The sequence below is a fragment of the Klebsiella michiganensis genome (assembly GCF_002925905.1).
In the GTDB taxonomy this organism is placed as follows: domain Bacteria; phylum Pseudomonadota; class Gammaproteobacteria; order Enterobacterales; family Enterobacteriaceae; genus Klebsiella; species Klebsiella michiganensis.
In genome coordinates this window covers 1-57671 of record NZ_PRDB01000010.1, presented here as the reverse complement: position 1 = coordinate 57671, position 57671 = coordinate 1, and the positions used below count along the sequence as shown (strand labels likewise).

54 protein-coding genes and 1 pseudogene (1 of these 55 running past the window's edge) are annotated in these 57671 nt (G+C 57.9%); 16 read left to right on the top strand and 39 right to left on the bottom strand.

All coding sequences use genetic code 11. The features are described from left to right. A protein-coding gene (locus tag CDA56_RS19925; protein WP_004848202.1) for a nucleoside-specific channel-forming protein Tsx crosses the window boundary here: on the top strand, positions 1-14 show its end. 871 nt of this gene lie to the left of the window's left edge; only the last 14 of its 885 coding nucleotides appear in the window; its start codon lies beyond the left edge, outside the window; its stop codon occupies positions 12-14. 43 nt (positions 15-57) lie between these two features. Here the strand turns inward: CDA56_RS19925 and CDA56_RS19920 are convergent, their stop codons facing one another. The 8 genes from CDA56_RS19920 to queA all read right to left on the bottom strand — a co-directional run bounded on the left by CDA56_RS19920 (position 58) and on the right by queA (position 8213). Then, positions 58-747 (bottom strand): helix-turn-helix transcriptional regulator, encoded by a 690-nt coding sequence (locus CDA56_RS19920; RefSeq protein WP_014228161.1) that lies wholly within the window; start codon positions 745-747, stop codon positions 58-60. Between the two features lie 14 nt (positions 748-761). After that, positions 762-1127 (bottom strand): VOC family protein, encoded by a 366-nt coding sequence (locus CDA56_RS19915; protein ID WP_014228160.1) that lies wholly within the window; start codon positions 1125-1127, stop codon positions 762-764. A gap of 64 nt (positions 1128-1191) precedes the next feature. After that, positions 1192-2583 carry a M24 family metallopeptidase gene (locus tag CDA56_RS19910; protein ID WP_048261401.1) on the bottom strand — a complete coding sequence of 464 codons (1392 nt, stop codon included), beginning with the start codon at positions 2581-2583 and terminating at the stop codon, positions 1192-1194. A gap of 116 nt (positions 2584-2699) precedes the next feature. Then, a complete protein-coding gene (gene secF, locus CDA56_RS19905; protein ID WP_004848195.1) occupies positions 2700-3671 on the bottom strand; it encodes a protein translocase subunit SecF in 972 nt (323 codons plus the stop codon). Positions 3672-3681: 10 nt separating this feature from the next. Continuing rightward, positions 3682-5529 (bottom strand): protein translocase subunit SecD, encoded by a 1848-nt coding sequence (gene secD / locus CDA56_RS19900; RefSeq protein ID WP_071957337.1) that lies wholly within the window; start codon positions 5527-5529, stop codon positions 3682-3684. A 27-nt stretch (positions 5530-5556) separates the two neighbouring features. Continuing rightward, on the bottom strand, positions 5557-5889 hold the full coding sequence (yajC, locus tag CDA56_RS19895) for a preprotein translocase subunit YajC (RefSeq protein WP_004099423.1): 333 nt from the start codon (positions 5887-5889) through the stop codon (positions 5557-5559). A gap of 22 nt (positions 5890-5911) precedes the next feature. After that, the gene (tgt, locus tag CDA56_RS19890; RefSeq protein WP_004129667.1) at positions 5912-7039 is read right to left on the bottom strand and encodes a tRNA guanosine(34) transglycosylase Tgt; all 1128 of its coding nucleotides are present in this window, start codon (positions 7037-7039) and stop codon (positions 5912-5914) included. A 109-nt stretch (positions 7040-7148) separates the two neighbouring features. Beyond that, entirely contained in the window at positions 7149-8213 is a 1065-nt protein-coding gene (gene queA, locus CDA56_RS19885) for a tRNA preQ1(34) S-adenosylmethionine ribosyltransferase-isomerase QueA (RefSeq protein ID WP_102803667.1), read from the bottom strand. Positions 8214-8304: 91 nt separating this feature from the next. On the opposite strand from queA, the gene acpH reads away from it, so the two are divergent. Then, positions 8305-8886: an ACP phosphodiesterase gene (acpH, locus tag CDA56_RS19880; protein ID WP_046877005.1), complete on the top strand. Its 582-nt coding sequence runs from the start codon at positions 8305-8307 to the stop codon at positions 8884-8886. Between the two features lie 170 nt (positions 8887-9056). Further along, complete coding sequence (locus CDA56_RS19875) at positions 9057-9659, top strand: peroxiredoxin (protein ID WP_004099418.1); 603 nt, start codon at positions 9057-9059, stop codon at positions 9657-9659. 47 nt (positions 9660-9706) lie between these two features. Here the strand turns inward: CDA56_RS19875 and CDA56_RS19870 are convergent, their stop codons facing one another. The 5 genes from CDA56_RS19870 to CDA56_RS19850 all read right to left on the bottom strand — a co-directional run bounded on the left by CDA56_RS19870 (position 9707) and on the right by CDA56_RS19850 (position 17120). Then, a complete protein-coding gene (locus tag CDA56_RS19870) occupies positions 9707-11101 on the bottom strand; it encodes a DUF3999 domain-containing protein (protein ID WP_103814793.1) in 1395 nt (464 codons plus the stop codon). Beyond that, a complete protein-coding gene (locus tag CDA56_RS19865; protein ID WP_103814791.1) occupies positions 11098-13767 on the bottom strand; it encodes a DUF2339 domain-containing protein in 2670 nt (889 codons plus the stop codon). Before CDA56_RS19865 ends, CDA56_RS19870 begins: the two co-directional genes overlap by 4 nt. A 136-nt stretch (positions 13768-13903) precedes the next feature. Next, positions 13904-15772: an amidohydrolase gene (locus tag CDA56_RS19860; RefSeq protein ID WP_102803664.1), complete on the bottom strand. Its 1869-nt coding sequence runs from the start codon at positions 15770-15772 to the stop codon at positions 13904-13906. Between the two features lie 24 nt (positions 15773-15796). Continuing rightward, positions 15797-16342, bottom strand: coding sequence for an antibiotic biosynthesis monooxygenase (locus tag CDA56_RS19855; protein WP_014228152.1), 546 nt, complete (start codon positions 16340-16342; stop codon positions 15797-15799). A gap of 136 nt (positions 16343-16478) precedes the next feature. Next, on the bottom strand, positions 16479-17120 hold the full coding sequence (locus CDA56_RS19850; RefSeq protein WP_004848179.1) for a hydrolase: 642 nt from the start codon (positions 17118-17120) through the stop codon (positions 16479-16481). A 290-nt stretch (positions 17121-17410) separates the two neighbouring features. Here CDA56_RS19850 and CDA56_RS19845 point away from each other — a divergent pair, with 290 nt between their 5' ends. Then, a complete protein-coding gene (locus CDA56_RS19845; protein WP_004129645.1) occupies positions 17411-18313 on the top strand; it encodes a LysR family transcriptional regulator in 903 nt (300 codons plus the stop codon). On the opposite strand, the gene malZ is transcribed toward CDA56_RS19845, so the two are convergent. The 5 genes from malZ to phoB all read right to left on the bottom strand — a co-directional run bounded on the left by malZ (position 18310) and on the right by phoB (position 25513). Beyond that, on the bottom strand, positions 18310-20127 hold the full coding sequence (gene malZ / locus CDA56_RS19840; protein WP_165795124.1) for a maltodextrin glucosidase: 1818 nt from the start codon (positions 20125-20127) through the stop codon (positions 18310-18312). The genes CDA56_RS19845 and malZ overlap by 4 nt on opposite strands. A gap of 153 nt (positions 20128-20280) precedes the next feature. Beyond that, positions 20281-21651 carry a proline-specific permease ProY gene (proY, locus tag CDA56_RS19835; protein ID WP_014228149.1) on the bottom strand — a complete coding sequence of 457 codons (1371 nt, stop codon included), beginning with the start codon at positions 21649-21651 and terminating at the stop codon, positions 20281-20283. Between the two features lie 123 nt (positions 21652-21774). Then, positions 21775-23094: a branched-chain amino acid transporter carrier protein BrnQ gene (gene brnQ / locus CDA56_RS19830; protein ID WP_025107191.1), complete on the bottom strand. Its 1320-nt coding sequence runs from the start codon at positions 23092-23094 to the stop codon at positions 21775-21777. A gap of 418 nt (positions 23095-23512) precedes the next feature. Next, positions 23513-24802, bottom strand: coding sequence for a phosphate regulon sensor histidine kinase PhoR (gene phoR / locus CDA56_RS19825; RefSeq protein WP_004848171.1), 1290 nt, complete (start codon positions 24800-24802; stop codon positions 23513-23515). A gap of 21 nt (positions 24803-24823) precedes the next feature. Beyond that, a complete protein-coding gene (gene phoB / locus CDA56_RS19820) occupies positions 24824-25513 on the bottom strand; it encodes a phosphate response regulator transcription factor PhoB (protein ID WP_004099401.1) in 690 nt (229 codons plus the stop codon). A 278-nt stretch (positions 25514-25791) separates the two neighbouring features. Between phoB and sbcD the strand changes: the two genes are divergently transcribed. The 3 genes from sbcD (at position 25792) to CDA56_RS19805 (ending at position 30777) form a co-directional block, all read left to right on the top strand. Further along, positions 25792-26994: an exonuclease subunit SbcD gene (sbcD, locus tag CDA56_RS19815; protein WP_014228147.1), complete on the top strand. Its 1203-nt coding sequence runs from the start codon at positions 25792-25794 to the stop codon at positions 26992-26994. Continuing rightward, entirely contained in the window at positions 26991-30125 is a 3135-nt protein-coding gene (gene sbcC, locus CDA56_RS19810; protein WP_102803662.1) for an exonuclease subunit SbcC, read from the top strand. Before sbcD ends, sbcC begins: the two co-directional genes overlap by 4 nt. A 289-nt stretch (positions 30126-30414) precedes the next feature. Beyond that, the gene (locus CDA56_RS19805) at positions 30415-30777 is read left to right on the top strand and encodes an NUDIX hydrolase (protein WP_014228145.1); all 363 of its coding nucleotides are present in this window, start codon (positions 30415-30417) and stop codon (positions 30775-30777) included. 48 nt (positions 30778-30825) lie between these two features. Here the strand turns inward: CDA56_RS19805 and mak are convergent, their stop codons facing one another. Next, complete coding sequence (gene mak, locus CDA56_RS19800; RefSeq protein WP_064377639.1) at positions 30826-31731, bottom strand: fructokinase; 906 nt, start codon at positions 31729-31731, stop codon at positions 30826-30828. A 90-nt stretch (positions 31732-31821) separates the two neighbouring features. On the opposite strand from mak, the gene rdgC reads away from it, so the two are divergent. Continuing rightward, the gene (rdgC, locus tag CDA56_RS19795; protein WP_004848166.1) at positions 31822-32733 is read left to right on the top strand and encodes a recombination-associated protein RdgC; all 912 of its coding nucleotides are present in this window, start codon (positions 31822-31824) and stop codon (positions 32731-32733) included. 42 nt (positions 32734-32775) lie between these two features. On the opposite strand, the gene ppnP is transcribed toward rdgC, so the two are convergent. From ppnP to aroL, 4 genes and pseudogenes are all read right to left on the bottom strand, one after another. Beyond that, the gene (ppnP, locus tag CDA56_RS19790) at positions 32776-33060 is read right to left on the bottom strand and encodes a pyrimidine/purine nucleoside phosphorylase (RefSeq protein ID WP_004099395.1); all 285 of its coding nucleotides are present in this window, start codon (positions 33058-33060) and stop codon (positions 32776-32778) included. Between the two features lie 87 nt (positions 33061-33147). Next, positions 33148-33827, bottom strand: a pseudogene (locus CDA56_RS19785) (AroM family protein). A gap of 252 nt (positions 33828-34079) precedes the next feature. Then, positions 34080-34271: a YaiA family protein gene (locus CDA56_RS19780; RefSeq protein WP_004129622.1), complete on the bottom strand. Its 192-nt coding sequence runs from the start codon at positions 34269-34271 to the stop codon at positions 34080-34082. Between the two features lie 71 nt (positions 34272-34342). Beyond that, the gene (aroL, locus tag CDA56_RS19775) at positions 34343-34870 is read right to left on the bottom strand and encodes a shikimate kinase AroL (RefSeq protein ID WP_004848163.1); all 528 of its coding nucleotides are present in this window, start codon (positions 34868-34870) and stop codon (positions 34343-34345) included. A gap of 334 nt (positions 34871-35204) precedes the next feature. On the opposite strand from aroL, the gene CDA56_RS19770 reads away from it, so the two are divergent. Then, entirely contained in the window at positions 35205-35903 is a 699-nt protein-coding gene (locus CDA56_RS19770; RefSeq protein WP_014228142.1) for a DUF2076 domain-containing protein, read from the top strand. Here the strand turns inward: CDA56_RS19770 and CDA56_RS19765 are convergent. Further along, a complete protein-coding gene (locus tag CDA56_RS19765) occupies positions 35900-36358 on the bottom strand; it encodes a YaiI/YqxD family protein (protein ID WP_009653579.1) in 459 nt (152 codons plus the stop codon). The genes CDA56_RS19770 and CDA56_RS19765 overlap by 4 nt on opposite strands. 116 nt (positions 36359-36474) lie before the next feature. On the opposite strand from CDA56_RS19765, the gene proC reads away from it, so the two are divergent. After that, a complete protein-coding gene (gene proC / locus CDA56_RS19760; protein WP_102803661.1) occupies positions 36475-37284 on the top strand; it encodes a pyrroline-5-carboxylate reductase in 810 nt (269 codons plus the stop codon). A gap of 46 nt (positions 37285-37330) precedes the next feature. Here proC and psiF read toward each other — a convergent pair whose 3' ends face one another. The 8 genes from psiF to CDA56_RS19720 form a co-directional block, all read right to left on the bottom strand. Beyond that, a complete protein-coding gene (gene psiF, locus CDA56_RS19755; RefSeq protein ID WP_004132478.1) occupies positions 37331-37651 on the bottom strand; it encodes a phosphate starvation-inducible protein PsiF in 321 nt (106 codons plus the stop codon). Positions 37652-37741: 90 nt separating this feature from the next. After that, positions 37742-39172, bottom strand: coding sequence for an alkaline phosphatase (phoA, locus tag CDA56_RS19750; RefSeq protein ID WP_025107196.1), 1431 nt, complete (start codon positions 39170-39172; stop codon positions 37742-37744). Positions 39173-39260: 88 nt separating this feature from the next. Continuing rightward, positions 39261-39521 (bottom strand): anti-adapter protein IraP, encoded by a 261-nt coding sequence (gene iraP / locus CDA56_RS19745; RefSeq protein WP_004848155.1) that lies wholly within the window; start codon positions 39519-39521, stop codon positions 39261-39263. A gap of 227 nt (positions 39522-39748) precedes the next feature. After that, positions 39749-40741: a DNA-binding transcriptional regulator IdnR gene (gene idnR / locus CDA56_RS19740; protein ID WP_064358646.1), complete on the bottom strand. Its 993-nt coding sequence runs from the start codon at positions 40739-40741 to the stop codon at positions 39749-39751. Between the two features lie 66 nt (positions 40742-40807). Then, the gene (locus CDA56_RS19735) at positions 40808-42094 is read right to left on the bottom strand and encodes an MFS transporter (protein ID WP_064358645.1); all 1287 of its coding nucleotides are present in this window, start codon (positions 42092-42094) and stop codon (positions 40808-40810) included. Between the two features lie 94 nt (positions 42095-42188). After that, positions 42189-42953: a gluconate 5-dehydrogenase gene (gene idnO / locus CDA56_RS19730; RefSeq protein ID WP_014228137.1), complete on the bottom strand. Its 765-nt coding sequence runs from the start codon at positions 42951-42953 to the stop codon at positions 42189-42191. Positions 42954-43130: 177 nt separating this feature from the next. Beyond that, the gene (locus tag CDA56_RS19725) at positions 43131-44330 is read right to left on the bottom strand and encodes a multidrug efflux MFS transporter (protein WP_014228136.1); all 1200 of its coding nucleotides are present in this window, start codon (positions 44328-44330) and stop codon (positions 43131-43133) included. 169 nt (positions 44331-44499) lie between these two features. Continuing rightward, positions 44500-45183 carry an extensin-like domain-containing protein gene (locus CDA56_RS19720; RefSeq protein ID WP_014228135.1) on the bottom strand — a complete coding sequence of 228 codons (684 nt, stop codon included), beginning with the start codon at positions 45181-45183 and terminating at the stop codon, positions 44500-44502. A gap of 101 nt (positions 45184-45284) precedes the next feature. Here CDA56_RS19720 and ddlA point away from each other — a divergent pair, with 101 nt between their 5' ends. Continuing rightward, complete coding sequence (ddlA, locus tag CDA56_RS19715; protein WP_103814805.1) at positions 45285-46382, top strand: D-alanine--D-alanine ligase; 1098 nt, start codon at positions 45285-45287, stop codon at positions 46380-46382. A gap of 115 nt (positions 46383-46497) precedes the next feature. On the opposite strand, the gene CDA56_RS19710 is transcribed toward ddlA, so the two are convergent. Next, positions 46498-46701 (bottom strand): DUF2754 family protein, encoded by a 204-nt coding sequence (locus tag CDA56_RS19710; RefSeq protein ID WP_004132489.1) that lies wholly within the window; start codon positions 46699-46701, stop codon positions 46498-46500. A 255-nt stretch (positions 46702-46956) separates the two neighbouring features. Between CDA56_RS19710 and CDA56_RS19705 the strand changes: the two genes are divergently transcribed. Further along, positions 46957-47259 (top strand): DUF2755 family protein, encoded by a 303-nt coding sequence (locus CDA56_RS19705; protein ID WP_009653569.1) that lies wholly within the window; start codon positions 46957-46959, stop codon positions 47257-47259. On the opposite strand, the gene CDA56_RS19700 is transcribed toward CDA56_RS19705, so the two are convergent. From CDA56_RS19700 to CDA56_RS19690, 3 genes are all read right to left on the bottom strand, one after another. After that, positions 47256-48362: a DUF1615 domain-containing protein gene (locus CDA56_RS19700; protein WP_049083009.1), complete on the bottom strand. Its 1107-nt coding sequence runs from the start codon at positions 48360-48362 to the stop codon at positions 47256-47258. The two genes, CDA56_RS19705 and CDA56_RS19700, sit on opposite strands and share 4 nt — an antisense overlap. An 18-nt stretch (positions 48363-48380) precedes the next feature. Continuing rightward, positions 48381-49601 (bottom strand): peptide antibiotic transporter SbmA, encoded by a 1221-nt coding sequence (sbmA, locus tag CDA56_RS19695; protein WP_025107199.1) that lies wholly within the window; start codon positions 49599-49601, stop codon positions 48381-48383. 117 nt (positions 49602-49718) lie between these two features. Next, positions 49719-50231 carry a cysteine hydrolase family protein gene (locus CDA56_RS19690; RefSeq protein WP_160741885.1) on the bottom strand — a complete coding sequence of 171 codons (513 nt, stop codon included), beginning with the start codon at positions 50229-50231 and terminating at the stop codon, positions 49719-49721. A 220-nt stretch (positions 50232-50451) separates the two neighbouring features. Here CDA56_RS19690 and ampH point away from each other — a divergent pair, with 220 nt between their 5' ends. The 4 genes from ampH (at position 50452) to olsF (ending at position 55355) form a co-directional block, all read left to right on the top strand. After that, positions 50452-51612, top strand: a complete 1161-nt coding sequence (gene ampH, locus CDA56_RS19685; protein ID WP_104011393.1) for a D-alanyl-D-alanine-carboxypeptidase/endopeptidase AmpH — start codon at positions 50452-50454, stop codon at positions 51610-51612. Between the two features lie 106 nt (positions 51613-51718). Next, positions 51719-52693: a porphobilinogen synthase gene (gene hemB, locus CDA56_RS19680; protein WP_004848143.1), complete on the top strand. Its 975-nt coding sequence runs from the start codon at positions 51719-51721 to the stop codon at positions 52691-52693. A 212-nt stretch (positions 52694-52905) separates the two neighbouring features. Continuing rightward, complete coding sequence (locus CDA56_RS19675) at positions 52906-53397, top strand: REP-associated tyrosine transposase (protein ID WP_032748194.1); 492 nt, start codon at positions 52906-52908, stop codon at positions 53395-53397. Positions 53398-53636: 239 nt separating this feature from the next. Then, a complete protein-coding gene (gene olsF / locus CDA56_RS19670; protein WP_103814787.1) occupies positions 53637-55355 on the top strand; it encodes a bifunctional ornithine lipid synthase OlsF in 1719 nt (572 codons plus the stop codon). Positions 55356-55518: 163 nt separating this feature from the next. Here olsF and tauD read toward each other — a convergent pair whose 3' ends face one another. The 3 genes from tauD to CDA56_RS19655 all read right to left on the bottom strand — a co-directional run. After that, positions 55519-56370, bottom strand: a complete 852-nt coding sequence (gene tauD / locus CDA56_RS19665) for a taurine dioxygenase (RefSeq protein WP_032694131.1) — start codon at positions 56368-56370, stop codon at positions 55519-55521. Beyond that, on the bottom strand, positions 56367-57194 hold the full coding sequence (gene tauC, locus CDA56_RS19660) for a taurine ABC transporter permease TauC (protein WP_032694130.1): 828 nt from the start codon (positions 57192-57194) through the stop codon (positions 56367-56369). Before tauC ends, tauD begins: the two co-directional genes overlap by 4 nt. Next, on the bottom strand, positions 57191-57671 hold a 481-nt coding region (locus CDA56_RS19655; protein ID WP_139536101.1), incomplete at its 5' end, for an ATP-binding cassette domain-containing protein. The genes CDA56_RS19655 and tauC, both read right to left, overlap by 4 nt.

The following is a 57671-nucleotide window of genomic DNA, read 5'->3' as shown; positions in this document are numbered from 1 at the left end:
GCTACAACTTCTAATCGGCTCGATGATCCCCGGCAACTACGCCGGGGATCATAAAAGCTAACGCTCTTCGCATCTCACCTTACGCAAGAAATCACTCAATGAGCGATCGGCTCGTTCGCTGAAATGACGCCCGGTGGCGGAAATCTCCAGGCAGCGGTCAAGGCGAAAACAGCGATAATCTTCCCGCAGTTCGCACCAGGTCACCAGCAGCCAGCGCTCGCCCCAGAAAAAAAGCCCCAGCGGCAGTACGTCACGCTGCGACACGTTTCCCGCTTCATCGCGATAGCGCAGCCCCAGCGCCTGCTGGGCGGAGACTGCCCGATGCACTATATCAAACTGATCTTTACTATAGCCCTGCGCACCAAAGTCCGGTGCGAACACGCGCGACTGCTCCGCCTTGCGCCGGCTCTCGGCAGGCAAAATAGCCAGCACTTTTTCCTGCGCCGACTCCAGCGCCTGGGACAGCGAGGCGCCGCCCCAGGTTTGCAGCAGCCGTATAGCGGCCATCAGCGCTTCCGATTCCTGGGTTGTTAGCATCAGCGGCGGTAGGTCATAGCCTGCCAGCAGCCGGTAGCCGCTCCCGGCTTCCCCCTCAACCGGGACGCCGGAGAGCGAGAGGTCGCGAATGTCGCGGTAGATGGTGCGCTCTGACACGCCGAGCCGCTCGGCCAGCAGCCCGGCGGTGGTTAATCTCCTCCCGCGCAGGATCTGGACGATTTGAAAAAGGCGGTCGGCGCGTCGGCTCATTTCTGTTGTCTCATTTACGCGGGTTGGTGAAGGCCAATCCGATTACCCTCACTGTCAATAAACAGGGCAATCGTGCCGATATCGTCCGCCAGCTCAAGGGGGCCAAACACGCAGCTTCCGCCCGCCGAGTTGACGCGATCGAGCGTGGCCGCCAGATTGTCAGTATGCAGATAGATAATACATCCCTGATCGGAGGGCTTAACGCCATCGAACTTTGCCAGCGCGCCGCCGGGAGCCGGATCCTCATGCGGGAAAACGGCCATCTCGATGCAATCCATTTTTTCCCGACGCAGCGTCACCTGCATCACCGGCTCGTAAAACGCCACGGCACGATCCATCTCCGCAACCGGGATCTCAAACCAGTTAATTACGTTGTTCATACATCCTCCTGTCCATTGTTTGGGTTCAGGAGGAGTGTAAGACAGGCCTACTGACAGCATTGTGTCAGTATGGTGCGCACACCAGCGCGCGCTCGGGACTCAGCAGCCACGGACGCAGGTATCCCACGGTACTGGAAAATGGCAGCACCTCTTCAGGAAGCACAATGCCAAGCTGCTCGCCGATATACAAGCGCCGGGCGACGATACGCTGCCAGAGTTCGGGATAGCGCTGCGCCAGCTCCCGACGCAACGCGCTATCGGCAAGCGCCACGGTATCTTCAATGCTTGCGCCGCCGTAGCCCGGGCGGGAAGGAATGATGTCGATTTGCAGTATCATCCCGCTTTGCAGGCAGGCGGTTGAATGGGGGCCAATGGGCGAACAGAGCCACTCCTCATCCGCGACCAGATGCCCCGGATTCAGGTGCCAGTGATATTCCGCCTTCGGCAACGCCTGCTCTATCAGCGCATACATATCGCCGCCGCGCATGCCGATGCGCAGATTTTCCAGCCAGTTCACCACCGCGTTGAAATAGGGCTTCGCCACGACCTCGAGATAATCAGCCACCTCGGGCGCCAGTTCGCTCTCATCGGCCACCACGTAGGCGGCGCGGCTGCTCAGGCCGCCTTTGAAGCCGGTGGTCAGCGAGAATTTATCTCCGCGCTGAATCACCTTATCGCCCGGATAAAGATTCGCCCAGGCGAAGCGCTCGCCGGTAGCGGCAATCATCACCACGCTATTAGGCTGCCCTTCCGCCGCCAGCAGCGCGCCGATTTGCTTTTCCGTTTTACCCGGCGCAACGGCGTTAAGCGCGGTGAGAATCGCGGTGGAAGCCAGATTTGCGCCGTACTCATAGTGCGCCAGCTCGTTGGCATTATTGGTGACTCGCGCTCCGCTTGCCGGGTCGATAAAAATGCCGGTGGCGTTAGTTAATCTTGCCTGCGGGCCGGCGGCCTGGCGAATAGCGTCCACGATAAAGGCAGGCAGATCGAACATCTGCGCGCGGTCATCCGCCGCGCCGGTAAAGAGCTTCCAGCCCGCCAGGCCAATTCGGTTTTCCGCCGCAACGCCTGCCTCCTGAAGCCGCTGAGCCAGCGTTTTACCGGTTTCCATCGGCTGATTGGGCAGCGAAAACCACGGGGCGTGAATCACACGGTTTTCCAGCCGGGCATGGCCTGCCAGCTTGAGATTCTCGTTACCCAGCACCAGCACCGCTTCACCGTCCCGATGCAGCACCAGCAGCGCCTCTTCGAAACGGGGAATAAAGCCGGTGAGATACTCAAAGTTGCCGCCGTGCTCTTTGTCGGCATAGACGATAAGCGTGTCTACGCCGGACTGACGCATATTTGCCAGCACCCTGGACTTGCGCAGCCGCAGCGTGTCGTCGTTAAGCGTAACGGAAGGCACATCGTGCCAGAGCGGGGGTTGAGGAACGGTGGAAAGCGTTACGACAGCCATCGGCATTTCTCCATGTCATTGCGTGCTGATACGGGAGAGTAACCAAAATCCGGGCGGCTGTAATAAAAAAATCCCGGCCTTGCGACCGGGATTCGTTTTATCGCTACGCGATTGCCTTACGGCAGAATTGACGGCTGATCCGCCCCTTCTTTCTCGACTTTCTGCTGCAGCATGTGCTCGCGCTTCATGCCCAGCTTCAGCGCCAGCGCGGACGCGACGTAGATAGAAGAAGCCGTACCGATGGAGACACCGATGAGCATGGTCAGCGAGAAGCCTTCCAGAATCGGACCGCCGAAGAGGTACAGCATCAGGATAACCATCAAGGTTGTCCCGGAGGTGATCAAGGTACGGTGCAGCGTTTGCGTCAACGACACGTTAAAGATTTCGTACGGCGTACCGCGGCGAATCTTGCGGAAGTTTTCACGAATACGGTCGGATACCACGATACTGTCGTTCAGCGAGTAGCCGATAACCGACATCAACGAGGCCACAATGGTCAGGTCGATCTCGATATGCAGTAGCGACAGCACGCCCATGGTGATCACCACGTCGTGCGCCAGCGCGATAACCACCCCTGCCGCCAGACGCCACTCAAAGCGGAAGCCGACGTAGATCAGGATACATACCAGCGCGGCTATCAGCGCCAGCGCGCCGGTCTGCGCAAGGTCCGCGCCAACGCTCGGCCCCACAAACTCAATACGTTTGACCGTCGCGTTCTGGCTGGTCGAGTCGTTAATCACGCTAACGACCTTGCTGCCCAGCTCCTGGCTGCCGTTGGCGTCATGCACCGGCGGCATACGCACCATGATGTCGCGGCTGCTGCCGAAGTTTTGCAGCTGCGGCTCTTCAAAGCCCGCCTTCTGCAGCGACTGACGCACCTGATCCATATCGACAGGTTTTTCGAGGGTAATCTCAATCACCGTACCGCCGGTGAAATCCAGACCCCAGTTAAACCCGCGCACGCCAATAATAGCGATGGACAAAATCAGCAGAAAACCTGAAATGCCGAAAGCCCAGTAGTCCCAGCGCATAAAGTCCCAGACTTTACGGCCGTGGTTCAATTGTTCAACAGTATATTCCTGTGCCACAACGCACTCCTCAGATAGACAGCTTTTTAACGCGCTTGCCGCCGTACAGCAGGTTCACGATGGCACGGGTGCCGACGATAGCGGTAAACATTGAGGTCGCAATACCGATACCGGTGGTAATCGCAAACCCTTTAATGGCACCGGTACCGACCGCGTACAGGATAATGACTTTGATAAGCGTCGTAATGTTGGCATCAAAGATGGAGCTGAACGCGCCGCGATAACCTTCGTCAATCGCCTGCTGCACGGAGCGCCCGTTGCTCAGCTCTTCTTTAATACGTTCGTTAATCAGAACGTTCGCATCGACCGCCACCGCAAGGGTTAACACGATCCCCGCAATCCCCGGCATGGTCAGCGTCGCCCCCGGAATCAGGGACATAATGCCGACAATCAGCACCAGGTTAGCCACCAGCGCAGAGGTCGCAATCAGGCCGAACTTCTTGTAGAAGAAGATCATAAACAGGATGGAGACCACCAGACCGGCCAGACACGCTTCCAGGCCCTGCTTGATGTTCTGCATACCGAGGGTTGGACCGATGGTCCGTTCTTCAACAATCTGAATCGGCGCAATCAGCGCGCCTGCACGCAGCAGCAGGGAGAGCTGGCGCGCTTCGGTCGGGTTGCTGATGCCGGTAATACGGAAGCTGTTACCCAGACGAGACTGGATGTTGGCGATGTTAATCACCTCTTCCTCTTTCGCCAGAATCGCGCGCCCGTTGGCATCTTTCTTCCCGCTGTCTTTGTACTCCACAAACAGGGTCGCCATCGGTTTACCGATGTTGTCCTTGGTGAAGTTAGACATGATGTTGCCGCCAGCGCTATCCAGGGAGATGTTAACCTGCGCCTGGTTGTACTCATCCATGCTCGACGTCGAGTCGGTGATGTGGTCACCGGTGAGGATGACGCGCTTGTACAGCACAACCGGCTGGCCTTCGCGGGTATATTTCACTTCAGAGTCGCCCGGAACGCGACCGGCGGCGGCCGCGGCGCTATCAACGTTAGTGTTAACCAGACGGAATTCCAGGGTCGCGGTCGCGCCGAGGATCTCTTTCGCACGCGCGGTGTCCTGGATACCCGGCAGTTCAACCACAATACGGTCGGCGCCCTGACGCTGAACCAGAGGTTCGGCAACGCCCAGCTGGTTTACACGGTTACGCAGGATATTGATGTTCTGCTGAACGGCATATTCGCGAGCTTCTTTCAGACGGTCGTCGGTCATCACGGCTTTCAGGCCAGTGCTGCCCTGAGTGGAGATAACCAGATCGCGGTGACGAGGGCTAAGGTATGAGATAGCCTGGTCGCGCGCGGCGCTGTCGCGGAAAGCGATGCTCAGGCCGTAGTTGTCTTCTTTACGCACGGTCGCGTAAGGAATGCCTTTATCACGCAGTTCGCTGCGCAGGCTGTCGATATTTTGTTCCTGCAGTTTGCCCAGCGCGGTATCCATGTCGACTTCCATCAGGAAGTGCACGCCGCCGCGCAGATCAAGACCCAGCTTCATCGGCTCGGCATACAGGGCCGCCAGCCAGCGTGGGGTTGCCGGAGCAAGGTTAAGCGCCACGACGTATTTGTCACCCAGCACGCCCATCAGCGCTTCGCGCGCGCGCAGCTGGATATCAGTGGTGTCGAAGCGCGCAAGAATTGCGCCCTCTTCCAGTGCCACAGACTTCGCGGTAATTTTTTCTTCTTGTAGTGTTTTCTGGACCTGGATCAGCGTTTGCTCACTGGCGGCGACGCCGCGCGCGCCAGTGATTTGAACGGCCGGATCCTCACCATACAGGTTGGGAAGCGCATACACTAAGCCGACGACAATGACGACGACCAGCATGACGTACTTCCACAAAGGATAACGGTTTAACACGGCAGTTCCCTTAGGGAAAATGGGTAATTACAGCGCCTTCATGGTGCCTTTCGGCAGAACGGCAGCTACGAAGTCACGTTTGATGACCACTTCAGTGGTATCGTTCAGCGCGATAGCGATGTAGCCGCTTTCCGCGACTTTAGTGACGCGCCCAACCAGGCCACCGTTGGTCAGTACTTCATCGCCTTTGGCAATGGAGTTCATCAGGTTTTTATGTTCCTTGGTGCGTTTCTGCTGTGGGCGCAGGATCATGAAGTAAAAAATCAGACCAAACACCACTAGCATCAGGATCAGAGACATCGGGCTGCCCTGCGCCGCGCCACCGGTTGCTGCTACCGCATCAGAAATAAAAAAGCTCATTGAAATTCCCTCATTATTAAAATTAGTCAACGTTCAAAGGTGGAACGGTTCGACCCTGACGTTGGTAAAAATCGGTCACGAAGCTCTCTAATTTACCCTCTTCAATAGCCTTGCGTAAACCAGCCATTAAGCGCTGATAGTATCGCAGGTTATGAATGGTATTGAGTCGCGCGCCCAATATTTCGTTGCAACGGTCAAGATGATGCAAGTAAGCGCGTGAATAGTTGCGACAGGTGTAGCAATCACATTCTGCATCCAGCGGCGAAGTATCGCTCTTGTGCTTCGCGTTACGGATTTTCACCACGCCGTCGGTAACGAACAGGTGGCCGTTGCGCGCATTGCGCGTCGGCATGACGCAGTCGAACATATCGATCCCGCGACGCACCCCTTCAACCAGATCTTCCGGCTTACCGACGCCCATCAGGTATCGCGGCTTGTCGGCCGGGATCTGCGGGCAGACGTGCTCCAGAATACGGTGCATATCTTCCTTCGGCTCGCCGACAGCCAAACCGCCGACAGCGTAGCCATCAAAGCCAATCTCTACCAGACCTTTAACAGAGATATCACGTAAATCTTCGTAAACGCTGCCCTGAATGATGCCAAACAGCGCGTTTTTGTTGCCCAGACCGTCAAACCGATCGCGGCTGCGCTTCGCCCAGCGCAGGGACATTTCCATCGAGCGCTTAGCGTAATCCCAGTCCGCCGGATACGGCGTACATTCGTCAAAGATCATTACAATATCGGAACCGAGATCGTACTGAATCTCCATGGATTTTTCCGGATCGAGGAAAATCGGATCGCCGTTGATCGGGTTGCGGAAGTGCACGCCCTGCTCGGTGATTTTGCGAATATCGCCGAGGCTGAAGACCTGGAAGCCGCCGGAGTCGGTGAGGATCGGTCCTTTCCACTGCATAAAGTCGTGCAGATCGCCGTGCAGCTTCATGATCTCCTGACCAGGACGCAGCCACAGATGGAAGGTGTTGCCGAGGATGATTTGCGCGCCGGTCGCTTCAACTTCTTCCGGCGTCATCCCTTTTACGGTGCCATAGGTGCCAACCGGCATAAAGGCTGGCGTTTCAACGACGCCGCGCTCAAACACAAGACGGCCGCGGCGCGCGCGACCATCGGTGGTATCTAACTCAAATTTCATTATCACTCCCGCGTCAGAAAAACAGTCTGACGTTTAACGACTCGCTACGGAATGATTCCATAGCTAATAAATTCCTGAAGGCGTCAAAATAGCCAGCGCGACAGCCTTCTTATGGGCGCTCAAAAATAGCCTGCGGATTGTACGTGATAAACATCGCGTCCCCGTAGCTAAAAAAGCGATATTTTTGTTCTACCGCAGCCTTATAGGCGTTCATGGTGTGCTGATAGCCGGCAAATGCGGAAACCAGCATAATCAGCGTGGATTCAGGCAGATGGAAGTTGGTCACCAGCGCATCAATGACTTTGTACTGATAGCCCGGGTAAATGAAAATCTGCGTATCGCCGAAGAAAGGCTCAATCAGGTCGTTTTTCGCCGCCTGCGCCGCGCTTTCCAGCGAACGCACCGAGGTCGTGCCCACCGCAATCACCCGGCTGCCGCGCGCTTTTGCCGCCAGCACCGCATCGACCACCTCCTGCGGCACTTCCGCATATTCAGAGTGCATAATATGCTCTTCAATGCTGTCTACGCGTACCGGCTGGAAGGTTCCTGCCCCCACGTGCAGCGTGACGAACGCCATCTCAACGCCCTTTTCGCGAAGCTTCGCCAGCATCGGCTCATCAAAGTGCAGGCCGGCGGTTGGCGCCGCGACGGCACCCGGTTTTTCGCTGTATACGGTCTGATACAGCTCGCGGTCGGCGTCTTCGTCAGGACGATCGATGTACGGCGGCAGCGGCATATGGCCGATAGCGTTGAGAATGTCCAGCACGCTGCGCGCGTCGTCGAACTCAACTTCAAACAGCGCGTCGTGGCGCGCTACCATGGTCGCTTTAATGCTTTCATCGTCGCCGAGCAGCAGCGCCGCGCCCGGTTTCGGCGCTTTAGACGCGCGAATATGTGCCAGAATACGTTTATCATCGAGCATGCGCTCGACCAGCACCTCAATCTTGCCGCCGCTGGCTTTACGGCCAAACAGGCGGGCCGGGATCACGCGGGTATTATTAAAAACCAGCAGATCGCCAAGGTTGAGCTTGTCGAGTAAATCGGTGAAAGTACCGTGCGTCAGCGCGCCCGTCGGCCCGTCTAATGACAGCAAGCGGCAGCTGCTGCGCTCGGGCATGGGATAGTGGGCAATCAGGGATTCGGGTAATTCAAAGGAGAAATCAGCGACGCGCATGGCATATACTCATGACTTAAAAACAGGCGGCTTAGTCTAGTGCTCACACCTCTTCGCTGCAACAACTAGCCGTATCCGGATAACGAATCGCATGAATTTTCTCGCACACCTGCACCTCGCCCATCTCGCTGACAGCTCCCTTTCCGGTAATTTACTGGCCGATTTCGTTCGCGGCGACCCCGCCGGCGAGTGGCCCGCTGACGTCGTGGAGGGCATTTTTATGCACCGCCGGATCGATGTACTGACGGATAACCTGCCCGAAGTCACCGAAGCCAAAGGGTGGTTTCGTCCCGAAACGCGCCGGGTTGCGCCGATTACGCTGGATGTGATGTGGGACCATTTCTTGTCACGCCACTGGACGCAGCTGTCGCCCGAGCTGCCGCTGCCGGAGTTTGTCCGCTACGCCCACGCCCAGGTCACGTTTATTTTGCCCGATTCCCCGCCGCGTTTTGTCAATCTCAACGAATACCTGTGGTCAGAGCGCTGGCTTGAACGCTATCGGGATATGGCGTTTATTCAGCGGGTTCTGAACGGTATGGCCAGCCGCCGTCCGCGGCTGGACGCCCTGCGCGACTCCTGGCAGGATCTGGATACCCATTACGATCGTCTTGAGCAGCAGTTCTGGCGCTTCTACCCGCAGATGATGGCGCAGGCGAAAAAAGGTGAACTGTAAAAGATTGCGCTTTTTTGGCAAAAGACTATTCTGAATAGCCGTTTCAAATAACGATTGATAGGCAAAACCTATCTCATCGATTGTCAGCGTCACGTTGAGTTCGCCGACGCCTCTCCCTATACTTGCCCGCGTTGCGTTCCAATTAACCTTAGTATTAACAGGAGAATCATATGGTTCTGGTTACTCGTCAGGCTCCGGACTTCACCGCGGCAGCGGTTTTAGGTAACGGCGAAATCGTTGAGAAATTCAATTTCAAACAGCACACCAGCGGTAAAGCCACCGTTCTGTTCTTCTGGCCGATGGACTTCACCTTCGTTTGCCCGTCTGAACTGATCGCGTTCGACAAGCGCTACGAAGAATTCCAGAAACGCGGCGTAGAAGTGGTTGGCGTTTCTTTTGACTCCGAGTTCGTCCACAACGCGTGGCGTAACACCCCGGTAGACCAGGGCGGCATCGGCCCGGTTAAATACGCCATGGTTGCTGACATCAAACGCGAAATCCAGAAAGCGTACGGTATTGAGCACCCGGACGAAGGCGTTGCCCTGCGTGGTTCCTTCCTGATCGACGCCAACGGCGTTGTTCGTCACCAGGTGGTTAACGACCTGCCGCTGGGCCGTAACATCGACGAAATGCTGCGTATGGTTGACGCGCTGCAGTTCCACGAAGAGCACGGCGAAGTTTGTCCGGCGCAGTGGGAAAAAGGAAAAGAAGGTATGGCCGCTTCTCCGGAAGGCGTCGCTAAATACCTGACCGAGAACGTATCCAGCCTGTAATCGGCGTACGTTCGGCAAAAGGCTCGCAGATGCGAGCCTTTTTTGTTTTATACGGAGCCGCTTTTTTTCACTTCGCGCCAGATTCGCCACGCCATCAGCGCCAGCACCAGGACGCCCACTATTAGCGCTCCCCACACCAGCAGCGTTTTCCAGCCGCTCTGCTGCTCGGTAGCCGACGTCGCCGTCAACCGCGCTTCACCGCCGAGGGTGACGCTCTCCTGCGCGACGGCCAGCGGTAGATCGCTTACAGCCTGCGTTTTGCGCAGCGACGCCGGTATCAGCATGTCCATGGCGACATCTGCCTTTGGCGCCGCCCGGTTGCCCCAGGCCAGCATATAAGGCCCTTTTCCCTGGGTATTAAAAATCAGCTGGTATTTGTCTCGCGCACCGCTTATCGCGGGCAGCGACGTCGGTAATCGGGCGTTAATCGTTGTGATCCGCACCGCTTCAACCGGCTGGCCTGAAAGTTGAATATCCTCCGAACGCTTGCCGTCCAGTCGATACAGCACGGTTTTGGTTAGCGGCTGCCAGGCTTCTTTTTCGCCGCTGCGCCAGGAGAGCGCGACCGGCAGAACCCCTTCGCTGGCCATCGATATCCTGAGCGAAGTCAGCGGCTGAGGCCGGGCCCAGCGCCAAACGGCTTCCTCATCTGAAATCTTGTTCGCCTGCGCATCAAGCTCAATGCGCGTAGACTCGGGCTCTCTGCGTTCGGCCAGGGCCGTCACGCTATTTAACACGACCGCCTTGCTTTGCGAATCGAGGATCACCAGCAGGTAACGATTCCCGTCCGCGGAGAGCGTCAGGTCAGCGCTAATGGTATCCATTTTCAAACGATCGCTATCGCGCGCCAGATCCATAAGGGGCGCATCCTCCTGGACAGGGCGCCAGTACTTCAAATCCCGACTGGAATAGACCGACGCTTTCCCCTGCCAGCTGCCCGCCAGCGCCGCCCAGTTCAGCCGCAGCTGAGCCAGCGCAAACGCGTCCGTTTTCTCCGTTGGCAGCGTCAGTAAGTAGCTCTGCCCGAGCGCCTTCGCATCATCGGTTTCCAGATGAATTTCGATCCCCGTTGTTGAACGCAGGACCAGCGATTCTCCGCCGCGTCGCCCCTCTTCGCGCGGCGGAACCGGCGACATCTCCAGAGGGAAAAGCCGCAGCGTCATCGCTTCAGGCGTAACGGGCTGCGCCTTCTGCACCTGCAGCGCGAACGGTACGGTCTCTCCCTGATGGTTAAATACCCGCACATCGCGCAGGTCAGGCCACGCCGTCCCCTGATAGAGCAGCGGGGAAAGCTCGACGCGATACCAGGGCGACGCGCCGGTGGTTTCCAGCATCACCCCCTGCATATAGTCCAGTGGTTTTTCTCGCGCTTCATCGCCGCTGACAGCCGCGCCCGTCACGCCCAGCAGCACGCTGCATAACACCGCTTTCATCCATTTCATTTTTCTTCTCCTGCTTTGGGCGGTAACGGGGAAAAATACCCGACGATCAGCACCAAAATAGCCACGCCGATAAACGCGACAGCGCGCGCCAGCCCGCCGCCGCGCGCGCTGTCCACCAGCATGAGTTTCACAATGACAACGCCTAACAACGCCGCGCCGCACAGCCATTCGCGGCGGGAGTGTCGCCGCGTCGCACGCAGCATGACCGCCAGCGCCGCCAGCGTCCAGACCAGAGCGAAAGTGGTCTGAATTAAGCGCGAATGCCACAGCGCCTCTATATTCCAGGCCACCTCGCCGTACCAGGCCAGGGCGCGCAGCAGCAGGCCATTCAGCCACCAGAAGCCGAGCGCCAGCAGCGCGACCGCGGGCCAGGGGCGGCATACCGATAGCTGCAGCGGAAAATAACGCCGCGAAACGCGATAAAATATCGTCAGCCCAAGCAGCGCGAAAGCGGCGCCCTCTTCCAGCGGGTTAATCAACGGCAAATAGGTCTGACCGTAGACCGTACCATCCTGCACGTTCGTCAGCGTTAGCAGGCATCCCAGCGCAACCGCCACCGGTATCATGGCCTGAGAGGCATACAACCCAGGCCATACCCGGAATGGCCATATTTGCCGATGAACGGCTTCAGAGACAAGGAAGATCAGCCCCCCGCCTGCCGCCATCATTAATCCACTCGCCCAGGCCGACATCCCCCACGGCAAATCCCGGGTAAACCAAAACAGCTCCATCGCCAGCGCCAGCAACACCATCCAGAACAGCGACAGGTGGGCGAGCCTGTTTATGCGCGGCGGGAGCGAAGGCCCATCACGCCAGAGCAGCGCCACCGCCGCGGGCAGCGCCGCGCACCAGGCCAGATTTTGCCAGCCAGCAGCGAAAATCTGCTGTTGGGATAGCTGATAAAACAGCACTATCAACATCATTGGCCACAACAACCATTTGCTGGCATCCAGCTCTTGCCAGACTAAACGCGCAGCAACCGCGCGCCAGCACCATACCGACGCGGCCAGCGTCGCCAGCACGCCAAATATAATCTGCGAGTCTTTACTCAACGCCAGCTGCGATGCGCTGACAAGCGCCACCACCCAGAACAGTAGCCCGCCCAAAAGCAGTCCTCCACTGGTGTGCACTTCAATGCTTCGCCACAGCCAGGCGGCGACCAGCCAGCTAAGACTGAGTACAGCGAAAATCAGCAGCAAAGAAAGCGGCGTGGCGTCATTTGCCTGCGCCCAGAGCGCGCTGCCAACCGCCAAAAAGAGTAGCGCAGTCCCACTATAGCTCATACGCCGCTGCTGCTGTTGCACGCCCAGCCAGAGGATCCCGAGCCCCTCCAGCGACCAGGCCATCGCGGTCCAGCGAGCCGAAAGCGCAAGGGGAATAGCAAGGGTGGTAAATGCGCCGCCGAGCGCCAGCGCGGCCAGTACCAGCGGCTTCCCTAAAGAGGGGTAGCGACGCAGTGCCAGCCAGGCTAAAGCCAGATAGAAGCCACCGTAGCCCAGCGCGCTGAGCGCCGGACCGTATTCCATATGCCGGGTGATAGCGTACTGCATACCAAAGCCGACCAGCGGCGGTGCAAACAGCAGAACGCCGTCAATAATCTGCTTACCCTTTTCCTGCGCCCGCAGCGACAGCGCCACGCTCAACACGCCAAAAATAAGCGTATTGGCGATTAAGAACAGCTGGCAGCTCAGGTAATACTCTGGCCGATAATCATTCAGCCCCCACAGGCCACCGACGCCAAAGGTAAACAGCAGGCCAAGCAGATTAAGCTCCCGCCAGTGCTGGCGGATGCTGATGGCAAGAATGCCCACCGACAGCAGAAGATAGAATGAGAACAACGCCACATGACTGCCGCCGCCGGTAGAGAGCAGCAGCGGCGCAAGATAACCGCCAAGACTCGCCAGCATGGCCAGGCTGAGCGCTTTTTGCACAATCGCCAGCCCTACGCTCGCCGCGCAAATCACCACCAGCAGCGCAAACGCCAGGGTCATCGGCAGCATCTGCCACAGGCGAAAGGCGCCAAAAACGGTGAGATAGAGCGCCCCCGTTGCCCCACCCTGTAAGATCAGGGCGTACATCGGTTGCTTATGCCGCAACCGCCATCCGACAGCCAGCAGGACAATGGCGAACAACGACGCCGCGACCAGACGCAACTCGAGGGGGAAAAGAGCGTGTTCCACGGTATAGCGCAGCAGAAAGGAGAGGCCAAGAAACAGCAGCAGGATCCCGAGCTTCGCCAGCGGGTTACCCTGCATAAACCAACGAACCAATGACGATACCATCCCGCCAAACGCGGAAGGTTGTTCGGTTTCAGGAGCCGATTTCGCCATCTGCTCCGGCTTCGGCGTTGGCTTCGGCGTTGGCTTCGGCTGCGAAAGCCATGGGTCAACGGCTTCCGCCACGGGCGCCGGTGATGGCTCGTGTTCTACCAGCGCTGTTGCGTCAACAGAGGCAACGACTTCCGGAGCAGTCGGCACGACGCCACTTGCCTCCGCCACCGGTGCCTGCGCAACGCCGCGCAGCTCAAGCTCCTCAACCCGACGCTGCAAAGCCGCCAGTTCCACACGGACCGCCGCGCTGCGCCTGAGCGCGGCAATCGCCACGAGCGGCCCAACCACCAGCCCACAGAATAAAATCACAGCGCCAAAGATCAGTAGATCATCCATGTTCTCACCTTCACTGTTTGAAGAGGGAGCAGAATGACACACATTGTCTTATCAGCGCTATCCGAGAAAATGAAAAAGGCCAATGAGGGCGTGGATGCTCTCATTGGCCTACCGGTACTAATAAGCGTCCGTCGCGCTAAAAAGCAAAGCAGGAGCAGCCGAGAACGCCCCAGAACGCCTGCTCATCGGCAACCGGAATCGCCGATTTGCGCGCAATATCATGCTGATGCCCATGTACGCCGCAGCTGCCGCAGCACTGGTGCATCTGAACTATCGCGCCGATATTCGCGGCCGTCGGCGGCGCGGAACGGTAATGGCCCGGAACTTTCACCACCGGCGACCACTCGGGCAGCACTGGAATGGGCGGCGGCGCCAGCGGCGAAAAGTGTCCCGCCGCGTACACCACCTTGCCGTCCACCACCGTCAGCACCGACTCGATCCCCTTGATTTCCTCTTCCGCGACGCTGAAGTAGTCTTTCGACAGCACCACCAGGTCGGCAAGCTGGCCTTGCTCAATGCGCCCTTTCTTGCCCTGCTCGCTGGAAAACCACGCGCTTCCCGCCGTCCACAGTTCCAGCGCCACGTCGCGCGGCAGGCGGTTGCTGTCGTCGTACATCGCCATCCCGCCGACGGTACGCCCTGATACCAGCCAGTAAAGCGCGGTCCACGGATTGTAGCTCGCCACGCGGGTGGCATCCGTCCCCAGACCCACCGGAACCTCCAGCTCGAGCATTTTCGCGACCGGCGGCGTATGTTTGACCGCGTCTTTACCGTAGCGGTCGACAAAATATTCGCCCTGGAAAGCCATACGGTGCTGCACGGCAATGCCGCCGCCCAGCGCTTTAACGCGTTCGATATTGCGCTCGGTGATGGTTTCCGCATGATCGAAGAACCAGTGCAGCCCATTGAACGGAATATCGCGATTCACCTTCTCGAAGACGTCGAGCATCCGGCTGATGGATTCATCATAGGTGGCGTGCAGGCGGAACGGCCAGCGGTGTTCAACCAGATGGCGCACCACCCGCTCCAGCTCATCTTCCATCCCTTCCGGCAGATCCGGACGCGGCTGGAGGAAGTCTTCGAAATCCGCCGCCGAGAAAACCAGCATCTCCCCGGCGCCGTTGGCGCGGTAAAAATCGGTGCCCTGTCCCGGCTTGAGCATATCGGTCCAGCGCTCAAAATCTTCCAGCTCCTGCTTAGGCCGCTGGGTAAACAGGTTATAGGCGATACGTACGGTCATCTGCTCTTTGGCGTGCAGCTGTTCAATAATTTCATAATCTTCCGGGTAGTTCTGGAAACCGCCCCCGGCATCAATAGCGCTGGTCAGCCCCAGACGATTAAGCTCGCGCATAAACTGCCGCGTTGAGTTGACCTGAAGTTCCAGCGGCAGCTTCGGCCCTTTGGCCAGCGTCGAGTAGAGGATCATCGCATTGGGTTTGGCGATCAGCATCCCGGTCGGGTTGCCGTTACCGTCGCGAACGATCTCGCCGCCCGCCGGATCCGGGGTCTCTTTGGTGTAGCCCACCGCCTTCAGCGCCGCGCGGTTTAGCAATGCGCGATCGTACAGATGCAGGACAAATACCGGCGTATCCGGCGCCGCATCGTTAAGCTCCTCCAGCGTCGGCATCCGCCGTTCGGCGAACTGGAACTCGCTCCAGCCGCCGACCACCCGCACCCACTGCGGCGACGGCGTGCGATCGGCCTGATCTTTTAGCATCCGCAGCGCGTCCGCCAGCGAGGGAACCCCCTCCCAGCGCAGCTCCAGATTGTAGTTCAGGCCGCCGCGGATCAGGTGCAGGTGGGAGTCGTTCAGGCCGGGGATCGCCGTATGGCCTTTGAGATCGATAATTTGCGTCCCGTCCGCGGCAAAGCTCATGATCCGATCGTGGCTACCGACGGCGAGAATTTTACCGTCAGCGATCGCCACCGCATCGGCCAGGGGATTTTGACGATCGAGAGTATGAATCCGACCGTGGGTCAGGATCAGTGTGGCAGTTTGCGACATAACGCACTCCTTCAGGAGACTGGCTCAGTTTTTCTTTAACCAACCAGCAAACAGACGGGTCACGATGGGCATCCAGAACCAGACCACCAGCGCGACCACACAGGCATCATTGATCAGATGCAGCAACAGGCTTCCCTTCAGCGAGGGCAACAGTATTCCGGTTATTGACGGCACCAGGTTAGTACTGGGGAAAATCACCAGCAGGGTGATTAAAAATTGCTTCCAGCGTCGCGGCTGGCGCACGTTCGCCGCGGGGGGCGTAAACCAGAAGGCCGGTTCAGTCCGGACTTCGGTACGATCGCCTTCGCTCAGCAGCGGCGCAATTTCCGCCACCAGCTGGCGGCGGGTCTCCGACTGGGTCCAGGCGTAAAGATGCTCAATGGTGTCGAAGCGAATAATCACGCTCCATAAATTCTGCCCGGGGGCCGGACGAATGACGTTTGCGCCAAGATGGCCGGGAAACTCTGCCGCAATCGGCATAATTTTGCCCAGCCACGCTTCATACTGCTGGCCATGCTCCGGGTCGAGCACATGGCTGATCACCAGGGTCACCGATTTCTGTTGCGCCATTAAGAGTTCCTTGCTTCAGGGAATGGCGGGTTGTCCGCCGCCATTCGCTATACATGACCATACACAAAATCATTCACGCTGCGTCGGGGCGGGCAAACGAAACCAACAAAGAGGCAGCTTGAAGGATGAAGTGTATTTAAGCTTTACGCTCTGGCGCGCCGTGCACCATGGTATAAGCGTAATCCACGCCCATCCCGTAGGCGCCGCTGTGCTCGCGCACCAGGTCCATCACCGCGTCATACGTCTCTTTACGCGACCAGTCGCGCTGGTACTCCAGCAGCACCTGCTGCCAGGTTACCGGCACCGCGCCGGCCTGCACCATACGGTCAATGGAGCGTTCGTGGGCATCAACCGAGGTGCCGCCGGAGGTATCGGTCACCACGTAAACTTCATAGCCCGCATCCAGCGCCATCAGCGCCGGGAAAGTCAGGCAGACTTCCGTCCACAGTGCGGAAATAATCAGTTTCTTGCGTCCGGTCGCCTTTACCGCTTCAACAAAAGCCGCGTCTTCCCAGGAATTCATTGAGGTACGTTCAATAGGTTTCACATCAGGATGTACGGCCAGCAGTTCCGGCCAGATATAGCCGCTGAAGCTTTTGGTTTCTACGGAGGTATAAATCACCGGAACATTAAAAATTTTGCCCGCTTTGGCTAAGGCTACCGTATTATTTTTCAGGGTCTGACGGTCAATATTGGCTACGCCAAAAGACATTTGCGGCTGGTGGTCAATAAAAATAAGCGCTGAGTTTGAGGGATCGATCAGTTCACGAATAGACATAACATATCCTGTTAATCAATGAGTTAAAAAGATACTACCGTTTCCGTTGTGCTGTCTGGATCCTGACTGATAAAGCATGGTGAGTATAGTCAGTAATTTCTAACGAGTTATTAAAGATTTTTTTCTGATTTATTTCCAAAGCGAAAGTTATGACTATTCGATTAACCATTACAAGATGGGCGAAATTATGTTTATCAAATTTTTACGGTTAACCGTTCTAAATTATTCACTGGAATTGAACAGGGCGCTCCGGTAAAACGGGGGCACTCTTTTTTACCGGAAGCTGACGCATGCGCCTGAACCTTGATGTCCTGTTGATTCTCGACGCGCTGGACAAACATGGCTCTTTTGCCACCGCCGCAGAATCGCTATTTAAAACCCCTGCCGCGCTGAGCTACATGATTCAAAAGCTGGAAAACGATCTGAATATCACTCTGTTGGATCGCTCCGGGCACCGGGCAAAATTTACCGATACGGGCAGAATGATGCTGGAGAAAGGCCGATTGCTGCTGAATGCCGCCAAAGATCTGGAAAAGCAGGCGGTGCAGCTCAGCGCCGGTTGGGAACGGGATCTGGCAATCGCCCTGGATGACTCTTTCCCGTTTAGCGCGCTGCTGCCGCTGATCGACGCGTTCTACGCCCAGCATCCGCAAACCCGCCTTAACTTTACCCACCATACTCTTGCGGGCTCGTGGGAAGAGCTCACCCACAACGGCGCGGATATTATTCTCGGGGCGATCAATGAACCGCCGACCTCCGCCGAATGGTCGTGGAAAATGCTAGGCGCCATGGACAATATTTTCGTCATCGCGCCGGGGCATCCGCTGGCGGAAACAACCCAACCGCTGACCAACAAGCAGCTCAGCCTGCATCGCGCGGTGGTCATCAGCGACAGCGCCCGCTACTGCCATCCGCTCAACAGCAACCTGCTCGACGAGCAGCCGCAAATCCGCGTCGATGATTTCGCCAGTAAAGTCGAACTCTTGCGCGCCGGGCTGGGCTGCGGCTTTTTACCGCGCCACATTGCCCGGCCGTGGCTGGAAAAAGGCGAGCTGGTCGAAAAGGCCGTCATCTCCTGCCGCGAGAAAGATATCACCTATATGGCCTGGCGCAGCGGCAACGACGGGCTGGCCCAGCGCTGGTGGCGCGAGGCCATTTTGCAAAGTGAAAGCCTGGGCCAGCTCTACGACTAGCGGCTAAACCAGACGCTGGCGGAGATCGCCGGTAGCGTCAGCACGCCGTCGTGTAGCGCCCCGGCGCCCTCTTTCAGCTGCCAGCCGGTGACGTCGAGCAGCGGCGAATCCTCCACCACCACCTCGCAGGCTTCGCCGCGGTTGATCGCCACCAGCACGCGCTGCTGCTTATAGACGCGCACGAACACCACCACGTTATCTTCGGCATAAATCACCTGACAGCCGCCGTAGCGCAGCGCCTGATTGGCCTTACGCAGCTTGCTCATCCGCTTGTACAGTTCAAGCAGAGCGCCATCCTGCAAAGCCGGATCCCACGGGAACGGCTTACGGCAGAACGGATCGTTATTGCCATCCACGCCCACTTCATCGCCGTAGTAAATGCACGGCACGCCCGGCCAGCTAAATAGCCACACCACCGCCAGCGGCAGGCGGGCAACATCTTTGCCGAGCAGAGACTTAAAGCGCGCGGTATCGTGGCTATCGAGCTGGTTAAACATCCGCAGCTGCTGCTGGTGCGACAGTCCGGCGCGATAGTTATCCATCCACGCCATACAGGTCTGCGCATCGATTTTCTGCGGATCGTAGGAGATATCGGTGTTCGCGAGAAAGCCCCACAGCGGAAAGGTAAAGCCGCGGTAGTTCATCGCCGAGTCTTCAACGTCGGCCTGTAGCCACTGGCGCGCGTCGCCGAAATGCTCACCGAACACGAAAGCGTCCGGCCGCTCCAGCTTCGCCGCCTGGGTAATGCCGGCAATATGGCGCAGGTTATTGCGCGCCCCGCCCTCTTCGCCCAGCATATGCACCACGTCCAGGCGCCAGCCGTCCATGCTCCATGGCGCTTTCAGCCAGTGGCGCACGATACTATCTTCCCCGGCATAGATTTCATCGATCAGTGTCGACGACCGGTAGTCCAGCTTAGGCAAGCTGGCGTATCCCAGCCAGTCGTGGGCAACGCCCTCGGGGGAAAAATTATACCAGTCGCGCCACGGCGAATCGGCGTTATGACAGGCACCGCCGCTACCGCGCTGGTGGCGGTCGAACCAGGCATGCGAATCGCCGCTATGGTTGAACACGCCATCGAGGATCAGACGCATTCCCTCTTTTTGCGTATGGTGGCGCAGGCGCAGCAGCGCCGCATCGCCGCCAAACTGCGGATCAACGCGACGATAATCCTCGGTATCATATTTATGCACGCTGGGGGCGACAAATACCGGGTTCAGGTACAGCGCCGTTACGCCAAGCTGCTTCAGGTACGGCAGCCGCTCGCTGATACCATCGAGATCGCCGCCGTAAAAGGTGGAGCCGCCCGCCTCGGCGGTTAGCGGTTCATCCCACGCTTTGCGCACGATGTCGTGACCGGCGGCATGATGGTAATAAATCGCATCCTGTCCCGCTTCGCGAGACTCGCTGCGGGCAAAACGGTCAGGGAAGATTTGATAAAATACCTGATCGGCTACCCACTGCGGTCCGCTGTCCGGCAGATCGACCGCAAACTGTTCCAGCCTCGCCGGTGGAAAGCGGTTGAACCCCTGCGGCGTGAACCACAGCTGGCGGTCGGCCCACAGCAGCTTGAAGCTGTAGCGGCGACGCGGCTGCCCGTTAACGAGGCTGATTTCCCCGCGCCACGCCACCACGCCCGGATGCGGCTCCTGCCGCAGGCGGTGCATCGGCAGCGACAGCTCTTCGTTATCCTCTTCCGCGCGCAGCGTGACCCGCGGCGGCAGATCGTCGCCGCTTAACCATAGCGTAATAATCAGTCGTTCCTGCTGTTCCTTAATAAACGGAGCAACCGGGAGGTGCCATGCCTTCAACATCATTATTCCTCTCTTTGCAGAATGGGCACACCTTGCCACAGCGTACTGGCGTATGACTCATCATCGGCAGAATTATTGGGGGAGGATGGCGGGGGTGGAGGGATAGCTTGCCGGATAGCCCGTGCGTATCCGGCAAGAAGAGAACGAAAATGACTAGGCTTTCGCCAGTTTTCGCTCGCGGCGGGTTTTAAACTGCCAGCCAATCAGCAGCAGGAGAATCCACGCAAAGCCAACGTACAGCGAGATGCGGGTATCAGGATGGTAGCCGATCAGACCGATAATAAAGACCAGGAACAGCAGGCCAATCACCGTGGTCGCGACACCGCCAGGCACCCTGAACTTCAGCGCCTTCGCCTCTTCCGGCGGAAGGCGGCGACGGAAGGCGATCTGCGACAGCAGGATCATAATCCACACCCAGACGGTGGCGAAGGTCGCCAGCGAGGCGATCACCAGGAAGACGTTCTCCGGCATAATGTAGTTAAGATAGACCGCGAACAGCAGGGCAATCGTCATCACCGTCACCGTCACCCACGGCACCCCGCGACGGGAGGTTTTCGCGAACATCTTCGGCGCGCTGCCCTGTTCCGCCATGCCGTGCAGCATACGCCCCACGCCAAAGACGTCGGAGTTAATCGCCGACAGCGAAGCGGTCAGCACCACAAAGTTCAGGATGCTGGCGGCAAAAGTGATGCCGAGATGCTGGAAGGTCAGAACGAACGGGCTGCCGTTAGTCCCCACCTGGTTCCACGGATAGATAGACATAATCACGAACAGCGTCCCGACGTAAAACACCAGGATACGCATCGGCACCGAGTTAATGGCGCGCGGAATGGATTTCTCCGGATCTTTCGCTTCGCCGGCGGTGATACCGATGATTTCGATCCCGCCGTAGGCGAACATTACCATCTGCAGCGACATCACCATCCCCAGCCAGCCGTTGCTGAAAAAGCCGCCGTTGCTCCAGAGGTTGTGGATACCCGTCGGCTGCCCGCCGTTGCCAATACCCCAGATAATGATGCCGAAACCGGCGAGGATCATGATGATAATCGTGGCGACTTTGAAGAAGGAGAACCAGAACTCCAGCTCGCCGAAGACCTTCACGCTCATCAGGTTGACGGCGCAGATAATCAGCACCACGCTGAGTACCCAGATCCAGTGCGGTACCGCCGGGAACCAGACGCCCATATAGATACCGAAGGCCGTGACGTCGGCGATGGCGACAATCAGAATTTCGAAACAGTAGGTCCAGCCGGTGATATAGCCCGCCAGCGGGCCAAGATAATCCTGCGCGTAGCGCGAGAATGAACTGGCGGCCGGGTTATGCACCGACATCTCGCCCAGCGCGCGCATGATAATGTAGGCCGCGGCGCCGCCGATAATATAAGCCAACAGAACGCTCGGCCCCGCCATTTTAATCGCGTCAGCCGAACCATAGAAAAGGCCGGTACCGATTGCCGACCCCAGCGCCATAAAGCGAATATGCCGGGTACTTAGCCCGCGCTTAAGCTTGTTACTACTTTCCATCGTGTTCCATGCCGTTTTTCTCCTCTGGCCTTCGCGGGGGCAAAGAACAAAGGAGGGTGACCAAAAAAACAAAAAACCACGGGACCTGAAGTCCCGTGGTTAAACACCTGTGTAAAGCGTCGGTTAGTGCGCGCTGGATGTCACCTGACGTCCCGCTGCGCGATCCCAGATAACCGCCAGCACCACCATAACGGCGGTTGGCATCAGCCAGGCCAGGCCCTGCTCCGCCAGCGGCAGACGCGCGGTCCAGGACGGCATCATCTCTGCAAACGCCGACGCTTTAATGCCGTCAATGATACCAAACATCAGGCTGATAAACATTGCCGGGGCGATAACGCGGGACGAATTATGCCACCAACCGCGGGTAAAGCTTAATACAACCAGTGCGATACACGGCGGATAGATAGCCGTCAGCACCGGAATCGAAATCTGAATCAGGTGGCTCAGGCCGAGGTTGGAGACCGCCATCGAAAACAGGCCGAGGATAAACACCAGCGTACGGTAGGAGAACGGCAGGTACTGGGCAAAGAACTCCGCGCAGGCGCAGGTCAAGCCCACCGCCGTCACCAGACAGGCGATAAAGATCAGCGCCGCCAGCAGGAAGCTTCCCGCGCCGCCGAAGGTGTGCTGGACGTAAGCATGCAGAATCGCCGCGCCGTTAGCGGACTGCTCCACCAGCGTGCCGCTATCGGAACCTAAACGGAACAACGCCAGGTACAGCAGCGTCAGGCCCACGCCGGCCATCAGGCCAGCCCAGACGGTGTAGCGGGTCAGCAGGCGGGCTTCGGTCACGCCGCGAGAACGCGCGGCGTTGACAATCACGATACCAAAGACCATTGCCCCGAGGGTGTCCATGGTCAGATAGCCGTTGACGAAGCCGTTAGAGAACGGCGCGGTGCGGTAGGCTTCCATCGCGTGGCTCAGCGGACCGGCAGGCCAGACGATTGCCGCCACGGCGAGAATAATCAGGGCGATAATTTTCAGCGGCGCGAGGAAATTCCCCACGGTGTCCAGCAGCTTGCCCGGGTAGAGCGAAACGAGGATCACCAGCGCAAAATAGATAATGCTGTAAATCAGCAGCGGCAGCGGGCCGTCGCCGGTCAGCGGCGCAATCCCCACCTCAAAAGAGACGGTCGCGGTACGCGGGGTCGCGAACAGCGGCCCTACGGCCAGATAGCAGACGACCGCCAGCAGGATACCGGCGACTTTACCAATCGGCGTGCTCAGGCTCTCTACGCCGCCGCCGACTTTTGCCAGCGCCACGACCGTTAGCACCGGCAGACCCACGGCGGTAATCAGAAAGCCAATGGCCGCGCTCCAGACGTGTTCGCCGGCCTGTAAGCCAACCATTGGGGGGAAGATAATATTGCCTGCGCCGACAAACAGCGCGAAGGTCATAAAGCCCAACGCTATGATGTCGCGAGATTTTAACTGATGGGTCATAAATTCATTACAGCCTGTGGATGTGGTGTTGTAAAAACGGATAAATACCGCGCCTTTCCCCTGGGGATGATACAGCGGCCATTGTCAGTAAACTCAGCGGGATATGCTCCCAAAGCGGCGTGGAAAAGAATTGTTTTTTGAATTACCACGCAAAAACAGTCTGTCTGCGACCGTAGGGGGGCAATTTAAACGCTTATAACGTTTTAAAGCAAGGAGGGATCGCAAAAGCAGATGATTATGCTAACTCTATTTTGATGCGTAGAATTATTTACCTGATGAATAGAAAACATCTGGCTTATCATGCGAACAAAAAAGCAGCGAGCGTTCGTTAATTACGCAGCTGTGATTGCGCTGCAAAGGAAAATGACCAGCCGAAGCTGGTCATTGGCAAGTTATTCTGACACCCGGCCGCTCGGGCTCAATTTTTGGCAATTAAACGTTCCGGTAACAGGAAGCTAAAGCGGGTGCCTTTCCCCAGCGTACTCTCAATTTCGAGGCGGCTATCGTGATGGCTGACGGCGTGTTTGACGATCGCCAGCCCCAGACCGCTGCCGCCGGTCTGTCTTGAACGCGCTTTATCCACCCGGTAGAAACGCTCGGTCAGACGCGGAATATGTTCCGGCGCGATGCCCGGCCCGTTATCTTCGACGCTGAACAACGCTCCGTGCGGCGCGCGCTGCCAGCTTACGGTAATGTCCGTTCCCGGCGGCGTATGGTTGACCGCGTTATAGACCAGGTTGGAAATGGCGCTGCGCAGCTGTTCTTCATTGCCCAGTACTTTCAGCGATTCATCGACCGAAAAATGCAGCACCTGCCTCTGCTGGCTTAGCGTTTGCGCCTCGCGCTCGACCACCCGCAGCATCATCGGCACATCGATTTTATCGTTCATCGCCAGTACCGGCGCGGCTTCGATTCGCGACAGCGTCAGCAGTTGCTTAACCAGGCCTTCCATGCGCTGGGTTTGTTCACGCATGGTGTGCAACGCTTTTTCGCGCGTTCCCCCTTCCAGCACCTGCTCCTGCATCATCTCCAGATACCCCTGCAGCACCGTCAACGGCGTGCGCAGTTCGTGGCTGACGTTGGCGAAAAAGTTTCGCCGCGCCCCTTCCAGCTGGTGCATCTGCGTGACATCGCGCGCCACCATCAGCAGCTGTTTATCGCTATAGGGCATCACGCGAATTTCCAGATGACGGCCGTTATTCAGCACCAGATTGAGCGGTTTGGAAAAATCGCGGTATTTCAGATAATTGGCAAATTCAGGGTAGCGCAAGAGGTTAAGGATGTTCTGCCCGTTATCGTCAGGCCAGCGCAGATTCAGGATCTGCTGGGCCAGACCGTTGCACCAGAACATCACCCCTTCTTCGGTGGTCAGCACCACCGCATCCGGCAGAGACTCCGCCCCGCTGCGAAAGCGCTTAATCAGGCTTCCCAGCTCACGGCGGCGCTTTTTATTACGCATCTGCATCTGGTGCAGTCCGTAAAGCAGCGGCTCCCAGCTGCCGCTGCCCGGCGGTGGCGTCATGCTGCGATCAACCCACAGCCACCACGACAGGCGCATCAGATTCCAGAAATGCCAGACAAGAAGACCGGTCACTGCCGCCAATAAAAACCACGGCAGATAACCTAAAAACGCCCCGAGGATCAGGGCCGGGATACAACACAAGAAAAGCTCAAGCGCCAGCCTTTTCCATGACAGCCGTTCCAGCACGGTTCACACTCCTGTCAGCATTCAGAAACGGGCGGAGAAACGATATCCCGTACCGCGAACCGTTTGTACCATCCGGTCATGGCCGCTATGTTCCAGCGCTTTGCGCAGACGGCGAATATGCACGTCTACCGTTCTGTCTTCGACATAAACGTTGGTTCCCCAGACGTGATTCAGCAGCTGTTCGCGGCTATAGACTCGCTCCGGGTGCGTCATGAAGAAGTGGAGTAATTTAAACTCCGTAGGCCCCATATCCAGCGGGTTTTCGCCGGTCATGACGCGATGCGAAGAGGGGTCGAGGCTCAGCCCCTGCATTTCAATCACCTCCTCCACCGCCATCGGCGAAATGCGCCGCATCACGGCTTTAATTCGCGCCACCAGCTCTTTCGGGGAAAACGGCTTAGTGATGTAGTCATCGGCGCCGGTCTCCAGGCCGCGGACGCGATCTTCCTCTTCGCCGCGGGCGGTCAGCATCACCACCGGAATATCACGGGTCATCGCTTCACGCTTGAGCTGTTTAATAAACTGCAGACCCGACCCGCCCGGCAGCATCCAGTCAAGGAGGATCAAATCAGGCCAGGGTTCATTGAGCTGATTGACCGCGCTGTCAAAATCTTCCGCCTCGACGGGCTGAAAGCCGTTTTGCTCCAGAACAAAGCAAACCATTTCGCGGATTGGAGCTTCATCTTCAACGACCAGAATTCTTCTCGCCATTATTTACCCTGTATTTTTTAGCCATCAGTATAGAAGTGCGCGGCCATTATGCGTCAGATTTATGACAGATTTATGAAAAAAATGACCGCCAGATGAACGCGGATTTCGAATTGTGACACGGACTTAACTCACCCAAAAGCAGCGTTATCCCCTCAATAATTCAGGTTTCACTCCCCACAAGCACAGGTAACCAGGTGGCTGGACGTAGCCAACGCATAAGCAACTTGAAGGATGACGGGTATATAATGCCGCTTACGCTTTTTCTCCAGGGAACAACTATGCGCATCCTTCACACCTCTGACTGGCACCTTGGGCAAAATTTTTACAGCAAAAGTCGCGCCGCCGAACATCAGGCGTTTCTCGACTGGCTGCTGGCCAGCGCGCAGGAACATGATGTCGATGCCATTATTGTTGCGGGCGATATTTTTGATACCGGCTCACCGCCGAGCTACGCGCGCGAGCTGTATAACCGCTTTGTCGTTCAGCTGCAGCAGACCCGCTGCCGGCTGGTGGTGCTGGCGGGAAACCACGATTCGGTTGCCACCCTCAACGAGTCGCGAGACATTCTCGCCTTCCTGAATACGACGGTGGTGGCCAATGCCGGCCACGCCCCTTTTATCCTGCCGCTGCGCGACGGTACGCCGGGGGCGATTTTTTGTCCGGTACCGTTCCTGCGCCCGCGTGAGCTGGTGACCAGCCAGGCTGGGCACTCTGGCGGCGAAAAGCAGCAGCTGCTGCTCAGCGCCATCAGCGACTACTACCAGCAGCAGTACCAGCTGGCCTGCGAACTGCGCGGCGACCGGGCGCTGCCGATTATCGCCAGCGGCCATTTAACCACCGTCGGCGCCAGCAAAAGCGACGCGGTTCGCGAAATCTATATCGGTACGCTGGACGCCTTCCCGGCGAGCCGTTTTCCGCCCGCCGACTATATCGCGCTCGGCCACATTCACCGGGCGCAGGTGGTCGGCGGCTGCGAACATATCCGCTACAGCGGTTCGCCCATCCCGCTGAGCTTTGACGAAACCGGGAAAAATAAGAGCGTCAATCTGGTCACTTTCGCTAACGGCTGCCTGACGGACGTCACGCCGCTTATCGTCCCCGTCACCCAGCCGCTGGCGGTCCTGAAGGGCGATTTCGCCAGCATTAGCGCACAGCTAAACCAATGGCAGAATAACGACCAGCAGCCCTCAGCGTGGCTGGATATCGAAGTCACCAGCGACGAATATATGCATGATATCCAACGTAAAATCCAGGCACAGACCGAAACGCTGCCGGTAGAAGTGCTGCTGGTGCGCCGCAGCCGCGCCCAGCGCGATCGCATTCTGGCCGGCGCTCAGCGCGAGACCCTCAGCGAACTGCAGGTGGAGGACGTCTTCGCCCGCCGTCTGGCGCTGGAAACGCTGGAAGCGACGCAGCAGCAGCGCCTGGAACAGCTCTTTAATGAAACGCTGCATAGCCTGAACGGTGAGGATCGCCTGTGAAAATACTCAGTTTACGCCTGAAAAACCTCAATTCACTCAAAGGCGAATGGAAAATTGATTTCACCGCTGAGCCCTTCGCCAGCAACGGACTGTTCGCGATTACCGGGCCAACCGGCGCCGGAAAAACCACCCTGCTGGATGCTATCTGTCTGGCGCTGTATCACGAAACCCCGCGCCTGAGCAGCGTGTCGCAATCGCAGAACGATCTGATGACCCGCGACACCGCCGAATGCCTGGCGGAAGTGGAGTTTGAGGTAAAAGGCATCGCCTACCGCGCCTTCTGGAGCCAGAACCGGGCGCGAAACCAGCCGGACGGCAACCTGCAGGTTCCGCGCGTCGAGCTGGCGCGCTGCGAGGACGGCAAGATCCTCGCCGATAAGGTCAAAGATAAGCTGGAACTGACCGCCGCGCTCACCGGCCTGGACTATGGCCGCTTCACCCGCTCGATGCTGCTGTCGCAGGGGCAGTTCGCCGCCTTCCTGAACGCGAAACCGAAAGAGCGCGCCGAGCTGCTGGAGGAGCTGACCGGCACCGAGATTTACGGCCAGATTTCGGCACAGGTCTTTGAAAAGCATAAGCAGGCCCGCGTCGAGCTGGAGAAAATTCAGGCCCAGGCCTCCGGCGTGCTGCTGCTGAGCGACGAACAGCAGCAGGCGCTCCAACAAAGTTTGCAAGCGCTTACTGATGAAGAAAAACAGCAGGTTAGCGAACAAACCCGCCTGCAAAATGCCCGTCAGTGGCTGGTACGCGGCGCAGAGCTGACGGCAGAAGATCTGCAGGTTCAAACCGCGCTACGCGAAGCGCAGGCTGCGCTGGAGCAGGCGCAACCGCAGCTTACCGTATTGCTGAATGCCCAGCCCGCGGAGCAGCTACGCCCGCAGTGGACGCGTCAACAGGAGCAAACCGCCGCGCTGGCGCAAACCCGCAATCTGAGAGAAGAAGTAAATACTCGCTTACATGAACGACTGCGGCTGCGGGCGGGGATTCGCCTCGCCGCCCGGCAGCAGTCTGAACGCCTGCAGAACCACCAGCAAACGCTCGCCGCATGGCTAAAAGAGCACGACCGCTACCAGCGATGGGGCAATGCGCTGGCGGGCTGGCGGGCCGCTTTCCAGCAGCAGGCGCGCGATACGCAGCAGCAAGCCGCTCTGCAGCAGCGTCTGGCGGAAACCAGCCGCCGGCTGGGCGAACTGCCGCCCGACGGGCTGGCGCTGGATGCTGAGCAGGTCAGCGCCGGCCTCGCGCAGCACGCCGCGCTGCGCGCGCTGCGCCAGCAGCTCGCGGCCCTGCATGGCCAGCTGCAGCCGCTGAGTCAGCGTTTATCACAGCTTCATGCCGCCGGGCAGGCCAGTAAGCAGGAGCAGGAGCGGCTGGAAACCACCCTGGCCCAGCGCCGTCAGGCCTATAAAGAGAAGAATCAGCAGTTTAGCGATGTCAAAGCCCTGTGCGAAATGGAAGCGCGCATTGCCGGTCTGGAGGCCGAACGAGCCCGCCTGCAGCCCGGTTCCCCCTGTCCGCTCTGCGGTTCCGCGCAGCATCCGGCCGTCGCCGAGTATCAGGCGCTGGTTCCCGGCGTAAATCAGGCGCGGCGCGATGCGCTTGAGCGCGAAGTCAAACAGCTGGCGGAGGCCGGCGCCCTGGTGCGCGGCGAGCTGGACGCCCTGCTTAAGCAGCAGCAAAAAGAGGCCACCGAGAAAGCATCGCTTCTGCAGCAGGAGCAAGCGCTTACCTCACGCTGGCAGGCGACGATCGCCGGATTAAATATCGACCTGACGCCAAAGGATGACATTCCCGGCTGGCTAAACGCGCAGCAGGAGCATGAACAGCGGCTGTATCAGCATCAGCAGCGTCTGGCCTGGCAGGCCCAGCAGCAGGAGTGCCAGCAGCAGATCCAGCAGCTCCAGCAGGAACAAGCGCAGCGCAGCGCCGCGCTGGCGGCTGAACTGGCCGCATTTGCGCTGAGTTTACCGGCAGCGGAGCAGGCCGCAGGCTGGCTGGCGCAGCGGGAAGACGAGACCCGCGGCTGGCAGGCCAAACAGAACGAACTGATCGCCCTGCAGGAACAGCTTCAGCAACTGACCCCGCTGCTGGAGTCCTTGCCGGAAACGGACTTAGCGGCGGAACCCGCGCCGCTGGACGGCTGGCGCCAGGTGCACGACGACTGCCTCGCGCTTCAGAGCCAGTGGCAAACCCTGGGGCAGCAGGAGAGCCAGCAGCAGGCTCAGTTGAAAGAGAGCGAAGCGCAGTTCAGCGCGGCGCTGGCCGCCAGCCCGTTCGCTGACCAGCAGGCGTTTCTCGCCGCGCTGCTCGATGAGGAGACGCGCCGGCGCCTTGAACGCCTGAAGCAGACGCTGGAAAGTACGCTACAGCAGAATCAGGCGCTGGCGATGCGGGCCCGCGAGGCGCTGGATAGCCACCGCCAGCAGCCGCCGGCGGAAACGGATATCAGCCAGCCTCTTGAGCGGGTACAGGAACAGCTTCAGCAGCTGACGACGCTGCTGCGGGAAAACAGCGCCCGTCAGGGAGAGATTCGCCAGCAGCTGAAGCAGAATGCAGAAAACCAGCAGCGTCAGCAGTCGTTACGCCAGCAGATGGAACGCGCTGCGCAGGAAGTGGAAGACTGGGGATGGCTGAACGCGCTTATCGGCTCCAGAGAGGGCGATAAATTCCGTAAGTTTGCGCAAGGCCTGACGCTGGATAACCTGGTGTGGCTGGCCAACCATCAGCTCAACCGCCTGCACGGCCGCTATCTGCTGCAACGCAAAGCCAGCGACGCCCTGGAGCTGGAAGTGGTCGATACCTGGCAGGCGGACGCGGTGCGCGACACCCGGACGCTGTCCGGCGGCGAGAGCTTCCTCGTGAGCCTCGCGCTGGCGCTGGCGCTCTCCGATCTGGTGAGCCATAAAACGCGGATAGACTCGCTGTTTCTCGATGAGGGCTTCGGCACTCTGGACAGCGAAACCCTGGATACCGCGCTGGATGCGCTGGACGCGCTCAACGCCAGCGGCAAGATTATCGGCGTCATCAGCCACGTTGAGGCGATGAAAGAGCGCATTCCTGTGCAAATTAAAGTTAAAAAAATCAACGGGCTGGGCTATAGCCGTCTCGATAAAGCTTTCGCCGTCGAATAAATTTCCCCCTCCGCACCTGTCTTCAAGCCTCTCCCCCACGGGAGAGGTCGCGCCGTTGCCCGGGCTCAGTATTCACGATAAATCTTGATATTGCACGAATTTGCATGATAAGTTTAAATTCGTTGCTTTAACGATGAGCATCAGGCGGAATCATGCATAAAAACCGTGCTTATTATTTTAACCACCTCATTTCGTGCAAAAACGTGCATTCATAACTTTTTCTGAGGGCGTGCTGCTGCCTCCGGCAGCATCGTCCCATCCCCTCTGGCCCATTAAGAAGGTCTTAACCATGAAAAGCTTACTTATTTTGATTGCCGGCCCGGTACGCAGCGGCACCCACAATCGCGCGGAACTTATCGACGCTAACCTGAACAATATGGCCCAGGTTGCGCTACGCGTTTACCAGAAAGGCCATATCCCCGTGGTCGGCGAATGGCTGGCTCTGCCCATCGCCAAAGCTGCGGGTTCAACGGAAATTGGCGATGCGATTAGCGAGGAATATCTCTATCCGGTCGCTCACCGTGTCATTAGCCGCTGCGACGCTATATTGCGCATGCCGGGCGAATCCCGCGGAGCGGACCTGGATATTGAGGAGGGCAAAAAAAGGGGGCTGTCGATTTACTACAGCCTGGAGGAGATCCCGGACCGGTAATCCGCGGGGTACCCGCTGCGCCGTTCAGGCCGCGCAGCGGATTGATGATTACAGCGGCCACAGCCAGGCCGCGCCGCGCACGCCGCTGGAGTCCCCGTGCGCCGCCCGGAGAATCGGCGTCTCGCATTCACCGCCGAATACCCATGGTTTTAGCAGATTCGGCACCGTCTGGTAGAGACGGTCAACGTTGCTCATTCCGCCGCCAAGCACAATAACGTCCGGATCGAGGATGTTAACCACGTGAGCCAACGACTTCGCCAGCCGCATCTCATAGCGGCTCAGCGCCAGCTCCGCCACCGGATCCCGCTCGCCCACGCGCTGCATAATCTCGCTGCCTTTTAGCGAATGACCGCTTAACCGCCGGTAATCGGTCGCAAAGCCGGTACCGGAGATAAAGGTTTCAATACAGCCCTGCTTGCCGCAGTAGCACGGTACTTCAGCGCGATAGCGAAGTTCATCTTCATCCATCCACGGCAGCGGGTTGTGCCCCCACTCGCCCGCCGTACCGTTGCCGCCAATATGGGCGCGTCCGTTAAGGGCCACGCCTGAACCGCAGCCGGTGCCGATAATCACCGCAAATACCGTTTGCGCCCCGGCCGCCGCGCCGTCTACCGCTTCCGACACCGCGAGGCAGTTGGCATCGTTGGCCAGACGCACTTCCCGTTGCAGACGCTGGCTAAGGTCTTTATCAAACGGCTGACCGTTGAGCCAGGTTGAGTTAGCGTTTTTGACCACGCCGGTATAGGGCGAAATCGACCCGGGGATGCCGATGCCGACCGTGCCGCTCTGCCCGGTAGCCTGCTCGGCCATCTCGACCAGCGAGGCTATCGTCTCTATCGTCTGGCGATAATCGCCCCCTGGCGTAGGCAGGCGATGACGAAATAGCTGCGCTCCCTGGTCGCTCAGCGCGATGACTTCCGTTTTGGTTCCGCCTAAATCAATGCCAATGCGCACTGTGAATTCCTCTCCCGATTAACAATGCAAGCATAGCGACAATTCGCTATCATGCCCGCTGGATTTAACGACTAAGCCGTGGAAATTATCATGCTGTGGTTCAAAAATTTAATGGTTTATCGTCTCAGCCGCGACATTTCCCTGCGCGCCGAGGAGATGGAAAAACAGCTGGCCGAGCTGACCTTTACCCCTTGCGGCAGCCAGGATATGGCCAAAACCGGTTGGGTACCGCCGATGGGATCGCACAGCGATGCGCTGACGCATACGGCAAATGGCCAGATCGTTATCTGCGCGCGTAAAGAAGAGAAGATCCTGCCGTCTCCGGTGATCAAACAGGCGCTGGAAGCAAAGATCTTCAAGCTGGAAGCCGAGCAGGGCCGTAAGCTGAAAAAAACCGAAAAAGATTCTCTGAAGGATGAAGTGCTGCATTCCCTGCTGCCGCGCGCCTTCAGCCGCTTCAGCCAGACCATGATGTGGATCGATACCGTCAACGGACTGATCATGGTGGACTGCGCCAGCGCCAAAAAAGCGGAAGATACGCTGGCGCTGCTGCGTAAAACACTGGGCTCGCTGCCGGTTGTTCCGCTGGCGCTGGAAACCCCGATCGAACTGACGCTGACCGAGTGGGTGCGTTCCGGTACCGTGGCTCAGGGCTTCCAGCTGCTGGATGAAGCCGAGCTGAAAGCGATGCTGGAAGACGGCGGCGTGATCCGCGCGAAAAAACAGGATCTGGTGAGCGACGAGATCGCCGTGCACATTGAAGCCGGTAAGGTCGTCACCAAGCTGGCGCTCGACTGGCAGCAGCGCATTCAGTTCTTAATGTGCGATGATGGTTCGATTAAACGCCTGAAGTTCTGCGACGAACTGCGCGATCGGAATGAAGATATCGATCGGGAAGATTTCGCCCAGCGTTTTGACGCGGACTTTATTCTGATGACCGGCGAGCTGGCCGCGCTGATTCAGAATCTGGTGGAAGGGCTAGGCGGCGAAGCGCAGCGCTAATCTCGTGAATTCCTTCCTGCCAGCGCAGGAAGGAAACGAACATTACAGGTAGCGGCACAGATAAGAGGTCGGCTCAGCCACCTGCAGATTAAACTCGCTATTCCCCGGAACGTTGAATACTTCCCCGGCGGCATAGACTTTCCACTCGGTCTCTCCCGGCAGAAGTACGTTCAGCGCGCCGCTGACTACGGTCATCTCTTCCGGCTGCGCGGTACCAAAGGTATATTCCCCTTCCGCCATCACGCCCACGCTCGCACGACCGGTGCTGCTGCTGGTGAAGCCGATAGATTTTACTTTTCCGTCAAAGTATTCATTGCTTTGAAGCATAAACTCGCCCTTATGATCTTGTGTTGAAGGCACAATATAGGGGGCGCTCCTTGCCCCTGTCACGTAAAATTAACGCGTTACATCAGGTTAAACTAATAGTTCTGCCGCCAGCCGTGAAACCAGCACATTTGACAACAGACCGGAATATCCAGCGCCTTTTGTAATATGTCGCGATGCTGCTGGTGGTAGCAAAGGCAATCCAGCATTAATACGTCTGCGCCCTGTTCAATCAACTCCCTGCCCGCGGCGATTAACTCCTCTTTACCGCCGCTCACCGGATTGGAAATGGCGTAAAACGGAGTATTTTCTAATACCTGCCATTTATTCCGCTGCAGCGGCAAAATCTCTTCAACCGGAACAATCACCCCCACCTGATGGCCGTCGACAATCGACGCGACCAGCGGCGGAATAATTCTTTGCGGCTCAAGCAGGATCGCATTATTCGCCGTAAATCCGCTAAAGGGATGAGTGCTCATGAGTAAAATAAGGTCGTAATTTTGTTTATCGAGCATCGCAATGACGCTACGTAAATCACGCTCAACCTTCTGCCGTGAGACCTGCGCAATTTGATTATCGTTAAGCAAGGTCAATAGCATCTCATCGCCGGGCTCTATGCTGTAGTCCCGCATAACGTCTTCGCGCGTCATTTTGCCGAGCAGGCTAATGTGGGCGATCTCGTCTTCCCTGATATGTTCAGTTAAAAGCGGCAGCATCTCCGCCACGGGTACGACCCCAATGGTCAAGATTGCCATCGATGCACTACTCATATCGTTTACCTTTTCACAACCGCTGTTTCAAAACAGGCTTTTATTTACAACTTCTGCCCCCTGGTGACCCAAAGCAACCGTCGAGAAGCGTAGCAGGTTACGGCTGATATGGAATGTAAAGATTCCAGAAGCGTCAAAAACGCTCCTGAAAATCCGTACCTTAGGTAATCATTAGTACCGTTAATAGATTAAAAATGTGATACATGTCCGGTAGCGATCTTTTCAGAACGAATCCCGGACATTTAAGAGGAATTAAGACTTATCAGGATCTTCGTAACGCCGTTTGGCGTCCAGCGCTTCCTGTTCTGTAGGATGTTCGCTGATGAGTGAGTTTGGCGTCGGGTGATCGGCGCGCAGTTCATACCAGGTGACCGTTTGGCCCTGCGGGCCCTTTTCAACGGCGACAACACGCGCTTCCCTTGGATATGGAGGTCTGGTCGGCATAGCGTTTCCTTTTTTTACCTTAAGAGCTTTAAAGTATAGGCGCTGCCGATCCGTTTACCCCAGGCAAAGTCTTAACTGGTATAGGTCTCGCCGCAGACGGTGGTCATAATCTGTTCCACGACCTCATCCGGCGTGGCGGTCGCATTAATAATATGATGCGCGGCCGCGCGATACAGCGCTTCCCTCTGCGCCAGCACCTCACCCACTTCATCGCGGATGGGCTTTCCGGTCAGCGTCGGGCGCTGTTCCGCCTTCGGATAGGCTTCAAGGCGGTCAATCAGCGCGGAAACCGAGGCCTCGAGATAGATAACGATGCCATTTTCCCGCATAAACTGTCGGTTGTATTCGCTGAGGATAATGCCGCCGCCGGTGGCGATGATCGTCGCGGGTTGAGCGACGCGTTCTAAAGCCTGCGTTTCCAGCGCACGAAAGCGTTCCCAGCCTTCCTGCTGGACGATAGCCGCTACCGTGCGCTGCTCATGCTCCTGCAGCTCATGGTCCGTGTCGGCGAACTTAAAGCTGCGAGCTTTCGCCAGCGCGTGTCCGATGGTCGTTTTACCGCAGCCGCGAGGCCCGACAAGAAATATTAGCTGTGTCATTACCGAAGACCCCTTGGTTCCGCATTTTGCGGATAAATGAAAGCGAAAAGAGAAACAATGGTATCGCAAACTTACCCAACGCAAATCGTAAAATAAACGTTACACACCATCTGCAAACCCTTTCACCTTAGTATTAGAAAGGATATTTAATGTAAACTTATCATTGCATTTGGTGTTATGCCAGCTTTACTTTTGTACAGAAGTTATTTTTTGTTCGCAGTCTGGCGTAAACAGTAACACATTTCTGCACAGCTTTACGCTGCCGCATATTTACAAGATGCGTGCTTCGGAGCGAATCTGAAGCTAATCAATCAGTATGACAGAGGTATGTAGTATGCAATCTGAAGAGCAACGCCTTATCGATGGACTGTTTTCCCGATTAAAAGAGGCCGAGAGCCACAGCGCATCACGGGATGCCAGCGCTGAGGAGCGGATTGCCGGGCACATTAAAGAGCAGCCGTTCGCCCCTTACTATATGGCGCAAACGATTCTGATTCAGGAAGCGGCGATCAAACAGCTCAACGACCGCATTCAGGCGCTGGAGAGCCAGGTGACCCAGCTTCAGGCCGCGAAGCCGAGCAGCGGCGGGTTTCTCTCAGGCCTGTTTGGCGGCGGTCAGTCGCGCGGTTCCGACCCGATTCCTGGCGCCGAGCAGTATGGCCGACCGCAGGCCGGCGCCCAGCCTCAGTATGCTCCGCAGGCGCAGCAGCAGAACTACGCCCCTCAGGCGTCGCGCAGCGGCGGCGGTTTTATGGCCGGCGCGCTGCAAACGGCGGCAGGCGTCGCGGGCGGCGTGGTGCTGGGAAACATGTTGACCAATATGTTTAGCGGCTCGCATCCGCAGGAGATCGTCAATATCATCGAAGAGAAACCGCAGCCGGATCTCAGCCAGGCGCAGGACAATAGCGTCGCTGACGATACCTTCCGCCAGGATGACGGGCAGTTCCTCGCCGACAACAACGATTATGACGCCGACTTTGACGCCGGTTTCGGCAATGATGATTTCGGCAGCGACGACGACAGCTGGGTTTAACCCTGCTGGCGCTTAACGTCTAACAGCCATTTCTCCAGCGCGGCGGCAAACTGCTGCCGATCGCGCTGGGATAAGCTATCCGGGCCGCCGGTCTGCACGCCGCTGGCCCGCATCGTTTCCATAAAGTCGCGCATCGTCAGGCGTTCGCGAATGGTCGCCTCGCTGTAGCGTTCACCGCGTGGATTCAGCGCCGCCCCGCCTTTCTCCAGCACTTCCGCCGCCAGCGGGATATCGGCGGTAATCACCAGATCTCCCGGCTCGCATAAACGTACGATTTCGTTATCCGCCACGTCAAACCCCTGCGCCACGCGCAGCGTGCGGATAAAGCGCGACGGCGGGACGCGCAGAGGCTGGTTAGCAACCAGCGTCAACGAGATTTGCGCGCGCTCGGCGGCGCGGAACAAAATATCTTTAATGACGTTCGGACACGCGTCCGCATCAACCCAAATAGCCATTGCGGCTCCTGTCGATGAAAAAGAGATGCCGTATTGTCGCCTGCTTTTGCCTTCCGCGAAAGCAACAAGATGTTAAGCTATATCGCTAACGATAAAACAAACAAAGGGGATTGGTGATGGAGAAGAAAATCGGCTTTATCGGCTGCGGCAACATGGGCAAGGCCATCCTGGGCGGCCTGATCGCCAGCGGGCAGGTGCAGCCGGGTCAAATCTGGGTCTATACCCCGTCGCCGGAAAAAGTGGCGGCCCTGCACGACCAATACGGCATTAATGCGGCGCAAAGCGCGCAGGAAGTGGCTCAGGTGGCGGATATCGTTTTTGGCGCCGTAAAGCCGGGCGTGATGGTAAAAGTGCTCAGCGACGTCGCCTCCAGCCTGAATAAAGACTCTCTGGTGGTTTCTATCGCCGCGGGCGTGACGCTCGACCAGCTGGCGCGCGCCTTAGGCCATGACCGCAAAATAGTCCGCGCGATGCCCAACACGCCTTCGCTGGTCAACGCGGGGATGACGTCGGTCACGCCGAATGCGCTGGTCAGCGCCGAAGAAACCGCGGAGATCCTGACCATATTCCGCTGCTTTGGTCAGGCGGAAATCATTGCTGAGCCGATGATTCATCCGGTGGTCGGCGTCAGCGGCTCCGCGCCGGCTTACGTCTTTATGTTTATCGAAGCGATGGCCGACGCCGCAGTGCTTGGCGGAATGCCCCGCGCGCAGGCTTATAAATTCGCGGCGCAGGCGGTGATGGGCTCGGCCAAAATGGTACTCGAAAGCGGCGAGCATCCGGGAACGCTGAAGGATATGGTGTGTTCGCCCGGCGGCACCACCATCGAAGCCGTGCGCGTGCTGGAAGAGAAAGGCTTCCGTTCCGCCGTCATCGAAGCGATGGTGAAATGCATGGAGAAATCAGAGAAGCTGAGCCGTTCCTGATTGCAATAGCGAATAGCGGGTGAGGTTTCCCTCACCCGCCCATTTCTTACACCTGTTTTTTCAGGCAGGCGCTCATAAATTTGCTGCGATCGTCCCCTTTCAGGGACTGCTGGGTCGCCTGAGCGTTACACTCGCGCATTTTCTGCTGCTGAGGCGTTAGCCCCTTACCGTCCTGCGCGGCGCCATCTTTCTTCAGGCAGCTACTCATAAACGTTTTACGCTCATCCCCTTTCAGCGACTTCGATGACGCTTCTTTATTGCAGACGCTCATCTTTTGCTGCTGAGGGGTCAACTCTTTTTCCGCGGCACTCACCGCTGTCATAAATACCAGGCCAAAAAGTAGGGTCACAAGTAATGTTATTTTCATCGCACCATCCTCTATGAGTGGATCTCTGTAAGTCTGGTCGCTGATGGAGAAAAAACCAGCCGGTAACGAAAATTCATCACCGGCGCCCGGTTATTTCAGATTAAGTGCGGCTTTCATGGTGTAGAACAGGTCCGTCTGGTCGGTTAAACCCACCACGTTGGCCGCGTGCGGGCCGTAGGCGGCAATACGCAGCTGGGTGCCGGTATGTTCCATCGACTCTTCTTCAGAGTTGCCGTAGCTCATCACCATCACCGAACCATCTTTGGTGTTCAGCGCCTGCGTCAGGCCCGGCGCTTTGGTATCTGCCGGGATAATCTGGCTGGCGTGAGCGTGGTCGGCGGTGACGATAACCAGGGTATTGCCCTCTTTTTTGGCAAATTCCAGCGCCTTCTGTACCGCTTCGTCCAGATCGACGGTCTCGCCAATCTGACCGCACGGATTCGCCGCGTGATCCTGTTTATCGATAGAAGCGCCTTCCACCTGCAGGAAGAACCCCTTCTCATTGCTGCTCAGCAGATCGATGGCTTTTTCGGTCATCTGCGCCAGCGTCGGCACCGATGCATCGCGTTTCGGGTTCGGCGTACAGGTCACCGCCGCCTTATCGATATTGCCGTGATAAGACGCCTTTGGGCCTTCCCAACGCACCGGCATATTGCCTTCCGCGAAGAGACCGAGCAGCGGTTTGTCCTGATTGGCCTGGCTAATGGCGGCCAGCGAACTGGCGTCGGTGACGATCTGGTAGCCGCGGGCTACCGCCTGATCGTGCAGCGTTTTGCCCTGCCATTCGCCGGCCGTCGCGCTTTCCGCGAAGGTTTTCGCGCCGCCGCCCAGGGTCACGTCGGGACGGGCGTTCAGCAGCTGTTCGGTAATGGAACCTTTACCGCCCTTTTCCAGCGCGTTGCTGGCGCATTTTTCGCTGGTCACGCTCGGGCCGTAGCATTTACGCGACGTCACATGCGCCACCAGCGCAGCGGGAGTGGCGTCCTGCAGTTCCGCCGTGGAGACGTTACCGGTGGCTAAGCCCGCCGCTTTCGCCAGCTCAAGGATGGTCTGATGATCTTTTTCATGGATATCCACGCCCAGCGCGCCGTTATAGCTTTTCACGCCGGTGGTCCAGGCCGTTGCGGAAGCGGCGGAGTCGGTGACATAATCCGGCTTGCCGGTTTTCTTATCCAGAGAATAATGGGTGTACTGGCCGGTCAGCGGCAGCGCGTCAATGCCTTTAAAGAAGCCGCCCGCCCCTTCTGCATAATTTCGCGCGGCGGTGATTTCAGAATCGCCCATTCCGTCGCCAATCAGCAAAATAATATTTTTAGCCGGTTTATTGATTAACGAAGCGCGCAGCGCCTCGGTCTGGTCACCGCTTAAACGACGCGCGCCGCCCGGCGTGGTGATATCGCCCTGCGCGGCACGATTTTCCAGAACCGGTGCGGTTGTTGTTTCTGCATGAATAATCGGGGAGCCCAGCAGAGGCAGCAGGGCAATAAACAGGGCGCTTAATTTCACTTTTATCGTCTCCATGTAAAAAATACTTTAAAAAACAAAACGAGGGAGACTGTATAAAAGCGATGTGACAGTAAAATGACAGCATCCATACCCTGTCACAAAACTAACTACGAGGATGCCGTAACAGCTTCTTTATATATTGCTGCAGTAGCTGGGTATCGCGGTCATCCACCAGCGGGCCGGGGCTGGCCTCATCGATGGCCTGCTCAATATCGGTGATGAGCGCCTGCTGGGCGTCCTGCTCCATATGACGTAGCAGAGCGGTCACCACCACTTCCAGCGCCTCAACCTGGGCCGTCAGCTCCTTCGATTCTTCTTCCTTTTGGGCGAGTTTTACCAGTAGCTCAGCAATGAGATTCTTCACAGCACTTTATCCTTATGCGAGGTCCGTAGTCTGCTATTTATGTCATACATTAGCCGTCGGTTGCCACTATTATTTTTTAAAAAAGTTCGCCACGCCGGTGAATAACAAGCGAAACGTTTTGCTCTTTGCATGCCACCCGCCAGGAATTTACTCAATGCGGATTAATAAGCATCATAACCAACTTTAAGAAATAAGAATAAAATGGAATATCGCTATTCTATCGATAACTATAACGTATCGCCATAATATATCTGGTAGGCCAGATTCACGCTGTCCGGCGCGTCTTTACCGGCCAGGCGCGCAATAAGTATTTCGCTCGCCGTTTTACCGATTTCATAACGTGGGGTAATGACGCTGGCTATTTTTTGCAGCCGCGCACGGCCAATTTCCAGCCCGTGAAAACCGGCGATGGCGATCTCCTGCGGAACGGCTTTCCCCTGCGCCTGGCACTCGAGCAGCACCCCCACCGCCAGATCGTCGTTGGTACAAAAAATGGCATCAATATCCGAGCGCGTCTGCTGCATCTGCAGGAACATCTGCCGGCCAAGCGCAACCGAGGAGATGGTCCGCGGCGCCATGTGATACGCCTTCAGGCCGTGCTCCGCCAGCGCCAGCTCGGTGCCGTGGAAGCGGCTTAAATCGCGGGGATCGTCCATTGAACCAAAAAAGGCGATCGCCCGTTTGCCGCTCTCAAGAAAAGCATGGGTCATATCCCACGCCGCCTTTTCGTTATCGAACCCCACCTGGATATCCAGCTGCTGGCCGCCGTAGTCCATCAGTTCAGCGACGGGGATACCGCTGGCGCGCACGTACTGCACCATGCGATCGCTGTGCTGCTTCCCGGTCAAAATCAGCCCATCGATATTATAAGAGAGCAGATTGAGCACTTCGCGCTCTTCGCGCTGCGGGTCATATTCGTAGTTGGCAATCAGGGTCTGATACTGGTGCGCGGAGGTCACCGACTCAATGCCGGCCAGCACATCGGCAAAAATCTGGTTGCGGAAGGAGGGAATAAGCACGCCAATCGTTTTACTCCGGGCGTTAAGCAGGATTTCCGGGGCGCGGTTAGGGATATAGTTGTTCTCTTCCATGACCTTTGAAATCAGCTCACGGCTGCGCTCAGAAACCTGGCCGGGGTCACGTAAATAACGGCTGACCGTCATTTTATTCAGCCCCGCCAGGTTGGCGATATCCTGCAATGTCATCCGGTTGTTTTTCATCAGGTTCTCTACGACAAGCGACTTTTATGCTCGCAGAGAACCTTACCACAGCAGCGGCGGTTTATGTTAGCCAGCAACCTTTTTTGCCGTCACCGGGGAAACGGGTTGCGGGTTAGCGCGCACGTTGTACATCAGCACGACGGAGGACAGCAGCGCGACAGCCATAAAGGTATAGGAACCCCCCGGCCCGCCGGTAATCCCGTTGAGGTACCCCACCAGCCACGCGCCAAGGAAAGCGCCGAGCGCGCCAAAGCTGTTGATTAAGCCCATCGATACGCCGGAAACGTTGCGCGGCAGCAGTTCAGGAATAAGCGCGAAGAACGGCCCATACGGCGCATACATGCAGGCCGCGGCAATGACCAGTAGCGCATAGGAGAGCCAGAACGCCTGGTTGCCCACCAGCCAGGAGCCAAAGAAAGCGATAGCGGCAATCAGCAATAACGGCCAAATAAACAGTTTACGATTCTGGAACTTATCCGACAGCCAGGAGACCGTCAGCATCAGGATAATTGCCGCCAGGTACGGCACCGCCGCCAGCCAGCCCACCGCCACGATATCCATCTGCGCGGCGTTTTTCAGAATCGACGGCATCCACATCATGAAGCCGTACACGCCGATGCTCCACAGCGCGTGCACGGCGCAGAGCATAATCACATTGCGCGAGCGCAGCGCTTCACCGTAGTTGCGCACCGGCTTGATATGACTCTGCTCGCTGTCCATCACCTTCTGCAGAGTCTCTTTTTCCTGCTCGTTCAGCCAGGAAACCTCGGACGGTTTATCGCGCACCAGTATCCACCAGCATACCGCCCACAGTACCGCCGGAATGCCTTCGATGATAAACATTTCGCGCCAGCCCCACGCCTGAATCAGGTAGCCGGAAACGATGGACATCCACAGCACCGTTACCGGGTTTCCGAGGATCAGGAACGTGTTGGCGCGCGAACGCTCGGTTTTCGTAAACCAGTTGCTGATATAAATCAGCATCGCCGGCATCACCGCCGCCTCAACCACACCAAGGGTAAAGCGAATCGCCATCAGCATCGGAATATTGCTGACGAACCCGGTCGCCGCCGCGCAGAATCCCCATAAAATCAGGCTAAAGAAAATCATTTTTCGCACGCTGCGTTTTACCGCATATATCGCGCCGGGTACCTGGAAAAAGAAATAGCCGAGAAAAAATAGCGCGCCAATAAGCGATGCCGTTCCTTTGGTAATACCCAAATCGCTTTCAATTCCCGCCGCAGCGGCAAAACCATAATTCGCACGGTCAAGGTAGGCCAGACTATAGGTAATAAATATAATCGGCATTAAATACCACCAGCGACGCGCGGGTAATTTCGCGAGCATGTGCATAAGCACTCCTCAGATATCAATATCATCACACGGGTTTAATACTCTGTCCTTCAGGTAGTGCGGGCACGCTGCTGCCCGAAGGACGCGAAGTGATTCAGACAGCGGCAAGCATTCCGCCGTCCACAAACAGCAAATGACCGTTAACAAAGTTTGCCGCCGACGAGGCCAGATATACCGCGGCGCCAATCAGTTCTTCCGGTTTTCCCCAGCGCGCCGCCGGGGTACGCTGGTACAGCCAGGCGGAAAACGCCTCATCGTTGACCAGGGCGGCCGTCATGTCGGTGGCAAAATATCCCGGCGCGATACCGTTAACCTGAATATTATATTCGGCCAGCTCAACGCACATGCCGCGAGTCAGCATTTTAACCGCCCCTTTCGAGGCCGCATAAGGCGTAATGGTTTTACGCCCCAGCTCGCTCTGCATTGAGCAAATATTAATTATTTTCCCCGCGCGGCGGCCCATCATATATTTCGCCACCTGCTGTGAAACCAGGAAAACGCCCTTCTGATTGACCTCAATAACGTTATCCCACTCCTCCTCCGGAAATTCGGTAAAAGGGAAACGCCGCTGGATTCCGGCGTTATTAATTAAAATATCAATGGCGCCGATCTCCTCTTCGATGCGGGCTATCGCCTGCTCGACCTGCGCCGCCCGGGTGACATCAAAGGCGACCCCTACCGCATGAAAACCCTGCGCCACCAGCGCCTGCGCCGCCTGGTCCGCGCGCGCCTGGGTGCGGTCGTTGATGATGATCTCCGCGCCGTACTCCGCCAGGCCGCCGGCCAGCAGATGGCCAATCCCCTGAGCGGATCCGGTGATCAGCGCGCGCTTCCCTGACAAATCAAATAAATTTCGCATAAAACCTCTTTTTCAATAACTGTTACGCGTAACTGTATACGCGTAACAGTCAGGAATAGAAGAGGATGAGAGGGGAAAATGATCGTTTTGTGATCGGTGATACATTTAAAGCTTAAGGAACACCGAGGCCGCTACTGACGCTGTCGCATCCATCGCGGCCGAGGAGAAAGAGCGGAATTAAGCCGCAGGACGGCGGCTGCGGCGCAGCATAATGGCCAGCTGCCAGATATTGATCAGGACAATAACCGCCGTGGCGATAAACACCCAGCGGAAGCCGGCCATGGCCGAGACCGACGCGCCGATCAGCGGCCCGGCCACGTTGCCAAGATACATAAACGACTGGTTATAGCCGAAAATACGCCCGGTGACGCTGTCGCTGCAGTATTTGAGCAGAAGCGTTTGCACCGCCGGCAGCATCGCCCCATCGGCAAAACCGAGCAGGAAACGCAGGACGCCAAGCTGGAATGGGGTGGTAACGAACGACATGGCAAAGAACATCACCACCGCGCAGCACAGCGTCGCCAGCAGGATCCGCGAGGTGCCGATCCTGTCGCCCAGTTTCCCCAGACGGGGAGCCGAAATCAGCGCCGACACGCCCGGCACGGCGGCGATCATGCCGGCGAGAAAGGCGATGTTATTGCTATCCGGCGCCATCGACTTGATAAACAGCGCCAGAATCGGGCCGATTGAGCCGTTGCAAAGTTGGATCACCAGAGTGGTGAAAAACAGGCTGATCACCAGTCCCGGATAGGGCAGCGAGGCAAATACCGCCTTGCCGCTCAGCCGCTCCGCCCTCGTGACCTGCGGCCGGGCGCCCTCTTTAATCAGAAACAGCGTCACCAGGAAGCTTACGGTCAGCAAAATCGCGGTGATGATAAATACGGCGCGCAAACCGACGTGGTCGGCCAGGAAACCGCCGAGCAGCGGCCCGCCAATCACGCCGCTGATCTGCGCCGTCGACAGCGTGCTCAGCGCCCAGCCGCTACGCTCGCGCGGAACCTGAGACGCCACCAGCGCCATGGCGTTGGGAATATAGCCGGAAGTCAGTCCCATCACCGCGCGCAGGATAAACAGCTGCCAGACGTTGGTGGCGAACGCCTGAAGTAAAATGGCGATGGCCATCCCCAGCGAGGCGCGCAGCAGCATCAGCTTGCGCCCTTTGCGGTCGGCGAGGCTCCCCCACATCGGCGAGACAATCGCCGACACCAGAAAAGTGACGCTAAACGTCAGGCCCGACCACATGGATAACGCTTCATGCGAGGTCACGCCCAGTTGGGAAACGTACAGCGGCAAAAAGGGAAGAATTTGGCTGATGGCCAGGCCGGTAAAAAAACAGCCAAACCAGACGGAGATAAGATTAACCTTCCAGGATTCCATAACTACGCGTATTCATTAATTTTTTGGCAATTATTAACTAGCTTAGCAATTTCCCCTGTCCGACGTACTACCAGAGATGCGCTGACGGCGAGTTTAGTGTTTTATGACACCAGATTGCCCTGTTGCGAATAATTTCATGGTGAAAAGCGTGGTATACAGCGAGTTATGCTCAGAAACAGAACCCCTGGCCGCGCATACCGAGGTGAAAATGGTTCGCATGGGCCGCGTTATAGTCCGGCCCTAAAGCGTTGCCGTAATAGCTGCAACCGCCGGCCAGTAACGCCTGTAGCCAGGGGTGATACTGCGCATCGGGCCACCCTTTCAGCACGCTGATGCGTCGGCCATCGGCCAAACGAAAGCCGCTGATATCCAGCGCCTCCGCGGTAGCGTGCTCGCTGCGCCGCGCGTTCTGACGATGGTAAATATTACGGCAGGCATAGCTGCCAAAATGGTCGACCTGGCGGAGCTCTTGCCCCAGCATCCGCCGAGTCAGCGGTTTCGCCTGCTGTTGCAGATACAGCGCGCTGCTTAACGCCAGCGGGCAGCTGGCGAGGAAGCTGCTGCTAAGCTTTACCGCGCCAAAATCGCGTACCCGAACCACGTTTTGCAGGGGGCACTCTCCCCCGCTATCGGCCACCGCCCGGCTGGTGATGAGATTTCGCTGATTCGCTTCCTTCAGCAGGTTGGCGCACTGTCCGGGCGTCAATCGCCGCAGCTTATAGTGGGTGATGAACCCCGGCGGATCCTCCAGACGCAGCGGCGCCAGCGGGTTATAGTGCGCGGGAAGATAACGATAGCCGTAATATCCGGCCGCCAGCAGCGCCAACAGAACGATAAGCCCTTTTCCTTTCACGCGCTGCCTCCCAATGCTTTACCCGGTGAATATTATGGCAGCCAGGCGGCCGTTTCACATGCTATGTTATGCCCTTTGATGTAATCATGATGGAAGTTGAAATGGCTAAGATGAGGGTTGGGATCGTTTTCGGCGGTAAGTCGGCAGAACATGAAGTATCGCTACAGTCAGCGAAAAATATCGTGGAAGCCATCGACAAAACGCGCTTCGACGTCGTTTTGCTGGGGATTGATAAGCAGGGGCAGTGGCATATCAACGACGCCAGCAACTATCTGCTCAATCCGCAGGACCCCGCCCATATTGCCCTGCGCCCATCCGATATTACCCTGGCGCAAATTCCCGGACGCGAAGCCCAGCAGCTGATTAACGCCGATAGCGGCCAGCCGCTGGCGGCCATCGACGTCATTTTCCCGATTGTTCACGGCACCCTTGGGGAAGATGGTTCTCTGCAGGGTATGATGCGGATGGCTAACCTGCCCTTCGTCGGCTCCGACGTCCTCGGCTCCGCCGCCTGCATGGACAAAGACGTGACCAAGCGTCTGCTGCGCGATGCCGGGCTGTCAATTGCGCCTTTTATTACCCTGACCCGCGCCAACCGTCATCAGGTGAGCTTTGCCGAAGTGCAGGCGAAGCTGGGCCTGCCGCTGTTCGTCAAACCGGCGAACCAGGGCTCCTCGGTGGGTGTCAGCAAGGTCAACAGCGAAGAGCAGTATCAGCAGGCCGTGGCCCTGGCCTTCGAATTTGACCATAAAGTGGTGGTTGAACAAGGGATTAAAGGGCGTGAGATCGAGTGCGCGGTATTGGGCAACGATAATCCCCAGGCCAGCACCTGCGGTGAAATCGTCCTCAACAGCGAATTCTACGCCTATGACACCAAGTACATTGACGATCAGGGCGCGAAGGTGGTGGTTCCGGCGGCCATCGACAGCGATGTAAACGATAAAATTCGCGAGATCGCCGTTCGCGCCTACCAGACCCTCGGCTGCAGCGGCATGGCGCGCGTCGATGTGTTCCTGACCGCCGATAACGACGTGGTGATTAACGAAATCAATACGCTGCCTGGCTTCACCAATATCAGCATGTATCCGAAGCTCTGGCAGGCCAGCGGTCTGGACTATACCAGCCTGATTAGCCGCCTGATTGAGCTGGCGCTTGAGCGTCACGCCGCCGATCGGGCGCTGAAAACATCGATGAATTAAGCCCGAGTAAGCGTTTACGCCGCGACCCGGGGAGTGCGCCGGGGTTGATGTATCAGCCCGGAATCTTCCCGGCTCGCGCTGCGCTTAGCCGGGCTACGGGTTCACCACCTCCGGTTCACGCTTCCTCTGCCGGGCGGCGGCGAATAATAAACCCGGCAATCCAGAAGCTAATGACCCACGTCACCAGCCCAACCGCGTAAGAACGCCAGCCTTCGGTTTCATACCCGAGCAGCCCGACCACGCCATTCATAATAAAAATTAACCCCAGCGCTACCGCGTAGTAGTGCCAATCGCGGCGGATTTTTTCCGTGAGTTTCATAACCACTCCGACAACAAAAAAAGCATCTTCGCATAGCCGCCACCGCGGGTCTGTAGCGGCGTTGAGAATTGTCGCACATTGCGATATCGGTCTAAATTTCACAAATTTGTAGCAAACTCACAACCCGATGAAATCAGGAATATTCCTGGGCGGAAATTACCAGCAATCTGATACTGAAATCCCCCCTTCGTTGCCAGAATTACCCTCTACGTCGCCGTGGAAAAAACGGCAAGAAAGTGAAGTACGGAGGTCAAGATGGCAGAGTTCACCTTTGCAAAGACCGTCAACGGCGGCAAAAAGAGGGGCTCTCTCACCGGCAGCAACATCGCTTACGCTCTGTTTGTGCTGTTTTGCTTCTGGGCCGGTGCGCAAATGCTGAGTATGCTGATCCACGCGCCCGGCGTTTTTGAGCATCTGATTCAAATGCAGGACAGCAGCCGCCCGCGGGTCGAGATTAGCCTGGTGGTCGGTACCCTGTTCGGCCTGATTCCCTTCCTGGCGGGCTGCGTGCTCATTGGTATTCCTGGGCTGATATTCCGCTGGCGCAGCCGCCGCTAACGGCGCGCCATACAGCTGGCCCGCCGGTCGTCAACGCGTTTGGCAAACCAGGCGGTCGTCAGGTTACGGGTGATTTTCGGGCTCTCAAGCTGAATGCCCGGCAGCACCTCCCGCGGGAGCGTTTTGCCGGCTTTCTTATCGGCAATGCGAAACACCTGCTTATAGAGATCGCTCTCTTCAAACGCCAGGGTATCGCCCTTCTTTAACTGACGATGGATATCATCATCGCTCATTGCCAGCTGTGAGGATAACCGGCGCACCGCCAGTTCGGTGGTTCCGGCCTCATCGCTATCGTAGCGAATCAAATCGCCATCCAGCGCCAGCTTCACGCCCGTCGCTTTTGCGACGGCGTTCTGGAACGCGGCGTTGCGGCTGGCGTACCATCCGGCGTTGAAATCGGCAAAACGGTACAGCGGTACGCTGTAGTTCGCCGGATAGTTCAACAGATGATAGGTGCCGAACCACAGACCGCCGCGCAGGCTGAACACCTCCTGGCGCACGGTACCGTCGATTTTCCACGGGTAGCCGTCGGTATGCTGCTCGGCGAAGGCGATGCTGACCTGCATCGGGCCGCCGGTATGCACCGGGTTCAGCGAGCCGAACAGCTTCTGCCCCATCGGCACCATGCCGATAAAATCATCGAAAATCGCGCTCAGCTGCTTTTCGGTTTTCACGCTATCGAGGCGTTCGCTATAGCTTTTGCCGTTGGGCGATTTGATTTTCAGCGCGGTATGCACCAGAAAAACCGGGATATGCATTTTCTCCGCCCGGCGGTCAATCTCCTGCCAGGCGATTTTATTCAGCCCCGGCACCGCCGGGTCGGCCTGATAGTTGGACTCCTGCTGCGCCACCGCCAGCACCGAACAGACGTTCTCTTCCGTCGGCGCCAGCTTCTGGCTGGCAAAGGTTTTGGCGATGGCCTGCGCCCATGCCTCGCGATCTTTCACGCTGGCGGGCATTTTCTGCCGCACCACCGCGGCAACATCAATCGCCTTTTCGCCCTTTTTCAGCTCCGGCTCCGGCTTGCTGGAGCAGGCGCTTAGGACAATCCCTGCCAGTAGCGTCAGGGTGAGAGAAGTGATTCTGGATTGCGCTACCGGCATGGTTCATCCTTGCGTTGATCAACTTAATGTTTGCGTCACGGTCTGCAGCTCTTTGCCATCCAGCTCGCGCTCGAAGCTGCGCAGACGTTTGTAGATAGACATCAGCTCAACCAGTGTAGTCCATGAGCTAATCAGATACTGGAATGAACCGCGGACCTGGCCAAAGACGTTGGTGATCTGGGTCATCAGGCCCAGCGTAATCGTACCGGCAACAATCGACGGAAACAGCAGGAACAAACCGAAAACGTTATCCACCTGCAGATACAGAATACGGGCGATATTGAAATACATGTAGTGGAAATAGAGGCGGAAATAGTTGCGGCGCACGGCGCCAAAGAGCTCACGCACCGTCGGCGGCGTCGCGCGGTTGGCGTCATCTTCGCCGTACACCAGCTCTTTACGATAGGCGGCCTCAACGCGCTGGTTTTTGAACTCCAGGCCGGGCAGCTTGATCCCCACCACCGCCAGCAGGCCGGTACCCATTAACGACCAGATGATGGCGGCAATCACCAGGCCGTAAGGCAGGTGGCCGACAATCGGTAAATCCGGGACGTGCGCGGAGAGCGTCACCAGCACCGGCAGGAAGGCGATAAGGGTCATCACCGCATTAAGGAAGCTGACGCCCATGCTCTCCAGGGTGGAAGCAAAGCGCATGGTATCTTCCTGCACACGCTGCGCGGCGCCTTCGATATGGCGCAGATGCTGCCAGTGCGCCATATAGTGTTCGTTCATGGCGGTACGCCAGCGGAAAACGTAGTGGCTGACGAAGAAGTTGTTCATCACCCCGATGACCACCGCGATAAGCGCGATGCCGAGAAAGATGCCAATCTCCTGATAAAACTGGTTAATGCTGACCTTATGCGGCGTCGCCAGCGCGGCCTGAATAAGATCGTAGAACGGGGCGTACCAGGCGTTTATCGCCACCCCGACCTCGACCAGAAACCAGGTGACGAAAATAATCAGCGAGGTGCCGAGGATCGACCAGTACTGCCAGCGGTGGGGGCTGTAAATAAACCAAAAGAGGGCGAAAACGCCCACGCAGAATACGTAGAACGCGTAGAACACCAGGTAGTTGAGCGACCAAAAGCGCGCCGCGCTAATCGCCACATCCTGAGATGCGCCGGTGACCCGCAGCAGCCAGTCGCCGCCGCCCGCCTGCCAAAAGATCACCGCCAGCAGCGACCAGATAAAGGCAGAAATAAAAAACGGCCCCGGTTTGGGGAAAAAGGATTTAAACATCATGCTCTCCTGCTAACTTCTTTTTCGTTTTGCTGTGCTGTGTACCACAAAGACGCCCGCCGCAAAGCCGTCGCAGCGAAGCAAAGTGGGCGGATGATGAGACCGGATATCAGCAGCTTAGTTCGCCGACCATCCGTTCAGAATTGTTTCTGTCGATTTCACCTGTAAAGGATTGCCCGGAACGGTCAGCGTACGCCACACCTCGTTGTAGTGGGCGATCAGCGTGACGGCCTGCGCCGCCGGGCGGTTGGCTGTGGTATGGGCATCTTCAGCGACGGTAATCGCATAGCCCCGGCTGGCGCCGTTTTTGATGGTGGTATCTACGCAGTAGTCGGTGGCGCAGCCGCAAATCACAAACTGCGTGATGTGATGTTCGCGCAGCACCTCTTCCAGGCGGGTGCGGTAGAAGGCGTCGCAGGCGGTCTTGGTCACGAACAACGCGCCTGCCGGCTGGTGCAGTTCAGGCAGCAAAGCAAAACCTTCGCTCCCCTCTTCCAGACCGCCCTCTTCGCAGTGCTGAATGAAGATAACGGTATCCGCGGCGTTTATCAGGCGGTTAATTTGCGCCGCGCAGCGCTCGCGTTCAATACGCGGCGTCGCGAAAACGCCGTTTTGCATATCCACTACCATCACTACCCGTTTCGCCGCCATCGTCTCTTGCCACCCATGTTTAGCCAAAACGAATATCATACGCGCCCGCAGGCGAAAGCCGCTATCCGAAAGCAAAAAAAGGATTTTTTACGCCAGGTTACGTTTTTCCGCACAGAATGGCGTTATTAGCGCTTTGCTCGGCGGCGCTTCGTAGTATAAATACGCTCTATATTTTTCTTCACCATGATGGATGCCCCCGTTGAAACGTAGTCTGCTCATTTTTGCTGCGCTGTGCGCGGCGTCGTTGACATCGGCCCAGGCCGCGCAGCCGAGCGTCGACCCGGAATTCGCTGCGGATGTTGTCGACCGTTACGCTAACCATATCTACTACGGCAGCGGCGCGATCGGCATGGCGCTGGTGGTTATCGATGGTAACCAGCGCGTATTCCGCAGCTTCGGCGAGACGCGCCCGGGCAATAATGAGCACCCGCAGCTCGATTCGGTGATTCGCATCGCCTCCCTGAGCAAGCTGATGACCAGCGAAATGCTGGTCAAACTTCTCGACCAGGGCGTGGTGAAGCTCAACGATCCGCTGAGCAAATACGCCCCGCCGGGCGCGCGCGTGCCGACATATCAGGGAGCGCCCATTACGCTGGTGAATCTGGCGACCCATACCAGCGCCCTGCCGCGCGAGCAGCCCGGCGGCGCGGCGCATCGTCCGGTGTTCGTCTGGCCGACGCGCCAGCAGCGCTGGAACTGGCTCTCCACGGCCACGTTAAAAGCCGCGCCGGGTTCCCAGGCCGCCTATTCCAATCTGGCGTTCGATTTACTGGCCGAGGCGCTCTCTACCGCCGCGGGCAAGCCCTGGCCGCAGCTGTTTGAAGAGCAGATTACCCGTCCGCTGGGGATGAAAGACACCACCTTTACGCCTTCGCCCGATCAGTGCCGGCGCCTGATGATCCCGGAGAAAGGGGCCAGCCCGTGCAACAATACGCTGGCGGCCATCGGCAGCGGCGGCGTTTACTCCACGCCTGGCGATATGATGCGCTGGATGCAGCAGTTCCTCTCTTCCGATTTCTTCACCCGCGGGCAGCAGGCGGACCGGATGCAGACGCTCATTTATCAACGCAGCCAGCTGACGAGGGTGATCGGGATGGACGTGCCGGGCAAAGCCGATGCGCTGGGTCTCGGCTGGGTCTACATGAAGCCGAAAAACGGCCAGCCGGGCATTATTCAGAAGACCGGCGGCGGCGGCGGTTTTATCACCTACATGGCGATGAACCCGCAGGCTAACGTCGGCGCCTTCGTGGTGGTCACCCGCTCTTCATTGACGCGTTTCAACAACATGAGCGATGGCGTCAACGAGCTGGTCAGCGAATTAAGCGGCGACCGCCCCGGGATTGAGACCGCCAGCCAGTAACCTGTTGGGATGTTTTGCCGACGATAGATAAGGATCGTTTTGGCGAAACATCCCGCCGCCAATTGAGGTAAACTCGCTTTTTTCATTTCACAAAATCAGGCAAACCATGACAGATTTAATCACTCGCCCGCGCCGACTGCGCAAGTCCGCTTCGCTACGTGCCATGTTTGAAGAGACAACACTGAGTTTGAACGACCTGGTGTTGCCGATCTTTGTTGAAGAAGAAATCGACGATTACAAAGCCATCGAAGCGATGCCCGGCGTGATGCGTATTCCGGAAAGACACCTGGCGCGCGAAATCGAGCGCATTGCCAACGCCGGTATCCGTTCGGTGATGACCTTCGGGATTTCCCATCATACCGATGCCGTTGGCAGCGATACCTGGAACGAAAACGGCCTGGTGGCGCGCATGTCCCGCATCTGTAAAGAGGCGGTGCCGGAGATGATCGTGATGTCCGACACCTGTTTCTGCGAATACACCTCCCACGGCCACTGCGGTGTGCTGTGCGACCACGGTGTCGATAACGATTTAACCCTTACCAACCTCGGTAAGCAGGCGGTGGTCGCCGCTGCCGCAGGCGCGGATTTTATCGCCCCGTCCGCCGCGATGGACGGCCAGGTGCAGGCCATTCGCCAGGCGCTGGACGCCGCCGGATTTACCGATACGGCGATTATGTCCTACTCCACCAAGTTCGCTTCATCGTTCTATGGTCCGTTCCGCGAAGCCGCGGGTACCGCGCTGAAAGGCGATCGTAAAACCTATCAGATGAGCCCGATGAACCGCCGCGAAGCGATTCGCGAATCGCTGCTGGACGAAGCCCAGGGCGCCGACTGCCTGATGGTCAAACCGGCCGGTCCCTATCTCGATATCCTGCGCGATCTGCGCGAGCGCACCAACCTGCCGCTCGGCGCGTACCAGGTGAGCGGTGAATACGCGATGATTAAGTTCGCCGCCCAGGCCGGCGCTATCGATGAAGAGAAAGTGGTGCTGGAAAGCCTCGGCGCAATCAAGCGCGCCGGCGCGGATCTGATCTTCAGCTACTTCGCCCTCGATCTCGCCGAAAAGAAAATCCTGCGTTAATTCGGCTATTACCGTTCCCCGGTCGCGCTACGCTTACCGGGGCTACAAACCTGCTCCGGTAGCCCGGGTAAGGCGCCAGCCGCAACCCGGGGAATTCCTCTGCTGCAAAAAGTTGCGAGACTCTTTCCACCATTATCTTTGGATTCTTGCCAGACTGTTACCCCGACTCTACCCTGCCGCTTAAGACGTTATCTTTTGCAAAGGAGCGCTGCATGGTGGCCTACCGTCGTTATTATCTGAAGGGTGGAACCTGGTTTTTTACAGTTAATTTGCGAAACCGAAAAAGCAGACTTCTGACCGAGCACATCGGTACTTTACGTCACGCCATCCTCACCATCAAACGGCGAAAACCCTTTTACATTGATGCATGGGTTATCCTTCCTGAACATCTTCATTGCATCTGGACATTACCCGGAGACGATAGCGATTTCTCCGCCAGATGGCGGGACATAAAAGGTTGCTTTAGCAAAGCATTAAAACAAGAAAATGTCTGGCAACCGCGTTTCTGGGAACATGCAATCCGCGATGAAGAAGACTACCGCCGGCATATCGATTACACCTACATTAATCCTGTAAAACACGGTTGGGTACGACAGGTTTGTGATTGGCCTTTTTCAACCTTTCACCGGGATGTTCGGCGCGGGTTATATCCCGATAATTGGGGTGGCGAAATTCACGATTTTTTGTGCGGCGAACGCCAGTAAACCCCCGGTCGCGCTACGCTTACCGGGGCTACGATCTGCTCCGGTTGCCGGGTTCATTGCCAGGCTTCCCCCGGTCGCGCTGCGCTTACCGGGGCTACGGGTTCACCACCGTCTGTGGGCCGGTAGCCCGGGTAAGGCGCCAGCCGCAACCCGGGGAAATATCCCAAATCTTCACTCAACTGTAATCTGAGCGACATCTGCGCCTTCTACTGTCTGGGCAGGACGGAGGAGGTGCCGCTATGTTTAGTCTCGACAATGTCATCGATGACCTGTGGCCTCAGGCAAAGCCAGCGCTCTGGCAGAAAAAGGTGCTGAAAAAGCTCCTGCATGAGGAAGAGTTTCAGCAGTTTGCCGCGCGTCATCATCACCTGAAAGGACTGGATACGGTCGAACAGGTGCTCGAACATCTTAATATCCGCTGCGCTATCCCGGCGCACGATCTCGAACAAATCCCCGAACATGGCCCGCTGGTTATTATCGCCAACCACCCCACCGGTACGCTTGACGGCCTGGCCCTGCTCTACGCGGTGTCCCGCGTGCGTCGCGACGTCAAAGTGGTCACCAACCGCATGCTGACCCACCTTGAACCGCTGAGCTCGCTGTTTATTCCGGTCGATAATATCAACGGCCGAACCGCCAAAGCGGCGCTGCAGCAGATGGACCAGCAGCTGCAAAACGGCGGCGTGCTGATTTTCTTCCCGGCGGGTGAAGTTTCACGCCTCACCCGGCGCGGTATTCGCGATAAAAAATGGCACTCCGGATTTATTAAGCTGGCGGCGAAATATCGCGCCCCGCTGCTGCCGGCGTGGATCCGCGCGCGCAACAGCGCGCTGTTTTACGCCAGCACGCTGATTTCCGATAGCCTGCCGCTGCTGCTGCTGATGCAGCAAATGTTTCGCCGCCGCAACGGCAGCCTGCCGGTTAATTTCGGCCAACAGATTGCCTGGTCAAGCTGGTTCGATCCTCAGCGCTCTGTTCGCGAGCTGACCGAACGCTGCTATCGCCACCTGGAGCTGCTGGCAAAAGGGCAGCCCGGCGTATTTAAAAGCGAAAGCGCTATTGCCCGACCTGAAGACCGCGCCCTGCTCAAGCGCGAACTGGGACGGGCGGAAACGCTGGGGCGCACGGCGGATGGCAAAGTGATTTATCTCTGGCAGCGCCGCGGCCAGGAAGATGCGCCGGTGCTGCGCGAACTGGGCCGCCTGCGGGAAATCGCCTTCCGCGCGGTGGGCGAAGGCAGCGGCAAACGTCGCGACGTTGACGGTTACGACGACGACTATCTGCATCTGATTCTGTGGGATGAAGAAGACCTGGAAATCGTCGGCGCTTACCGCTTTATGCCGACCGCGATGCAGCTGGAAAAGCGCGGCCTGAACGGCGTCTATAGCTACAGCCTGTTCCATTACGACGCGCGCATGGACGATATTCTGCAGCACGGAATTGAGCTGGGGCGCAGCTTTATCCAGCCGCGCTACTGGGGCCGCCGCGGACTGGACTACCTGTGGTCCGGCATCGGCGCGTATCTGGCGCGCTATCCGCACTATCGCTATCTGTTCGGCCCGGTGTCGATTTCCGGCGGGCTGCCGCCGTCGGCGCGCGATCTGCTGGTCGCGTTCTATCGACTGTGGTTCCCGGCGACGCATCCGCTGGCGGAGTCGCGCCGCCCTTATCCGGCCTCGCTGCCCGATGTGCTGACGCAGTTTGGCGGAGAAGATTACAACGACGATCTGGCGCGGCTGAAGTCCCTGCTCGGCAACCTCGGCTGCGCGATCCCGCCGCTGTATAAGCAGTACTCGGAAGTTTGCGAGCCGGGCGGCGTACAGTTTATCGATTTCGGCAGCGACCCGGATTTCAACAACTGCGTGGATGGTCTGGTGCTGGTGGACTTGACCTACCTGAAGGCGAACCGCTATCAGCGCTATATTGGGGTACATCTGGACGCGCAAAAATCGGCATAAAAGCCTTTTCCCGGCTTGCGGCGCATTGCGCCTTAGCCGGGCTACGGGTTTACCGCTTTCTACGGACCGGTAGCCCGGACAGGCGCGTTAAGCGCCGCCTCCGGGAAGCCACGCGCAATACCGCTTCCGATGTTCTCCACGGCGCGCGACCGGGCTACAAGCATTACCCCGCCCGGTAATAGGGTTTATCCCCGAGAATCGTCGCCCGGTGCATAATGCGCCGCTGCGGCAGGTAATCGGCGTTGGCGTAGTGCTGGGTGACGCGGTTATCCCAAATCGCCACGTCGTTCGGCTGCCAGCGCCAGCGTACCTGAAAGTCCGGTTTAGTAACGTGAGCAAACAGGAAGCCGAGCAGCGCCTCGCTCTCTTTCTCCGTGACGTCGACGATGCGGGTGGTAAAGCCCTCATTGACAAACAGCGCCTGCTTCCCGGTCACCGGATGGGTGCGCACCACCGGATGCAGCAGCGGCGGATTTTTCGCGACCGCCTCCAGCCAGCGCTGATGCTCCTCTTCGCTTTTGCGGTATTTGTACTCCTGAAACGATTTGCGAAAATCATGCTCCGCGCGCAGGCCGCTTAACAGCTGGCGCAAAGGCGCGGAGAGCGCCTCATAGGCCGCAATGCCGCTGGTCCACAGGGTGTCGCCGCCGGTTGACGGCAGCTCTTTTGCCGCGAGGATCGCCCCGGCGGGCGGCGTCTCTATAAAGGTGACATCGGTGTGCCAGTTATCGTTATCCGGCGGGTTATCGTCGTGGGTATCGAGCACGATAATCTCATCCACGCCGGGCGCGTGCGGATAGACCGGATGAATATGCAGGTCGCCAAAGCGCAGGGCGAGATCCCGCTGCTGCTCGGGAGTGATGTTTTGCTCACGCAGGAACACCACCTGGTGACGCAGCACCGCGTGATACAGCTGCTCAAACTGGTTGTCGCTCAGCGGACGGGTGATGTCGACACCGGATACCTGCGCGCCAATATACGGCCCCAGAGGGGTAATGCTTAAACGTTCGCTCATTGTACTTCTCCATGCCAGGGCGTCAGGCGACGCTGCAGCGCGCGCAGCCCCAGTTCCAGTAAAAAGGCGATGATGGCAATCACCGCGATCCCGGCCAGCACCACGTCGGTGGCGAGGAACTCACCGGCGGACTGCACCATAAAACCTAACCCGCGGGTGGCGGCAATCAGCTCCGCGGCCACCAGCGTCGACCAGCCCACGCCGAGCCCAATGCGCAGGCCGGTGAGGATCTCCGGCAGCGCGCCGGGCAGGATCACCAGCCACAGCACCTGCGCCCGGCTGGCCCCTAAAGATTGCGCGGCGCGAATGCGCACCTGCTGGGCGCTCTTAACCCCCGCCAGCGCCGACATCGCCACCGGCGCGAATATCGCCAGGTAGATCAGCAGGATCTTCGAGGTCTCGCCGATGCCGAACCAGATCACCATCAGCGGTAAATAGGCCAGCGGCGGCACCGGGCGATAAAGCTCGATCAGCGGGTCGAGGATCCCGCGTACCGTGGGGCTCAGCCCCATGGCGATCCCCACCGGCACGCCGAGCAGTACCGCCGCCAGCAGCGCGATAACGATACGCGTCAGGCTCGCCGCCAGGTGCTGCCAGAGGGTGGCGTCCATAAAACCCTGCGGACCGGCAATAGTGATAAGTTTCTGCAATACCTGTCCCGGCGGCGGCAGAAACAGCGGACTAATCAGCTGCAGGGCGGCAACGGCCCACCAGATAGCCAGCAGTACCGCCAGGGTCGCCACGCTCAGGCTGAGCTGACGCGAGAGCGGCCAGCGCCACTTCAGCCCCCGCTGACGCGGTTTGTCATTGATGACCACGCTCATGAGAAAGCCTCCCGTTGTTCAAATACCCGGCTGAGGACGTATTCGCGCTGTTCGATAAACCGCGGGTCCGATTTAATGCTGCGGCAGGATTCACCGGCGACGAAGCGGCGGCCAAAATCGAGCGGCAGCCGTTCGAGCACCCGGCCCGGCCCCGGCGAGAGTAGTACCAGTTCGGTGGCCATAAACACCGCCTCTTCGATATCGTGGGTAATCAGCAGCACCTTCTTACCGGTCTCATGCCACAGGCTGAGCAACAGGGTTTGCATCTGCTCGCGGGTAAAGGCATCCAGCGCGCCAAACGGCTCGTCGAGCAGCAGCAGCTGCGGGTTGGCCGCCAGCGCGCGGGCAATGCCTACCCGCTGGCGCTGGCCGCCGGAGAGCTGCCAGACAAAGCGCTTTTCCGCTCCTTCGAGGCCCACTTTTTTCAGCATCTGCGCGGCGGTTGCCCGGCGCTGCGTTTTGTCGACCCCGGCCAGC

Bases quoted from the DNA above. Each gene is read 5' to 3' on its own strand.
- CDA56_RS19920 (WP_014228161.1), bottom strand. From the start codon at position 747: ATGAGCCGACGCGCCGACCGCCTTTTTCAAATCGTCCAGATCCTGCGC.
- CDA56_RS19915 (WP_014228160.1), bottom strand. From the start codon at position 1,127: ATGAACAACGTAATTAACTGGTTTGAGATCCCGGTTGCGGAGATGGAT.
- CDA56_RS19910 (WP_048261401.1), bottom strand. From the start codon at position 2,583: ATGGCTGTCGTAACGCTTTCCACCGTTCCTCAACCCCCGCTCTGGCAC.
- yajC (WP_004099423.1), bottom strand. From the start codon at position 5,889: ATGAGCTTTTTTATTTCTGATGCGGTAGCAGCAACCGGTGGCGCGGCG.
- tgt (WP_004129667.1), bottom strand. From the start codon at position 7,039: ATGAAATTTGAGTTAGATACCACCGATGGTCGCGCGCGCCGCGGCCGT.
- queA (WP_102803667.1), bottom strand. From the start codon at position 8,213: ATGCGCGTCGCTGATTTCTCCTTTGAATTACCCGAATCCCTGATTGCC.
- acpH (WP_046877005.1), top strand. From the start codon at position 8,305: ATGAATTTTCTCGCACACCTGCACCTCGCCCATCTCGCTGACAGCTCC.
- CDA56_RS19875 (WP_004099418.1), top strand. From the start codon at position 9,057: ATGGTTCTGGTTACTCGTCAGGCTCCGGACTTCACCGCGGCAGCGGTT.
- CDA56_RS19870 (WP_103814793.1), bottom strand. From the start codon at position 11,101: ATGAAATGGATGAAAGCGGTGTTATGCAGCGTGCTGCTGGGCGTGACG.
- CDA56_RS19865 (WP_103814791.1), bottom strand. From the start codon at position 13,767: ATGGATGATCTACTGATCTTTGGCGCTGTGATTTTATTCTGTGGGCTG.
- CDA56_RS19860 (WP_102803664.1), bottom strand. From the start codon at position 15,772: ATGTCGCAAACTGCCACACTGATCCTGACCCACGGTCGGATTCATACT.
- CDA56_RS19855 (WP_014228152.1), bottom strand. From the start codon at position 16,342: ATGGCGCAACAGAAATCGGTGACCCTGGTGATCAGCCATGTGCTCGAC.
- CDA56_RS19850 (WP_004848179.1), bottom strand. From the start codon at position 17,120: ATGTCTATTCGTGAACTGATCGATCCCTCAAACTCAGCGCTTATTTTT.
- CDA56_RS19845 (WP_004129645.1), top strand. From the start codon at position 17,411: ATGCGCCTGAACCTTGATGTCCTGTTGATTCTCGACGCGCTGGACAAA.
- malZ (WP_165795124.1), bottom strand. From the start codon at position 20,127: ATGTTGAAGGCATGGCACCTCCCGGTTGCTCCGTTTATTAAGGAACAG.
- proY (WP_014228149.1), bottom strand. From the start codon at position 21,651: ATGGAAAGTAGTAACAAGCTTAAGCGCGGGCTAAGTACCCGGCATATT.
- brnQ (WP_025107191.1), bottom strand. From the start codon at position 23,094: ATGACCCATCAGTTAAAATCTCGCGACATCATAGCGTTGGGCTTTATG.
- phoB (WP_004099401.1), bottom strand. From the start codon at position 25,513: ATGGCGAGAAGAATTCTGGTCGTTGAAGATGAAGCTCCAATCCGCGAA.
- sbcD (WP_014228147.1), top strand. From the start codon at position 25,792: ATGCGCATCCTTCACACCTCTGACTGGCACCTTGGGCAAAATTTTTAC.
- CDA56_RS19805 (WP_014228145.1), top strand. From the start codon at position 30,415: ATGAAAAGCTTACTTATTTTGATTGCCGGCCCGGTACGCAGCGGCACC.
- rdgC (WP_004848166.1), top strand. From the start codon at position 31,822: ATGCTGTGGTTCAAAAATTTAATGGTTTATCGTCTCAGCCGCGACATT.
- ppnP (WP_004099395.1), bottom strand. From the start codon at position 33,060: ATGCTTCAAAGCAATGAATACTTTGACGGAAAAGTAAAATCTATCGGC.
- CDA56_RS19780 (WP_004129622.1), bottom strand. From the start codon at position 34,271: ATGCCGACCAGACCTCCATATCCAAGGGAAGCGCGTGTTGTCGCCGTT.
- aroL (WP_004848163.1), bottom strand. From the start codon at position 34,870: ATGACACAGCTAATATTTCTTGTCGGGCCTCGCGGCTGCGGTAAAACG.
- CDA56_RS19770 (WP_014228142.1), top strand. From the start codon at position 35,205: ATGCAATCTGAAGAGCAACGCCTTATCGATGGACTGTTTTCCCGATTA.
- CDA56_RS19765 (WP_009653579.1), bottom strand. From the start codon at position 36,358: ATGGCTATTTGGGTTGATGCGGACGCGTGTCCGAACGTCATTAAAGAT.
- proC (WP_102803661.1), top strand. From the start codon at position 36,475: ATGGAGAAGAAAATCGGCTTTATCGGCTGCGGCAACATGGGCAAGGCC.
- psiF (WP_004132478.1), bottom strand. From the start codon at position 37,651: ATGAAAATAACATTACTTGTGACCCTACTTTTTGGCCTGGTATTTATG.
- phoA (WP_025107196.1), bottom strand. From the start codon at position 39,172: ATGGAGACGATAAAAGTGAAATTAAGCGCCCTGTTTATTGCCCTGCTG.
- idnR (WP_064358646.1), bottom strand. From the start codon at position 40,741: ATGAAAAACAACCGGATGACATTGCAGGATATCGCCAACCTGGCGGGG.
- CDA56_RS19735 (WP_064358645.1), bottom strand. From the start codon at position 42,094: ATGCACATGCTCGCGAAATTACCCGCGCGTCGCTGGTGGTATTTAATG.
- idnO (WP_014228137.1), bottom strand. From the start codon at position 42,953: ATGCGAAATTTATTTGATTTGTCAGGGAAGCGCGCGCTGATCACCGGA.
- CDA56_RS19725 (WP_014228136.1), bottom strand. From the start codon at position 44,330: ATGGAATCCTGGAAGGTTAATCTTATCTCCGTCTGGTTTGGCTGTTTT.
- ddlA (WP_103814805.1), top strand. From the start codon at position 45,285: ATGGCTAAGATGAGGGTTGGGATCGTTTTCGGCGGTAAGTCGGCAGAA.
- CDA56_RS19710 (WP_004132489.1), bottom strand. From the start codon at position 46,701: ATGAAACTCACGGAAAAAATCCGCCGCGATTGGCACTACTACGCGGTA.
- CDA56_RS19705 (WP_009653569.1), top strand. From the start codon at position 46,957: ATGGCAGAGTTCACCTTTGCAAAGACCGTCAACGGCGGCAAAAAGAGG.
- CDA56_RS19700 (WP_049083009.1), bottom strand. From the start codon at position 48,362: ATGCCGGTAGCGCAATCCAGAATCACTTCTCTCACCCTGACGCTACTG.
- sbmA (WP_025107199.1), bottom strand. From the start codon at position 49,601: ATGTTTAAATCCTTTTTCCCCAAACCGGGGCCGTTTTTTATTTCTGCC.
- CDA56_RS19690 (WP_160741885.1), bottom strand. From the start codon at position 50,231: ATGGTAGTGGATATGCAAAACGGCGTTTTCGCGACGCCGCGTATTGAA.
- hemB (WP_004848143.1), top strand. From the start codon at position 51,719: ATGACAGATTTAATCACTCGCCCGCGCCGACTGCGCAAGTCCGCTTCG.
- CDA56_RS19675 (WP_032748194.1), top strand. From the start codon at position 52,906: ATGGTGGCCTACCGTCGTTATTATCTGAAGGGTGGAACCTGGTTTTTT.
- olsF (WP_103814787.1), top strand. From the start codon at position 53,637: ATGTTTAGTCTCGACAATGTCATCGATGACCTGTGGCCTCAGGCAAAG.
- tauD (WP_032694131.1), bottom strand. From the start codon at position 56,370: ATGAGCGAACGTTTAAGCATTACCCCTCTGGGGCCGTATATTGGCGCG.
- tauC (WP_032694130.1), bottom strand. From the start codon at position 57,194: ATGAGCGTGGTCATCAATGACAAACCGCGTCAGCGGGGGCTGAAGTGG.